Raw genomic sequence first — 57671 nt, 5'->3', positions numbered from 1 at the left:
GCTGCGCCTGCCCGGTGGCGGTGCGGTCCGATGCGGGGACGCAGGTCGTCCACTGCACCTGCGTGTCCACGCCGAGGTAGTAGTCCATCTTCGAGCCTGTGCCGTCGTTGAGATAGACCCCGAAGGTCGAGGCGTCGCGGTCGGTGACGGGAAGTCCGCCGGCGAGGGTCGTATCGGCAAGGAGTGCCTGGTCGTCGTCGCGGGCGCTCCAGATGAGCAGGCGGTCCTCGTCGCCGGCGCGGGCCAGGGCGGTGAGCAGGGTGACGGGGTCGACGTTTCCGCTCGAGAGGGCCGTGAAGATGCCGCTGGCGGCCGCCGCGAAGAACGCGTCCTGATCGGCGGGACGCTCGTAGCGCAGGTACACCTCGTTGAGCAGAAGCTGCACCGCGTTGTCAGGCGTGAGCACGTCACCCGTCGGAAGAGTGACGGGTCCGGTGGCAGCAAGCAGGTAGGACAGGGCGACGGGGTCAATCGAGAGCACGCCGTCGACCTCGAGGCCGTCGTGCTCGCGGGCCCACATGGCGCGTGCGGCCTCAGCCGCCACGGTGAAGTCGGGCACCAGGGTGGTGTTCTGCATCCATTCGCCGGGACGGTCGCCGTACAGCGCGCGCACCTCCTCCGAGAGCGGGATGACCGACTCGGGATATTTCGGGAAGCCCGAGGTGGAGTCCTGCGCCGTCAGGGTCATGGTGCCGCCGTCGGTGTGGATCAGCGCCATCGCGCCGGGGTTGCCGCCCAGCGAGCGCAGTTCGGCGTTGTTCTGGAACAGCACGAGGTAGTCGCGCGGACCGTCGGCTCCGAGCATGGCCGGAAGAAGCGCGGTCGCACGCGCGAGGGCACCGGTGGCGCTCTCCGTCTGAGCCAGCAGGTCGTCCACCTGATTCACCGCATCGCGCAAAGGGGAGACGAGTGGTGCACGATCGATGGCATCGATGGATGCTGCGGCCTGACCCAGACTGCGGGTGCCGGTGGTCGCGGCATCCTGCACGGATTGGAACGACGTGAGATCGATGCGGCCGTTCTGCGGCCGGAGCGCGTCGACCGAGAAGGTCGAAGCCACCTGCGCGAGCGGAGCGAGGGCGGTGCTCGCGACCTCGTCGAGGGCCCCCGCGACGGTCGAGACGGCGGCGAGCTGGGGTCCGACCCAGGGCAGCCCCTCGGCGGCGCGCCAGATCGGGTCGCTCGTGAGCGCATGCGCCTGCTGCGTGTCGGCGGAGAGATCCGCCAGGGCCGTTGCGACCGTGGTCGGATCGGTGAGGTCGGCCCGCACGGAGGCGGCGCGGGACTGCGCGTCGGTGAGGTGGCCGTAGGCGAGGAAGCCGCGGATGCCCACCCACGCGACCACGAAGATCGACAGCAGCACCAACGCGGCGAGCACCCACGCGAAGACGACGCCGGCGGTGCGCGCCGGGCGAGGCAGGACGGGTTCGGACACCCGACCACCCTATGGGGTGTTTCCCCGCCTTCCCCGGGCGGGCGCTGAGCGCGACCTGCGCAGGTTCTGTTCGACCGCCGGACGCGCCGCGCCCGGGATGCCGGCGAGCTCGACGGGGACGGTCGCGGGCGCCGGTTCGGCCGGTGTCGCCGACGCGTATCCCTGGTACTGGTAGCCGTAGTAGCCCGCGTCGCCACCGCGCCGCGTGACCTTGTTGAGGACGACGCCGAGCGGGCGCGCGTGGGCCTTCTCGAGGTTCAGGAGCGCGTGGTTGAGCATGTCGAACGTCGTGCGACCTGCGGAGGTCACGACCAGCGCGCCGTCTGCGCCGGTGGCCAGGACGGCGGCATCGGTGACCGGCAGCAGAGGCGGGGAGTCGATGATGACGAGCGCTTCGGCCGACAGCGTGTGCACCAGTTCCCGCATGCGCTGCGAGCCGAGCAGCTCGCTGGGGTTCGGGGGGATGCGACCGGCGGGAAGCACGACGAGATTGCGCGCCGAATCGGCAGTGTGCACCACATCGGAGATCTCCGCGCGGGCCGCGAGCACGTCCGTCAGGCCGGCGCCATCGGGCAGGTCGAAGATCTTCGAGACCATGGGTCGCCGAAGGTCGGCGTCGATCAGCACGACCTGCTGACCGGCGGCGGCGAGGCTGCGCGCGAGGTTCGCGGCGACGGTCGATTTACCGTCGCCGGGAAGGGGACTGGTCACCACGATCGCACGCGGCGGGTTGTCGACGTCCATGAACTGCAGGTTCGTGCGCAGTTCGCGCATCGCTTCGGCGACGGCCAGCGAGCTGACGTCGGCCTCCGAGAAGCTGAGCACCTTCCGGCCCGTCGTGAACTCCTTGTCGAGGGGGAGTGTCCCGACCACCGAGACGCCCGTCTCACGCTCGATGTCGCGCGCGTTGCGGATGCGGCGGTCGAGCACGTTGCGGACGACCGCGTACCCCATGCCCATGGCCAGGCCGACGAGGGCGCCCAGCGCCAATGACAGGCGCACATTGGGAGAGGACGGAGCGGTGGGGAGTCGGGCGGAATCGCCGGGGATCAGGGTGACGGCGGCCGATCCGGCGGTGCCGTCCCCCTCGATGTCGTCGATCGCCGTCACCATGCCGTCGATCCATGCCTCGGCGAGATCCCGCGCAGCCTCGGGGGAGGCGGCGTCGGCCGCGACGTGGATCACGACCGTGTCGTTGGGATTCGTGACGTCGACCTGACCGACCAGCTGTTCGGGGCTGACGTCGAGTCCGAGGTCGGCGATGGCGTACTCGGCGACTTCGCGCCACGTGCCGATGTCGAGGTAGGAGGTGACCTTGTTGCGGGCGAGCTGGTCACCCACCAGCGAAGCACCGGAGTCGGTCTCCGTTCCGGTTCCGGTCGCGACGACATAACCGCTGGCCGAAGCCGAGTAGACCCTCGGCTGCAGCGCGGTCCACCCGAAGGCGACGGCCACCCCGAGGATCGTGAACACGACGATGCCCATCCAGTGCGCTCGCAGTATGCGCAGATAGTCGCGCAGTTCCATCGGGCCCCCTCTGAGTTCGAGGCGACTCTATCCGCGCGGAGGCGGCCGCTCGGGGCTGATCTCGGTAGCCGGCCGCGAACCTCAGTAGTACTGATGACCGCATCTGCGTAGTGCGCCTCGAACCCCAGTAGTCGACGCGCGCAATCGGGTGGCCGTGCGGTTGTGATCGTCTTTTTCGCTGTGTCAGCCTGGCCGTGGGGTCCGCAGACGTGCCTCGCGACGATCATCGGAAAACTACGGCGTGGGGGAACATGTCCGACAACATCCTGGAGCGCGAAGAGCCGCGCTCCCTCATCGAACGACGCACGATCCTGAAGGGCGCGGCCTGGTCCGTGCCGATCATCCTGGCGACCGCGGCGGTGCCCGCGCATGCGGCCAGCAACGTCGATGTCGGGGCGTTCACGCTCAACGGCACGTGCGGGACGCTGGGCCTCATCGGTCCTGGATTCCTGCTCCAGGCCGGTCCGACCGCGCCGCTCCCCGTGGGCACCGTCGTCACCGTCACCGGTACGGGCGTCGCCAATATCGGCGTCTTCTCGGTCAGCGGCGGGACGGCGAGCGTCGTCGTGCTCACCAACCGCAGCCGTCAGATCACCCTGACGTCCGCGTTGCCTGCGGGGGCCACGATCGCCTTCCGCACGACTCTCAGCATCTCTGTGGCGTTCACCCTGAGTGCCGTGGCCACCCTGCCGGAAGGTTATGTCGCGACAGGAGCGAAGTCGGCCGGCACCGTCAACTCCACGCTCGTCCTCTGCAGCGCGTCGTGATGTGGTCGGGGAGCATCACACGGCTCTGATCGCGACCGACGTGGCGTCGGCGGCGTCCGTCGACTCGAGCCTGTTCGTTCTCGCGATCGGCGAGGTCATCCGGATCGACGTCGCGGGGGTCTCGCCCGCTCAGCGCGCCGCCGTCGTGGCCGCGTGGGCCGACGCGGTCTCACCCGGGGGAGAGACCGCACCGGCCGCGACGGTCGTGGTCGAGGCATCCGACGACCTGCCGTCGATGCTCGCAGACCTCTCGCAGCGCGTGACGCTGGCGGCGATCGGGGCGCGCCGAGGAAGGTCGTGGATGCTGCACGCTGCGGGGATCGCCGACGATCGGGGGAATGTCATCGTGCTCGTCGGCCCCTCGGGGCGGGGGAAGACGACGGCGGCGCTCGCCCTCGGGCGGGCGTACGCCTATCTCTCCGACGAGACCGTGGCGATCGACCGTGACGGCACGGTGTGGCCCTACCGCAAACCGCTCTCGATCATCGAGCGCCCGGACGCCCCGAAGGCGCAGCGCGCTCCCTCGGAGCGGGGGCTGCGGCCCCTGCCGGCGGGTCCTCTTCGATTGGCGGGAATCGTCCTGCTCGACCGAGGGATCGATGCGCCGGATGCCGCGGTCCTGGACGCTCTGCCGCTGGATGCCGCGCTCGCCGACCTGGTCGAGCAGTCCAGTCACCTCACCGCACTTCCCGCGCCGCTGAGGACGATCGCACGACACGTGGTTGAAGTGGGAACGGTCCACCGCGCGCACTATAGAGAGGCATCCTCGCTTCCACGGGCGATGGCGACGATCTTCTCGGCCGCCGCGAATGGTGACAGCCCCCGTCGTGGCGCCGAACCGGGTGAGGCACACCGGGACGAGGTCGCCGCGACGCCGGCCGCGAGCCGAGCGACGATCGCTCGCGCGCCCTACATCGACACCATCACCCTCGAAGACACGGGCAGCGTGGCGGTCCTGCAGCCTCGCCCGGACGGCACCGGGAAACTGACCGTCCTCGCCGGGATCGCGCCCGCCCTCTGGGCGGCAGCGGCCGATGGTGCGTCGATGGCGCGTTTCCTCTCCGCGGCCGAGGCGGCCTACGGCGCGCCCGATCACCAGGAGTCGGCAGTGTGCCGAGTCGAGGCATCCGTGTTACAGCTGATCGAGGCCGGCATCTTCGAGGATGCCCGGTGGCGTCGCGCGGAGCGTGTCGCGTGGACGGATGACGGCGATCGCGTCGTGGCGCTGTCGCTGACTGATTCCGCGGCCGCCCCGGTCGCCATGGAGGGCCCTGCCGGGGTCGTGTGGCGATGTCTCGAGGTCGACGAGGCGCGATACACGGCGGAGGTCGTCCGCCGTGTGGCGACAGTGGCGGCGTTGGAATCGATCGACGTCGACGCCGATGTGCGCGCGTTCCTGGGGGCGCTCGCGGAGGCGGGGCTGGCGTCGTCCGAGAGGGTCGGGTGAACCGGTCGCGACGGCGCTGGCGATAAGGTCGACGCAGACGTCGGGTCGAGCGGGTTCTCGCTCCGACCCGACACAGGAACATGCGCGGCACCGTCGCAGCGCTGCGAGCGGAGGCAGCGTGACCGAGCGATCAGAGACGGCCGAGGGATCAGAGAGGGTGGAGGCGGGGAGACCTGTTCTCTGGGCGCCTCCGTCGACGGAAGGCCGACACCTCCGCGGCAAGGTCATCGCCGGCACCCTGCTCACCCTCTATCTCGTTGCGCTCACGCTGATCGCGCTGTGGCCGGTGCCGATCGACAGCGGGTCTGGCGACCTCCTCCGAGCGATCACCCGGCGCCTCCCGTGGGTGACGTATCCGCGGATCGAGTTCGGTGCGAACATCCTGCTCTTCGTCCCGCTCGGCTGGCTGCTGGCCGTCCTGCTCGCGCAGTCGAGGTATCTCGTGCTGCCGATCGCGATCGTCGTCACGGTGGCGATCGAGTGCGCGCAGGCGCTGCTGCTGGACCGTCGCACGCCGAGTCTGCTCGACGTCGCGGCCAACACCACCGGGGCGTGCATCGGTCTCATCCTCGCCGCCATCGTCGTCGCCCTCCGTCGACGCCGCGCCTGAGGCGAGCTCTCACAGCGGGCTCCGAAGCCCGCCGCTTAGCCTGGCGCCATGACCATTCCGCTGGGCGATACGACCTTCTCCGCCACCGTCGCGCAGATGCGGGCGATGCGAGACGAGTTCCAGCGGTTCCTGCTGGAGTACCAGTTCGGGTTGCGTGAAGTCGAGACGAAGATCGACATCCTCCGGGACGAGTTCCTGCACATGCACGACTACAACCCGATCGAGCATGTGTCCAGCCGGGTGAAGTCCCCGGACAGCATCGCCGAGAAGGTGGCGCGCAAGGGGATCGATGCGGACTTCCCGTCCATCAGGGAGAACATCACCGACGTCGCGGGCATCCGTGTGACGGTGAGCTTCGTGGCCGATGCGTATCGGCTGTTCGATCTGCTCACGCAGCAGGACGACCTCACCGTGCGCGTGGTGAAGGACTACATCGCAGAACCGAAATCCAACGGCTACAAGAGCCTGCACGCGATCGTGGAGGTTCCCGTGTTCCTCTCGACGGGCCGGGTGGAGGTGCCGGTGGAGGTGCAGTTCCGCACGATCGCGATGGACTTCTGGGCGAGTCTCGAGCACAAGATCTACTACAAGTTCGACCGTCAGGTTCCGGACGCGCTCCTGGACAGCCTCAAGGACGCAGCAGAGACCGCCGCCGAGCTGGATGCCCGCATGGAGCGTCTGCACAAAGAAGTGCACGCTCCCCAGGCGGAGCCACGTTCGCACCACATCTGAGCCGACTCGCGACGGTCAGGGGTCGGTCCGAGGCGACCTGCGGCTGCGCACAGCCGCGCCGACGAACGACGGGAGTGCTCGCAGCCCTCGGCCCCAGCGTGCCGCTCTGAGGCGCGTTCGACCGACGACGGTGTCGCGACCTTCCGGGTGCGAGAGCAGAAGGTCGCTGCGCGTGGGCCAGATGGCGCGCCCGATGATGACAGCGCGTTCTCTGCGTCCCGACCGGCGAAGGACGAGCAACCAGAAGTAGGCGGGCTGCAATCCAGCTTCCAGACGCCCACGCCATTCGGTCACTCCGGGCGCGACCGCTTCGCTCGGCGACGGAACCGCCGTGACGCCCATCCTCGTCAGCACCGGCGCGAGTGTCACCACGCTGCCGGTCGCGCGGGCAAGCGCCGCGGCCTCGAGGCGTTCGTCGTCGGTGAACGACGCAGCCGCCAGCTGATCGAGCTCGTCCGCGGGGCGCGCGTGGCTGGGATTGCCGCGCAGGGAATGCAGGCCGAGGATGAGCGCGTTGCCGACCCGATCGGGCACGGCGCACGCTCGGTGGGCGAACGCGACCGGCGCCCGTCGCTGCCAGAGGGTGTCGAACACCGCGCTCGGGTCTGCGAGGAAGCCCGGGTAGTGCGTGTGCACGTCGAGATCGCACGGCCACGCATCATGGACCAGGGTGATCGAATGCGTGGGGCGGCGCGCATCGAGGAACGTCGAGGGGCGACGGTGCCAACCCCTGTCGGTCAGTGCCGCGACGAGCTCGTCGACGCCGGCCGGATCGACCAGCACATCCACGTCGGCCGAGGGTCGCTCCGCGCGCAGGCCCTGCAGGTGCAGCGTGGGTCCCTTGATGAAGAGAACCCGGATGCCTCGTACATCGGCCAGCTCCTGCACCAGGGCGCAGCCCAACTCGATCGCCTCCGCGAGGCGCAGGTCGACGGTGGGCACGGTCATGGTGTCAGGGGCGACCCATGCCGACGTACGTCCACCCGGCGGCGCGCCAGGCGGCGGCATCCATGCAGTTGCGTCCGTCGACGAGGATCCGCCCAGAGGTGAGCGTCGACGCGTGCTCGGGCGACAGGTCGCGGCGCCACTCGTCCCACTCCGTGACCACGATCACGGCGTCCGCGTCGCGGAGCGCCTCGTCGCGGTCTTCGACGTAGGTGAGCTGGGGGTGGGCGCGACGCGCATTCTCGATGGCCGCGGGGTCGGTGACGGTGACGGATGCCCCGAGCCCGTGCAACCGGACGGCCACATCGAGCGCGGGCGAGTCCCGGATGTCGTCGCTGTGGGGCTTGAAGGCTGCACCCAGGACCGTGATCTTCTTCTCGAAGACCGCTCCGCCGAGTGCGCTGACGGTGATCTCGACCGCGCGCTCGCGGCGTCGCAGGTTGATCGCGTCCACTTCGCGGAGGAAGCCGACAGACTCTCCACGCCCGAGCTCCTCGGCGCGTGCTGAGAAGGCCCGGATGTCCTTCGGGAGGCAGCCCCCGCCGAAGCCGATTCCCGCACCGAGGAATCGTCGGCCGATGCGGGCGTCATGCCCGATGGCGTCGGCCAGCTGGGTCACGTCTGCGCCCGACACTTCCGCGATCTCGGCCATCGCGTTGATGAACGAGATCTTGGTCGCGAGGAAGGCATTCGCTGCGACCTTCACCAGTTCGGCCGTGGCATAGTCCGTGACGATGAAGGGCGTGCCCTTCGCGACAGCCGGATGGTAGACCTCGCGCAGGATGTTCGCGGCCTCGCCGTCGGAATCGGCGTCGGGGACGCCGGCCACGAGTCGGTCGGGGTCGATCGTGTCCTGCACAGCCCAGCCCTCGCGGAGGAACTCCGGGTTCCAGACGAGCGTCGCGCCGGTGGCGTGGACGCGCGGCGCGAGTCCGGCCGCAGTTCCGACCGGCACCGTCGATTTGCCCGCGACGATATCGCCAGGACTCAAGTGGGGGAGCAGCCCGTCGATAGCGGCGTTGACGTACGTCAGGTCGGCCGCGTAGCCGTCCTTCTGCTGCGGGGTGCCCACTCCGACGAAATGCACTTTTGCGCCGGCCGCTGCCGCCATATCGGTCGTGAACGACAGCCGTCCCGATGCGATGCCTTCGGTGAGGATCTCGGTCAGCCCGGGCTCGAAGAACGGCGCCTCGCCGCGGGACAACGACGCGATCTTCCGTTCGTCGACATCGATCCCGACGACCTCGTGCCCGATGGACGCCATCGCCGCGGCATGGACCGCTCCGAGGTATCCGCAGCCGATGACAGAAAGACGCATGAAGCTCCTCGGGGTCGGCGCGGGATGACGAGCCGCGCGGGCACTCTCATTCTGTCGTAAGACGGGAGGGTCATCTGACGCAGGGTTGCCGACGGCCCGCGTTACAGGACTGTCAGGGCCACAGGTCACGAGGGAATGAGGCGAGCAGCGAATCGCCATCGAAGTCCGGCGGGCTCTCGCCACCCATGGAGATCGCCTCCTCGACCGTTTCGGCGGTGGTGTAAGACGTGCGCCCCGTCCCGCTGTAGTAGTCGTCGTATTTGAACGCCGGTTCGGCGTGCGAGCGGATGAGGCGGGCGGGGATCCCGAACGACTCAGCGATGACGATGCCGTGCAAGGACGATCCGCAGACGAATGCGCTGCTCGCGATGTCGCTGATCACGGCGTGAGGGAGCCGGAGCGGGTCGACGACCAGGGGCCCGCGGGCTCTTCGGCGATCGTGGAAATTGGGCACCACGGCCACCTCACGCTGGGGTGCACCGCCCGCGCTTCCGGTGTAATGCTCGCGCGGCCAGAAGCGAGACCAGAGGAGAGCAGGGTCTCCGTAGATTTCCGGTACCGCGGTGCCGGCCCCGACCAGCAGGTCGCGCGTGAGGGGCCCACGCACAGAACGGACGTCCAGGTGCGGCGCACCCCCCGTGTCTTTCGACTTCCCATTCACGCCTGCGCCCCACACAGTGTCGCCAGGCAGCGTCAGCTTCATGATCGAACCCACGGCGACAAGACGTCGGTCGTCAGCGGGTTCGGTAAGCCCGAGTTCCGAGACGATCCGCGCGACCAGGAGCGGTCCGATGAGGTCGCCGAAGTTGTTCAACGGAACCCTCGGGAGTATTCGACCGGCTGGTCCGGGGCGTCGGCGCGTCGGGTTGAAATGAACGATGTCAACGGGAATGGCAGGCCTCCTCAGGCGTTCAGCGCCGGATTCTCCGAGCGACGTCCCAGAGCTCGAGGTAGTCGCGTCGGATGGCGGGGACGAGTAACGAGAGGCCGAGATAGCCCCCAATTGCGACGAGAAGAACTGCGAGTTGCAGCCACTCGTTCCACGATGCGATCAGCGTGTAGGACAGCAGGAGGGAGAGCACCGTCATAGGCATGAAGACCACGATGGGACGAACAGCGATCGCCAGGAGGGGACGGCGTTGTAGTCCCGTCTTCGCCATCGGGAAGACGGTCATCAACAACCAGCTCACCGCCTGTCCGGCGGTCAACGCGATGGCGACTCCGATGGGCCCCCAGACGACGCCCACGCACACGCCTGCGATCATCAACGAGCGTGCGATCACGGTCCATCGGAGTTGCAGACCTGTGAGCGCGCGGGAGAGGAACACCCAGTAGTAGACGAAGCCGATGCCCTGGAACACGCCGCCGATCGCGAGTATTGCAAAGATCGGTTTCGCAGGATCCCATCCCGGTCCGAGCATGATGTCGATCGCTGGAACCGACACCGCGGCAAGCAGCAGGAACGTTCCTCCGAAGCAATAGCTCAACACGAGTTGTGCTCGCTGCACGTAGCTTTCGTACCGGGCATCTGCCTGAAGCTTCGAGAGGATCGGCATCGCGACCTTCGTCATCGGCGCTGCGATCTGCAGAAGGGGAAGCCGGAAGAGCTGGTAGGCGCGGTCGTAAAGTCCCAGTGACGAGGCTCCCCACACCCGACCGATCAGGATGCTGTCGATGTTCGATGTCACGTAGGTCAGCAGCTGCACGCCCAGGGTGTTGATGCCGTAGGTGTACAGCGCTCGCATATCCGCGCCTCGGCGCGGCATGCTCGGCAGCCACCGCGCAGCGATCACCAAGATGATCAGCGTGACGGCAGCGATCACGATCTGCTGCACGACAAGTGCCCAATAGCCCAGCCCGCCGGCGGCGACCGAGACGGCGGCGATCAGTGCCACTGCTGACGCCGCGACGTCTGCGGCTGCCAGCCACGTGAACTTGAGCTTCGTGGACACCTCGGCGCGGAACTGCGCCATGAGAGAGTTCAGAAGGAAGGTGAGCGCGAGCCAACGAGCGATGTCTGTGAGTTCCGGCCTGTCGTAGAACGCCGCGATGAGCGGAGCCGCGAAGAACGAACTGAGGAAGAGGACGAGCCCGACGCCCGTATTCGTCCAGAACAGGTTCGATCGTTGCTGTTGGGTGATCGTCTGCGATTGGATCGCTGCCATTGACAGGCCGAAATCGCCCAGCACTGATGCGACACCGATGATCGCGATCACCATCGCGTAGACGCCGAAGTCACTAGGAGCGATCAGTCTCGTCAGGATGACGACGGACAGCAGCTGGATGAGGAAGCGCGCGAGCTGACCGGCCAGTGTGGCGGCTCCCCCTCGGGCGGCGGCGTTGGCGAGACTCAGAACCCGCTCCCATCGACCATGGCTCGATCGTATCGGGCGAGCCGACAGCGCCGGACCTCGACATGTCTGCGCTGACTCGTGCGTCCCCATTCCATCGGCGACAGGGAGGCGACGTCATGCGCGCTGGACGAATGCCTCACCGCCACCTCATGCTCCGCGGTGTTCATCGCAACGCAGAGGTGAACACCGCGGCGTAGGCATTCGCGACGTGAAGCCAGTCGCGGGTGTCGAGAACAGGGTCGATCGCTCTGTCGTGCGATCGAAGGTCATCCATGGCATCCGCGAGAACCTGATCGGTCAGGGGGCCGTCGTACTCGATGACCCAACCCGCGCCGACTTCTTCGGCAAGCATCGTCGTTGTGCAGCTGCGTGGGACGATGACCGGGCGGGCGAGCGAGAGCGCCACCAGCATGACACCCGAGTTGTGCATCTCGCGGTAAGGGAGGACGAGCGCCTCAGCCGCGGTGACCTCCTTGACCATGTCGGTGTCTGTGACGTACGTCAGTCTCGCGGATATGGGGAACGCTTCCGCTCCGCGATCGATCGCTTCCGACAGGGATGCAACCAGATCAGGCACCGGCTTGCCGACGATCCGAAGTTCGTTCACACCTGCTGGTCTATATGTCACGGTGTCGATGAGCTCGAGAAGTCCTTTATAGGGCTCGATGCGGCCGAGGAACAGCAGCCGGCCGGGGATGCTCTCCTCACGGGGTTCTGCTTCGAACCGGTCTCGGTAGTGCGCGTGTCTGATGAGTGTCGCTCGCTGATCGCTCCCGCGAGGAGTGCACTCGTTCAACACGACGTGCTCCGTCACCTGTCGGTCCAGCGCCGCGAGGAGTCGTTCCTCTTCTTGGTCGCCGGGCGTGTGCGGGGACACGTTGTGGACCGTCCGAACCACCGGCAGTCGTTGAAGGCGCAAACGTGCGAGAAGTATCCGAAACAGCGAGCGCTTGACGAACCGGCGTATCGGCCGCACATCACGGATGAGGTGCTCCGGCCAGTGGAAATGAATCACGTCGTAGGAGCTGAGCAGCACGCGTCTCCAGGAGAAGAAGGAGAAGCTCACACTGTCGGGCGCGAAGTCCACGATCTGGTTGATGAACTTCAGCGTGTCTCCCGGCGCCTCAACCGCCTCTAGTACCCGCACAGTCCGCATTTGACCCCCGCGGTCGTCGTCACCTGGCCTGATGCCCGAGCGGGCGATGGTGACCTCCGGCAACGCTGGCAGGTGTCGTTGTCTACCTTAGCGTGGAGCATTCACGAGCTCCGCGCGCAATCTATCCGTGCGCCCAGCTAGGAGGAGGACGGTCAAGCAGCTCGTGAAGGCAGCGAACTCCGCTCGAGTTATGAGGCTTCTCTCTCGCCCATGGGGGTCGCAAGAACAGCCTGGTGGTGCTCATACAATCTAGTTGTGCAGGTTTTTGTGGACGTAGCGGGTCAGGATGACAATCTGGGCGACTCAGTGCTCCGGAGGGGCCTACTCGACGCACTTCGAGCTTCAGGGACGACGCTGCACGTCCACAGTGGAGACAACTCGGAGAGCTACGTGAGTGGCCTGGAGTTGCCAGACGAGGACGTCCAGTACAGCAGTCGACGTGCCTGGCGGAACGCACTCCTGCAGAGCGTTGGTCGCGAAAAGACGAGTCTTGCAATTGATCCGGGCGAGATCAGGTCGGACGCCGAGATGAACTTTGCCGGCCCTCGGGTAATCGCCGCCGCTGCGGCCGTTCGGTTGCGCGGGGGAGCGGTCATCCACTCGGGTATCGGTCTGCGAGCGGCTAGCCATCCCCGAGATAGGGGCACGCGAGTGCTCGCCCGGCTTTCGTCAGTGACGACATGGCGCGATGAACCGTCCCGTGCTCGCGGTGTTCACGGTTACGTCGCTCCCGATTGGGCGTTCGCGACGGGCCCGTCATCTCCGCGGTTCGGCGATCGATCCTGCATTGCCGTGTCGATGCGAGGGGACCGCTCTGTTCCCAATGAGCGGTGGGTAGAGCTGGTAAACGACCTCGCTGAGTCGACCCAACTTACTCCGGTGATATTTGCGCAGGTGAGACGCGACAACGAATTGGCCTCCTGGATTGCGGCTAGGGTTCCGAGAGCCACTGTCGAGATTTGGCCAGACGAGGTGAATCATCACGACCGGGAAATCTGGGTCAGGAGCCTATTCGCGCGGTCGCTGACAGTCGTGTCGGATCGCGTGCACGCTCTGATCATCGGGGCGACCGAGGGGGCTGTGCCGATCGGACTCACTCGGAACCCCGAGAAGCTCACGCGAACATTGGCTGGCGGTGGTATCACCGGGCACACCTTCGACACCTCTGCCGCGACGACTCACTCCGACGCAATACTCGAAGCGAGTCGGCGCGGAGACGAGATACGTGCATCCGTCCAGTCCTCGCGTGCAAAACTCGACGAGCTGCAGCAGCAGATCCGGCAATTGCTCGCAAGATAGAGACGGGAAGCGCCACCCGTCGCGTCCGTGCAACTGGAGGGTCCGCGAGTCGCCGCGTCGGCGGAACGGGCAGCGGCTGATATCTGCCACGTTGTGCTCAATATGGTTCGGGTCGAGTGCGTCCCACCTCGCGGGTCGCCTAGGTGGCGGCCTTGACAAGAGCGTCCGGTCGCCAGGTCTCCGTGGGAGGGGAGCTCGTTGCTGTGGAACGCAGGCCCGCCGCGAGCAGAAGGAGAACGGGCAGGTACACCGGTACCTGCCCGCCCAATGGTCCGCGCAGGATACCGAACATGACGACCGCCATATAGGGCGCGAAGACCGCGAGCTTCGACATGGGGGCGTGGAGCCACGCTGTGTCTAATCGGGAACTTATGTAGCCGAGCGCCGCCATCCCCGCGACTACGCCGATGAGGCCGAACTGCAGGTACATCTCAGCGTGAATGGGGAGTGAGAGGTTGGTGAATGAGTATCCGGCAAACTCTGCAATAGTTCCTCCGGCCGGCTCCGCCTTCGCGGGCCACACCGAACGCGGTACGAAGAAGAGCGCAGCTGACAACCCCTGGATGCCCCAGGTGATGCCGTGCTCCTCGACGTAGGACATGGTCGTCACAACCTGCTGGAAGCCGTCGAAGTCAGCCGAGGCAAAGGTTGATGCCGTGATGTCCCGAAGTTCAGTTCCTGCGTAACGGAAGGAGTTGGCGAGAGGGTAGATGAGCACCCCGGCGAAGAGCGCGATGGCGACGAAGCTGAAGCCTGCCCGCGTACTCCTGGGCTGAAGTAGGAGTAGGAGGACCGATCCGAACGCGGTCAGCGCAATGAATCTGGACTGGGACAGCGGATTCGCGAAGACGCAGATGCCGACGAATCCAATCATCGACGCAAAGACATATCCCCCGCGGACGAAGCGAATTCCTCGCCAACTCATGCGGATGGCATGGAGAGCGAGCAGCAAGATGCTGATCGAGATCGTCATAGGGAGGATCGTGTAAACCGCATACAGGGGGCCACCTAGATCTGAGTACGTGTTCCCACCTTCACCTAGTACTCCGGCCCGCTCGCTCCGACTCACGAAATAGTTCGAGATGCCAGTCACTCGGATCGCCAGCGGAGCAATGACCGCCAGTATCCCTACCAACAATCCGATCACCCATCCACGCGTGCTCGCTACAGCGCCGGAGTTCCTGATACCCCGGTTGCGCCCAAACCTGTCACCCACCCAGAACGAAGCCACGGCTACCAGGGAGAGAAGCAGTGCGGACGAAACCCGGCCCGAGTCCGAGAGAATGGACGAGTCTGCCCAAGCAACCCTGTTGATGCTGATCTGGACGATCGGTCCAACCCCCAGCCATGCGAACCAGAACGTGTAGAACGCCGCAGCAACGGGGCGAAGACCATGGCTTGCTGACTGTATTGCCCCGATGAGCGCAAGCAGCGCACCCGCGGCTGCAACGACAAGAACCCATACGTCTGCAATGTTCTCAGTGAGCAGGAGAACGCCAGCAAGCGCTAGGCAGGCAAGTGGAGGCACGAAGGGGTTAATGCGCCGATCTACCCCACGGCGCACGCCCGCGACGACGTCATGCAGGGCGTGTCCGCGACCTGTCGGCTCGCCCGTCGAAATGCGAGGTGGTTGCCTTGACGCTTTCATCGGGTACGCGCCTCTCTGGGATCGGCCCGGTGTTCGCGGGGAGGTTCCTCAGGTTTCTCGCCCGCGCGACTGAACTTCTTCCTCAACCGCTCGCACGGTCTTTCGACCCAATGTCTCATGCCCCACGAGAGCAACACTGCGAGTGCGATGCCGACGACGGCGCCAAGCGCTCCTCCGATCCACTCTTCCCCGAGGACAAGTGCCCAGCGATGCGTGAGGTAAAGGGAGTAGGAGATGAGCCCAACCCAAGCGATCGGTCTCCAGTTGAGTATTCTTCCGATCCACGAACGTGGAGCGAGGATGACTGGAATGAAGATGCCGAAGGCAGCAATGCCCTGGACCGTGAACCCATAGACGAAGGCCCCCGGGAAGCGGCTCGCAGCCCAGAATACGAGTGCTGAGGAAATCACGATCGCCGGTCCGACCCATGGCGGCCGCGGTAGACGAATCTCGCCGTACATCGGATTGAATCCGATCGCGAGGATGGCGCCCCAAAGGAGGGTATCCACTCTTGTGTCGGTCGCGTAGTACAGGCGGAGGTCACTCGCTCCGTGGGCGTGCAAGAAAACGCGCCATCCGAGGATGAGCACGCATAGTCCCGCCAGAAGCGCCACCTGATGCATCCGGTTAGGGAGCCATTTCCGCATCGCGATATACAGCAATGGGAACACCAAGTAGAAGTGTTCCTCTACGGCAAGCGACCAGAACACGCCAAGACCCGCCGGAACGCCTTCGTGCCCGTTGAAGATGATCCAGTAGTTCGTGAAGAAAAGTGCCGTTGACAGAGTGCCGCCAGCGCTCATCACGTTCGGCAAGACGCCAACGAGGGTGAGGGCGACTACCAGGGCGATCACGATGTACATCGGTGGGAATATTCGAAGGACGCGGCGGAGGTAGAACCCGCCCAGTGATATCCGGTCGAAACGGTCCCATTCGGCTCTCAACAACGTCGTAATGAGGTAACCACTCAGGAAGAAAAAGAGCGCCACGCCCATTCCGCCCTGAACGGGGCCGGGCAGCCCTGCATGGGTCCAGACGACGACAGCGATCGCTGCTGCTCTGAGACCATTCAGTGATGGGATGTGGCCGATCTTCGTAGTGACTACTCCAGCAGAAGGCATGAGATGTTCCTTGCGTGGGTTAGCGGTCGTCGCGGCGACGCCGCGCTAGTTGTTCGACGATCGAAATTCGTTTCCGGGAACCTCACAGGCCAGGGTGCTCCCACTCGGACTTCCTCGACCGCCGATAGATTGCGCGAACAACCGCGGGCGCGTATCTGGCCCCGAGAGCGAACGCCGCAGGCTTGAGAGCACCGCGACGGGCGAGCCGGGCTGACGCGCGAATACCCAGACCACCGTTCACGGTGCGCATCGCGTACGCTGCGGCCGGCGACCGATCGTCGAAGCGCCACACCTCCGTCAGGAGGGGGATCGCGATGGATTTCACCCAGAAGAGGTCGAGTTCGAACCGTTTCACCTGGTGGGTCGGGAGCAACCTGTAACTCAACTCAGCCACCCGGATGAGGTCTAGTGGCTTGGCACGCGACGTCGCTATCGATCCTGCGTGGAAATGGTAGGTGTATACCTGATCGGTGATCGAGACGGCTCGGGTGATGCGGGGAAGCACAGTGATCAGCCCGCACACATCCGATTTCGACGGCAGCGAGGGGAAAACGGTGCCGGCGCTGATTAGCACGTTCCGGAGGAACAGCTTGTTCCACAACTGGCCCTGTATGTCACCGCGAAAGTAAGCGGTCACGAGATCAGAGGAATCAAGGGTGCCCGCGCGCGGCGGCGCAGGGATCCGACTCGACCGCTCTGTTCCCGAGACGATACGGGTGGCCTGTGCGATCACCAACTCGCTCTGCGTGCGCTCCGCCGCGTCGCACATGACGGCCAGGGACCGGGACGTCCAGCTGTCGTCACCGTCCACCATCCACACGTACTTGCCTCGCGCGTACGACAAGGCGATGTTCCGGGCTTCGGCAACGCCGACGTTACGTTCCACGCGTATCAGCAGAGCAGGGAATGCCAAGTCTGCCAGCTCTGCAAGAACGTGCGCTGTCGTGTCGGTAGAGCCGTCGTCCACGAGGACGAGTTCGAACGAGGGGTGCCTGGTGTCCTCCAGCTGCTTGAAGAGCCCCGGGAGGTAGTCATCAGCATTGTGGACGGCCACAACGATTGTGGCTTGGGGTTCGAATGCCGACTGCCAGGCATCCTCTACGCGACGGTCGACCGCGTCAGAGATGGTGATACGGCTGAGGGCAGATGTTTGGCTCACAGTCTCATCACGCTCGAGGATGGCCTGACACCACGGGCGGGGTCAGCACCAACGAGGTTTCGAAGCTGGCGCGCGGTGTCATCCCACGACTGCTCGGGGGGACCAGCCACCTGGGGAGCTGCCAGCGCCCGGTTCAGCGCGTGGGCGAGCGAGTTCGGGTCGGGCTCGGCGACATGGGGGAAGTCGCCGAATATCGATTCCATGCCACTGTCGGAAGTGACGACGGCAGGGATGCCCAGATAGTGGGCCTCGGCGACGGGCAGACCGAATCCCTCATCGCTCGACACCAGCGCCACGACAGAAGCACCGGACACGAGCCGCTGATATTCCTCGTCTTCGACGAACCCCGGTAGCACGACGCGGCCGGCAACGCCGTTGCGCTCGGCCCGCTCACTCAGCTCATCGCGGTATTGACCCCGCGCGCCCAGAACAACGAGGCGCACACCGGCGTCGGTGAGTCCAGACAGTGCATCGATGAGCAATTCGGGGCGCTTGTTGTTGTGATGGCCGAACGTCACGATGTATCGGTCGGACGAGTCGTGGTCGAATGCGGGCCAGCTCCGGGCATGGTCCCACCCATTTTCGATGACCACCGTCCGAGCTCCAGGAACGTAAGACTGCGTCTCCTGGGCGGCCTTCTGCGAAATGCACACGTTCACCGCAGCCCGTGCAGCCGAGATCTTCCACATCCGCCGATATGCCCGCTGCGCGACAGGGAATTCGTGCGGGTTCTTGATGTGTCGCCAATCGTGCTGGAAGCAGATTGCGCGGTTGGACGGAGCAAGCGGTGACACGATCGGACTGAGCGAGATCAAGACGTCGGCCTTGGTGCGAGCCCGCAACCAAGCGGTATAGACAGCCTGGCCCCACGCGCGCCACACGAACTTCTCATTGTTCAGTACGGAGACGCGGGCACCGACCTGTTCGAACTCCGCCTTCGCCCAGGAACCGCCGACGACCAGGACATCATCCTCGGGAAACTGGTTCAGCCAGGAGTTGACGATCTCTGTCGCATGCAGGCGCATACCGCCGGAGCGTTCGGTCGAGCCGAGGATGTCGAAGATGACCCGCATCAGACGGTCCCGAATTTTCGGTCGAGAGACTTGATCATCGGACGCGTCCACGGAGACAGCAGTCGCGGGTAGCGTGAGTAGAACTTCGCCATGGAGGGGATCTCGCGGCGCCAGGGCGCCCATTCGAATCGGGTCGTCTCACGCGCCCACCCGTGCACCCAGGTGATTTTTCCCGACACGATGCGAGGGATGCCGGAGGCCGCCGCCCGTAGGCCGAGGTCGCTGTCTTCGTAATACACGAAGAACCGCTCATCCCATGGCCCGAGCATCTCGAAATGAGCACGCGTACCGAGCACGGCGGCCCCCATGAACCATACGACCGGCAGATCTTCTCCAGCCGAGGCGAACCGGCGGTAGGTCGAGGCCGCATCGTCAGAACCGAGCCGATTGCGCAATTTCTCGGCCAAGAACGGGTATCCGCGCCCGTTCGGCTGCGGGGTCCCGTCCGGGTTGACGAGCTGGGGCGCGACGAGCCCTCCGGTCGAGTCGATGACGTTCTGGAGTGGTAGGAGTGATCCCGGGCGAACGGACACGTCCGGGTTGACGAAGCCGACGTACTGCGAGGATGACGACCGGAAGCCGACGTTGTTCGCTCCTCCGAAACCCAGATTCTCCGGGAGGGCGATCACACGGGCGCCGAGCTCACGGGCAACTGCGGCAGAATCGTCGGTTGACGCATTGTCGACCACGATCCACTCGACGTCCGACGCGGGCTCGTAGCCGGCCCAGTATTCGCGCAATGCCTCCGCGCTGTTGTACGTGACAGTGATGAGCGACCAGGTGGGTGCCATGTCAGTGAGCAGTTCCTTTCGGCGCGATGACGGCCTTGATCGTGCGGAGAAGGATGATGATGTCGCTGATCAACGACCAGTTCTCGACGTAGTAGAGGTCGAGCTTCACGGCATCCGCCCATTCCAGGCTGGAGCGCCCGCTGACCTGCCACAGGCCCGTGATGCCAGGCCGGGTGAGCAGCCGGCGGCGCGCGGCATCCGTGTACAACGCCACCTCGGCCGCGATTTGCGGACGCGGACCCACCAGACTCATGGACCCGCCGAGAACGTTGAAGAACTGCGGCAATTCGTCGAGCGAATATTTCCGGATGAAGCCTCCGACTCCGGTGATGCGCGGGTCGTTCTGCACCTTGAAAAGAGGCGTCTGACTCGTCCCCTGCGCGGCCAGCAACTCCGCCAGCTCTGCTTCAGCGCCGACCCGCATCGACCGGAACTTCAGCATGTGGAATGGCTCTCCCTTCATGCCGATTCGCTGTTGCCTGAAGAAGAGTGGTCCGGAGCTCGATGCTTTCACCGCGATAGCGACCGCCAGCAGCACCGGAGAGAGGAGGACCACGAGAACTGACGAAGCTGCGATGTCGAAACCTCGCTTCACGACGCGCTGCCCGCGAGAGAAGCGCGGTGTCTCGACGTGGATGAGGGGCAGGCCTGAAACGGGACGCGTATGGATGCGCGGTCCCGCGATGTCCATGATGCTGGGCGCGAGGACCAAGTGCTGACGACCCGCCTCGAGGCCCCACGAGAGCTCTTTGACCTTGTAGGGCGGCAGTTCGTCGGTGCTCGTGATCGCCACCGTGTCCGCGTGAGTGGCCACGATCGCACGCTCGACGGCGTCGACACTTCCCATCACCGGGATGTCGGTTCCCTCGATCGTGTCCGCAACTTTTCCGGACGGCACGCATGCCCCGACGACTCGGTATCCGGCGTTGGGTGTGCGACTCAGCTCGCGCGCGATCTGCGCGACGGATTCGGCAGATCCGACCAGGAGAACTTTCGCGGAGTACTTTCCCATGGACCGCTGGGCATTGAGCCACTGCCGCCACAGCCATCGCTCGATGATCAACACCGCGATGCCCAACGGCAAGCTGATGAGAAGGAAACCGCGAGCGACGTCGACTCGAAGGAGGAACGCGCCGATCGCGATGAAGCCGAACACTCGGAAACTCGCGTCTGCCACACGTGCGTACTCCGTCGGACCGGTTCCGATCACCCGATCACTGCGCGAATCGATCAGCGCGAGTGCGATCATCCAGATCACGACGAGTACGGCTGAGAACGACCAGTATGTGCTGATGGCAAGACCGGATATCTCGACAGGCTCGATGCCGAGCCAGGCGATCTGTGTACCGTAGACGACCCAGATCAACACGAGCAGGTCTGAGACCCACAGGCGACGCATGTAGCGACGGCGCCAGTTGTCGATCGGCTCCTGGCGGGCCGCGGAAAGGAGGTCTGGTCTCCTCGACGCCCGCGAATCCCGTTGAGAGCTGGCCTCCGACGCGGAATGCCGAGAGTTCTCGACGGACGAAACGTCCGGAACCGGACCCGCATCAAGTTGTGTTTCCGACATGAAGTCGAACAACCTTCCTACTGCCCAAGACGTGCCCCACCGATGAGCGTAGCCGGTCCCTGTAACGGACATGTTGCGGAGGTGTCGCAATCGGGTGCGGCGCCCCGCGCGCCGAGGGGCGCCGGCCGTCACGGGACATCGACTCGAACAACGTCGTTGCCCGACCACACGAAGGCGGCGCCATCTACCACTGCCATTGCCACGGCCGCCGAAGGAGACCCTGGGACGCAACCGAGAGACACCGGCATCCCCACGTCGGCGCCCGTGTGCACGGTGATGTTGAGGCCGTCGCAGTCTGCTGTGGCGGCCGCTACATAGACCAAGGGATCGGCGACGGCCACGGCCGCGACATCCGTCTCGGGCAAGGCGCTCCACCGACCGTCGCGAAGTGCGAAGGCCGTCCCCTCACACACGAGCGCGACCGTGGATCCGGCGGCTCGAAGCCCGCGCGCGTCGACGCACGGCGAATCCACGGAGACTCCTGCGAGGCGTACCGTGCTCGCATCTTCGAGATCGATATAGCGGGCTACGGGGAGCAGGGTGGGGTACGAGTCCCAGAACTGGCCTTGAGTGTAGGTGCGCAACAGATTAACTCCGCATGACCCCGCGAGGCCGGCGACGGCCTCGGCCTCCGTGCTCTGGAAGGCGTCGAGGCCGCCGATCTGAGCGAGGCCGAGATAGCCGGGCGTCACGTTGCGCCATGTCCTCCCCCCGTCCGTCGAACGATCGATGGTGGGCGCGGCCCCACCACACTCGCCAGCGGTCGCCCTCCACATTGCGCCTCTACCGACCGCCAGGAAGCGCTCGGACGCGCGCGGGACGAGAGGGGGAGACACCGCGGCAGCGGGTGTCGGAGGAGGAGCGGCCGTCTCGACCCCTAAAGAGAAGGTCGGAATCGGTGCGGCCGAGCCACCCCCCACGCCTGCTGGATGCGCACGCTGGTAAGCGGTATACGACAGAAAGCCAACAGCAATGGCGAGGATGACAACAGCAGTGATTGCCACCAATGTGGAGCTCGGCGATCGTTCGAAACGTCGGGCGCCCATGAACGATCAGGGAACGGGAGCCGTCGGTGTGCTGCTGCGGCGGGTGCCCGGCGTGTCGTCGCTGCCGGACGTACGCGGACGCAGATCGTCGGCCGCGTGACTGACGGGGGGCGGATCCCCTTCCGTATCGTCTTCGGCGGCGGGACCCGAGCCGTACGTTCCGTACCCGCCGTAGCCGTACCCGTATCCGTAGGCGTACGCGTCGGGTCCTCGGGTCGGCACCATCGTGAGGACGACTCCGGCCACCTTCGCCCCGACGGTGTTCAGCGCGTCGATCGCGCCGCTGAGCTGGTGGCGGTTCGTGCGACCGGCCGAGACGGCGACGATGGCGCCACTCGTGGCTTTCGCCAGGATGGCGGCGTCCGTCACCGGCAGCAGCGGGGGAGCGTCGCAGAGCACGACGTCGAAGTCGCGTTCCAGCACCTCGAGCAGAGTCTGCATTTGCGACGACCCCAGCAGTTCGCTCGGGTTGGGCGGGATCTTTCCGGCGGGCAGCACGTACAGGCTGCGCTCGCCCCACGGGAGCATGACGTCGCCCACGCGCGCGCGGCCGATGAGGACGTCGGTGAGGCCGGCGCCGCCCTCGATGCCGAGATACTCGGCGACCTTGGGCTTGCGGAGGTCGGCGTCGATGAGGGCGACGCGCTTGCCGGCGTCGGCGAGGGCGATCGCGAGGTTGATCGTGGTCGTGGACTTGCCCTCGCTCGGCACGCTCGACGTGATCACGAAGCTCGCGCGCCCGCCCATGTCGAGGAACTGCAGGTTCGTGCGCAGCGCTCGGAACGACTCGGCGCGCGGACTCATCGGGTCGGCGTGCACGATCAACGGACGCGACTTGGCCTTCGGGTCGAAGGCGATCGCACCGATCAGCGGGCGGTCGGTGACGATCTCGATGTCGCGCGGGTTGCGGATGCGTGTGTCGAGTACCGCGCGCAGAACTGCGAAGCCCAGACCGAGTGCAAGCCCCACGAGCCCTCCGAGCGCCAGGTTGAGGGGAACGTTCGGACTGGACGGTGCCAAGGGGGGGATCGCGTCCTTCACACGCGTGAGCCGCACGGGACTGGTGTCGGTGCCGTTCGGCGTCTCGATCGACTCGACGGCGGATGTGAGGCTCGCGGCCAGCGCGTTGGTGATGTCGGCCGCTGCCACCGGGTCCGGGTCGGTCACCGTGATGGTGATGAGAGTCGTATTCGTTGCGCTCGACGCCGTGACCTTCCGGGTCAGCTCTGACGCGGTGATGCCGAGGTCGAGTTTTGCGATGACGGGGTTCATCACGATGGGCGTGGCGACCAGGTTCGTGTACGTCGTGACCCGGGATTGCGTGAAGTTCGAGCCTTGCTGGAGCTCGGCGATGGTTCCGCCCGCCTGAGACGACACGAAGACGGTGCTGGATGCCTCGTACTGGGGTGTGCGGGTGAGGGAGTAGCCGGCCGCAGCCCCCACGCCGAGCAGGGTGGCGATCACGATGATCAGCCAGTTCTTCCGCAGGATGCGAATGTAGTCGCTGAGCTCCATGCTGCCTCTCCGATGGTCACGCGCCTGGGGTGCGCGTGGTCAAGGCCATCTTGTCACAGCCGATTTACAGCCGAGAGAGGGCACGTTTCGGGCAGGTTACGCGGCCTCCGCCAGGGCGTCGCGGAGGACGCGGACGACTTCGCGGGTGGCCGGCTCGAGCTGCGATGCGGAGAGCTGATAAGTCGACCACGAACGTCGATAGGGGTCGATCACGTCGTCGTCCGTGGGATCGTCAGGCGGCAGCACGAGTCCGCGGCGGGACGCGACGAGCGCGGCCACGGCGCGGACGCGGGACGAGGCATCCGGCCCGGCGCTCTCGGCGGCCTCGCGCAGCAGTTCGTCATCGATGTCAGCCGCAAGACGCGCGAACTCGCGCACCGTGAATGTCGATCGCAGCCGTGAGGGCGCGAGTTCTACGATCGCTCGGCGGTGCTCCCGCGTCATGGCGAGGATGAGGTCGGGGTCGGACAGCTGCGCCTCGGTCAGGTATCGCGATCGGTGCGCGCTGCTGTCTGCCGGATCGACGCCCAACTCAGTCGCCAGCCGGAGCGCCTCGGGTGTCATCGGCGCATCGCGCAGGCCCCGGGTGCCGGCGCTCGCGACGTGCACGTCGAGGTCGGACAGGCGCGTGCGCAGGAGCTGCTCCGCGAGCGGCGAGCGGCAGATGTTGCCCGTGCACACCGTCAGAACCTCGATCACGGGGAGCCTCCTGGGGCTGAGAGAAGCGCGGCAGGTAACGTGGGCGCGTGCCCGACCACTCTATAGACGCCCCGGCGGAGGCTCGCGACGCGCGACAGGCCCGGTCCGAGTCGAGCGCGGAGCATATCGGCCGCCGAGACTGGCGCCTGGGCGGCCGGACCGTCCGCCGGTGGCGCGAGCGGCTCCTGGCGATCGCGTTCTTCTCTCTGGGGCTCGGGCTGCTCGCGGGCGCGCTGCTGATCTCGATGCTGCCCGTCACGTGGGGCCCGATGGCCGCGACCGGGGTCCTGTGGATCGGGATGCTCGTGCCGGTCGTCTGGGCGTTCACCCGGTCGCGCCCCATCGGCCTCCTGCGGCTCCGCCCCGTCGATCTGCTCTACGGTCTCGCCATCGGCGCAGCTCTGAGGATCGCGCAGGGGTGGATCGAGCTCGCCCTCGGCGAGGACGGCGCGTTGCCGTCATACCCCGTCATCGGGGGAAATCTGCCGTCGGGTTGGCTGTTCACCGACGTGGTGTCTCCCGGACTGATCGCGCCGGTGATCGAGGAATTCTTCTTCCGCGCCGTGCTGCTCGTGGCGTTGTTCACGGTGTTCCGACGTCAGGTCGGTTCGCTCTTCGCGGGGGTGATCGCACTCCTGGGCAGCACGGGCGTCTTCGTGCTCGCCCACGGGCTGCAGCCCAGCGAGGGCGCGGGAGTCGTCGGCCTCATCATGCTCGGCGCGACGTGCTCGGCACTCGTGCTGCTGACGGGCAGAATCTGGGGAGCCGTGCTGGTGCACGCGGTCTTCAATCTGAGTTTCGTCGCCCTCGCGATGGCGGGCACTTTCGCCGCCTGAATGCTCGGCCGTTCATCGACTCTTTACATAGGCGAAATACTGCCGCCTGGCGGTATGGGAAACGAACCCGCTAGCATGGCCGATATGGGAAGCCCTCTGGGGGGGTTTGCCGCCTTTGAACAAAGACGACTCACCGCTTCACCAAACCTTTGGAGATCAATCACCATGTTCAAGAAGACTTTCACGGCGCTGGCCATCGCGGCTGCGATCGGGCTCACCGGTGCTTCTGCCGCCAACGCGGACACCTACCCCGCACCGCCCATCACGATCATCATCAACAACCCGACGATCATCATCGGCGACGTGACGATCATCACGATCAACGGTGTCGGCGACTACGCCACCATCATCTTCAGCACGACGGGCGGCGGCGGCACGCTGTCGTCGGCCGCACTCGCCAACACGGCGTCGTCTTCGGTCACCAAGACCGTTGCCAACGGCTCCGCGAGCACCACGTTTACGGCCAAGGCCGCGGGCACCTACACCGTCACGGCCGCTGCGCCGGATGGCACCGTCCTCGGCAGCCGGACCGTCACGGTCACCACTGCGGCGGCCTCGGGCTCGCTGCCCGCGACCGGTGGCGAGGTTCCGACCATCGCCATCTGGGGCGGCGTCGGCGCTGTTGCGCTCGGTGGCCTGGCTGTCGCCGCGGTGGCTGCCCGCCGCCGCGCGACGACCAGCAGCAACTGATCACACGCTTCATGGCGAAGACCCCGGACACGCGTCCGGGGTCTTCGTCTTTTCTCGCGTCGTTCACGCGACCGACCCCGGCGATCGTCGTCCTGACGGTCGCCTTCGTCGTGGCCGCGGTCGTCGGGACGTCCTCCCCCGGGGTGGGCGTGTTCCTCCCGTCGTGGCCGGCTTGGGTCCTGCGCGCACTCGACATCGCCATCCTTTCAGCGCCTCTCGTGATCGGCGCCGTGCTCGCCGTCCGTGTGGGGACTCCACCCCACGCGTGGGTGCGCGCTCTGCGCCGATGGCGGGTGAGCGACCTGCTGATCGGTGCGTGCGTCGGGGCGCTCGTCCGCGCCGCCGTCGAGCTGAGTGCGCCCACCACGGGTTCACTCGAGGGCCCGTTCGTCGAGGAGCCGAGTTTCGGCCGCTACGCCACGCTGGCCGTCGTCATCGTGACGGCCGTGCTCCTCAGCCCGGTGATCGAAGAGGTCTTCTTCCGCGGCATCGCCCTGCCCGCCATCGCGAACGGGCTCCGCGGCGCAGGCCCGACGATCGCCGGCACCGTGGCGCTCGTGCTGACCACCGCGGCCTTCGTCGCGCTGCACCTCCTGCCGCTCGGGGGAAGCGCACCGCTCGGTCTGGTGATCGGAACCATCGGGGTGGGCGTCGGATGCGGCATCCTGACCCTCGTCACCGGGCGCCTCGCCGCGGCGCTGGCCGCGCACATCGTGTTCAACACCATCGGTGTTGTTCTCATGCTCGGCTGAGGAGTGCTTCGACTCGCTTCGCTCGCTCACCGACGGGGGCTGAGGGCGGTCGGTGACCGGAGGGATGAGGCGGCGTTTGGCCGCAGCATCCGCATGCCGTAGGCTTGACCCTTGGTGTCTGCGTCTTGCTGGCGTGACACTACGAACGTGAGCCCTCCACTGGCGTGTTCCGTCGGCCTTCAGGTCGGAGAACCACCCCGGAGCGGGATTCACGAACCTCTCCGTTCGATTCAAGAAAGCAGCACTATTGTGACGCGCACGTACACCCCCAAGGCTGGCGAAGCCCAGCGCGAGTGGCTCATCATCGACGCGACCGACGTCGTCCTGGGCCGTCTCGCCTCCCACGCCGCAACGCTCCTCCGCGGCAAGCACAAGGCGACCTTCGCCCCCCACATGGACATGGGCGACTTCGTCATCATCATCAACGCCGAGAAGGTCGCGCTGACCGGCCAGAAGCTCGAGAAGAAGAAGGCGTACCGCCACTCGGGCTACCCGGGCGGCCTGAAGTCGATCACGTACAGCGACTTCCTCGCCAAGAACCCCGAGCGCGCCGTGGAGAAGGCCGTCCGCGGCATGCTCCCCAAGAACAGCATCGGCGCCCAGCAGCTGAAGAAGCTCAAGGTCTACCGCGGCGCCGAGCACCCCCACGGTGCCCAGCAGCCCACGACCTACACCCTCGACCAGGTCGCCCAGTAAGCGCCGTTCAGAAGATTAAGGACATACTCGTGGCGAACATCGAAGAGACCACCGAAGCTCCCGAGAGCTACTCGACCGAGACCCCCGTCGACCAGGAAGCCGTCGCCGTAGAGCGCCCCGTGCTCAGCGTCCCCGGTGCGGCCGTCGGTCGTCGCAAGCAGGCCATCGCCCGCGTGCGCCTCATTCCCGGCTCGGGCACCATCACGGTCAACGGCCGTGCGTTCGAGGAGTACTTCCCGAACAAGCTGCACCAGCAGCTGATCACCGACCCGTTCACCGTGCTCAACCTCACGGGTGCCTACGACGTCATCGTGCGCATCTCGGGCGGTGGCCCCTCGGGCCAGGCCGGTGCACTGCGCCTCGGTATCGCACGCTCGCTGAACCAGATCGACGAAGAGCACAACCGCGCCACCCTGAAGAAGGCCGGCTTCCTCTCGCGTGACGCCCGCGTCATCGAGCGCAAGAAGGCCGGTCTCAAGAAGGCCCGCAAGGCGCCTCAGTACTCGAAGCGCTGATCGGTACCGCTCCGATGCCGCTGTTCGGCACGGACGGCGTGCGGGGGCTGGCCAACGGCCCCCTCACCGCCGATCTCGCACTCACCCTGGCCCAGGCGACCGCCGTCGTCCTGGGCCAGGGCCGTACCGCCGAGGCCCGCAAGGCCTCAGGCCGCCGGCTCACCGCCGTGGTCGCACGCGACCCCCGTGTGTCCGGCGAATTCCTCGCCGCGGCGGTCTGCGCCGGTCTGGCGTCGTCCGGCGTCGACGTCCTCGAAGCCGGGGTTCTGCCGACCCCCGCGCTCGCGTTCCTGATCTCCGACCACGACGCCGACTTCGGCGTGATGGTCTCGGCGTCCCACAACCCCGCGCCCGACAACGGCATCAAGATCTTCGCGCGCGGAGGGGTCAAGCTCCCGGACGAAGTCGAGCGGCGCATTGAAGAGGCGCTCTCCGGACCCAAACTGCAGCCCACCGGCGCGGGCGTGGGCCGCATCCGCCGGTTCTCCGACGCCGAGGACCGCTACGTCCTGCACCTCCTCGCCTCGCTGCCCAACCGCTTGAGCGGTCTGCACGTCGTGCTCGACTGCGCGCACGGCGCGGCATCCGGAGTCTCACCCGAGACGTTCCGCGACGCGGGCGCCGAGGTCACGGTGATCGGCGCGGACCCCGACGGCTGGAACATCAACGACGGAGTCGGGTCGACGCACCTCTCCGTGCTCTCCGAAGCGGTGTTGAAGGCCGGCGCCGACATCGGTATCGCGCACGACGGCGACGCCGACCGATGCTTGGCCGTGGATGCCACGGGCAAGGTCATCGACGGAGACCAGATCATGGCCATCCTCGCGGTGGCGATGAAGGAGCGGGGGCACCTCGTCTCGGACACGCTGGTCGCGACCGTCATGAGCAACCTCGGACTGCACCGCGCGATGGAATCGCACGGCATCACGGTCGAGCAGACCGCAGTCGGCGACCGCTACGTGCTGGAGCGCATGAACGAGGGCGGCTTCTCCCTGGGCGGTGAGCAGTCGGGGCACGTCATCATGAGTGAGTTCGCCACGACGGGCGACGGCCTCCTGACCGGCCTGCACCTGGTCGCCGAGATGGCCCGCACGGGCCGCACCGCCGCCGAACTCGCGTCGGTGATGACCGTGTTCCCGCAGGTGCTCATCAACGTCACAGGCGTCGATCGAACGCGCGTCGCAGACCCCGTCGTCGCCGAGGCCGTGGCCGCCGCGACCGCATCGCTGGGCGACACGGGACGGGTGCTGCTGCGGGCATCGGGCACCGAGCCCCTCGTGCGCGTGATGGTGGAGGCCGCCGACGAGGCTGCCGCCCACCGCTATGCCGAGGGGCTCGCCGAGGTCGTGCGGGGGCGGCTGGCGCTCTGACGGGCGACGGTCAGTCGACCGTCTCGAGGTAGCGCAGGAGCACTCCTTCGCGCAGGGCCCACGGGCTCACCTCGAGCGTGTCGACGTTCAGCGCCTTCATCGCCGCGTGCAGCACGACGGCGCCGCCGACGATCTGGAACGTGCGCTCGGGGGTGATGCCCGGGAGCTGCTGGCGCGCCTCGGCGGGCATCGCCGCCATCCGCGGGATCCAGCTCTTCAGGCTCGCACGACTGAGCAGCAGGCGGTCCTCTTCGGCCCACCCCGGCTGCGTCGTCCCCGCCAGCCGCGCGAGCGACCGGATCGTCTTAGACGACCCCACGAAATGATCGGGCGACGGATGCCCCGCCATCGCCTGCTTCACCGGTTCGAGCTGCTCGTCCGCGTGCGCGCGCAGCGCGCGCAGCTGCGTCTCGGTGGGCGGGTCGTCCGGAAGATATCCGACCGTCACGCGCCCGGCTCCGAGCGGGACAGACAGGGCGACGTCGGGAAGCTCGTTCGCCCCGACCGCGACCTCGAGCGATCCGCCTCCGATGTCGAGCATGAGGATCTCGCCCGCCGACCAGCCGAACCAGCGCCGGATCGCGAGGAACGTGTAGCGCGCCTCGCCGGGTCCGTCGAGCACCTGCAGGAGCACCCCGGTCACCTGCTCGATGAGGGCGATGACCTCGGGCCCGTTCGTGGCCTCGCGCAGCGCGGATGTGGCGATCGTCAGGAACGCCTCGACCCCCTCCGCCTCGGCGACCGCGCGAGCCTGGGCCGCGGCATCCGTCAGCGCCCGCACTCCGTCGGCGCTGATCGAGCCGTCGGCCTCGAGGAAGCGCATGAGGCGCAGCACCCGCCGGAACGACGTCGTAGTGACGGGCCGGACGCCCGGTCGAGCCTCGGCGACGAGCAGATTGACCGTGTTCGAGCCGATGTCGAGGACCCCTAAGCGCACGGCTCGACAGTATCGTGCGCGGGCACAGGCTCATGCACGGAGGCGGGCCGAGGCATCCGCACCCGCTACCATGGGCGCGATGCCTGCCGACGACACCGCCACGACCGACGTGGTGCACTCGCTGTACCGCGAGATCGACCGCGCGGAATGGTCGCGCATGGCCGCGGGCGTGACCCAGCCGCTGACCGAGAACGAGATCGTCCAGCTGCGGGGGCTCGGCGACCGCCTCGACATCGCCGAGGTGCGCGAGGTGTACCTGCCGCTGTCGCGACTGCTGTCGCTCTATGCCGAGGCCAACAAGCGGCTCGGGGCGGACACCAGCACGTTCCTCGGCGAGCAGGACACGACCACACCGTTCGTCGTCGCGGTCGCGGGGTCGGTCGCCGTGGGCAAGTCGACCATCGCCCGACTGCTGCGCGAGCTCATGAGCCGGTGGCCCGGCACGCCGCGCGTGGAGTTGGTGACGACCGACGGCTTCCTCTACCCGAACGCCGAGCTGGAGCGGCGCGGGCTGATGGACCGCAAGGGCTTCCCCGAGTCGTACGACCGGCGGGCGCTCGTCGCCTTCATGACCGATGTCAAGAGCGGGGCTCCCGAGGTGCGGGCGCCGTTCTATTCGCACCTGCAGTACGACATCGTCCCCGATGCGCACGTCACCCTGCGTCGCCCCGACGTCGTGATCGTCGAGGGGCTGAACGTGCTGCAGCCCCCGGCGAACCCGAACGACGTCGCCGTCAGCGACCTCTTCGACTTCTCGATCTACGTCGACGCCGAGACCTCGCACATCACCCGGTGGTTCGCCAACCGGTTCCTGGCGTTGAAGGCGAGTGCGTTCAACAGCCCGACCTCGTTCTTCCGCGGGTTCACCCACCTGAGCGACGAGGAGGCCCTCGACCTGGCGATGGGCTTCTGGAACGACATCAACCTGCCGAACCTCGTCGAGAACGTGCTGCCCACCCGTCACCGGGCGACCCTGGTGCTGCAGAAGGGTGAGGCGCACGCCGTCGAGCGGGTGCTGCTGCGCAAGGTGTAGCCCAGCCGCGGCGGGCGGTCTGGGCGCGGCATCCGTTTCGTTCAGGCGTCTCGCATACCCCGCCTCGTAGCATGAAGAGCATGTGTGGAATCGTGGGATACGTCGGCCCCCGGCCGAGTCAGAGCGTGTTGATGGCCGGGCTGGCGCGGCTGGAGTACCGGGGTTACGACTCCGCCGGAGTCGCCGTGATCAACGGCGACGGCACGCTGGGGATGCGCAAGCGCGCCGGCAAGCTGAAGGTGCTGCGCGATGACCTCGCGATCGACCCGCTCGCCGACGGGACGACCGGTATCGGCCACACCCGCTGGGCGACGCACGGCGGTCCGACCGACGCCAACGCCCACCCGCACCTGGCCGACGACGACAAGCTCGCCGTCATCCACAACGGCATCATCGAGAACTTCGCCGAACTGAAGGCCGAGCTGCTGTCGGACGGCTTCACGTTCCACAGCCAGACCGACACCGAGGTCGCCGCGGTGCTGCTCGGCCGCGAATACCGGGCCAACGGGGGAGACCTGGTCGAGGCCTTCCGGACGGTCGCCGCCCGGCTCGAGGGCGCGTTCACGCTGCTCGCGATGCACGAGGAGCATCCCGGCCTGGTCGTCGGCGCCCGCCGCAACTCGCCCCTGGTCATCGGACTCGGCGAGGGCGAGAACTTCCTCGGATCCGACGTCGCGGCCTTCGTCGAGCACACCCGCCGTGCGCTCGCCATCGGTCAGGACGAGATCGTCGCCATCACTCCGCAGGGCGTCGAGGTCACCGACTTCACGGGCAACGCCGTCGAGGTCGAGCCGTTCGAAGTGACGTGGGATGCCTCGGCCGCAGAGAAGGGCGGATGGTCGAGCTTCATGGCCAAAGAGGTGTCGGAGGAGCCCGAAGCCGTCGCGAACACCCTGCGCGGCCGCATCCGCGACGGTCATGTGGCCATCCCCGAGCTGGACGGCCTGGACGAGCTGTTCCGCGACATCAACCGCGTGATCGTCATCGCCTGCGGCACCGCCGCCTACGCCGGCCTGGTCGGCAAGTACGCGCTCGAGCAGTGGACGCGCGTGCCCGTCGATGTGGAGCTCGCGCACGAGTTCCGCTACCGGGATCCCGTGATCGGCCCCGACACTCTCGTGGTCTCGATCAGCCAGTCGGGCGAGACCATGGACACGCTCATGGCCGTCAAGTACGCCCGCGAGCACGGTGCGCGCACCCTGTCGATCTGCAACACGCAGGGGGCGACGATTCCGCGGGAGTCCGACGCGATCGTCTACACGCACGCCGGCCCCGAGGTCGCGGTCGCGTCGACGAAGGCATTCGTCGCGCAGATCACCGCGCTCTATCTCCTCGCGCTGCACATCGGCGGCATCCGCGGCGCGCTGAGCCCCACCGAGATCGCGCAGAACGTGCTCGAGCTCGAGGCGATCCCGAGCAAGATCTCGCGCATCCTCGAGCGCGAGCAGGACCGCATCGGCCAGCTCGCGCACTGGATGACCGACACCCGCTCGGTGCTGTTCCTGGGCCGCCACGTCGGCTATCCGATCGCCCTGGAGGGCGCGCTCAAGCTGAAGGAGCTCGCCTACATCCACGCCGAAGGCTTCGCCGCGGGGGAGCTCAAGCACGGACCCATCGCGCTCATCGAGCCCGGCCAGCCGGTCTTCGTCATCGTGCCGTCGCCGCGGGAATCGGCCGAACTGCACAAGAAGGTCGTCTCGAACATCGAGGAGATCCAGGCCCGGGGCGCCCGTGTGATCGTCATCGCCGAGGAAGGCGACGCCGCGGTGCTGCCGCACACCGACGAGGTCATCCACATCCCGCTCGCCGGCCCGCTCTTCGAGCCGCTCCTGGCGGTCGTTCCGCTGCACATCTTCGCGATGGGCCTCGCCACCGCGAAGGGCCTCGACGTCGACCAGCCGCGCAACCTCGCCAAGTCGGTCACTGTCGAGTAGCCGGCGGGATCGCGGGCACCGCGCGATAGTGTGGCGGATGCTGCAACAGAGGCGCGAGGGGAGCGGCCGATGATCGTCGGGATCGGCGTCGACCTGGTCGACATCCCCCGCTTCGAGCGCTCGCTGGAGCGCACGCCGCGCCTGCTCGAGCGGCTCTTCTCGCCCGCGGAACGAGCACTGCCGCCGCGCTCGCTGGCTGCGCGCTACGCAGCCAAGGAAGCGCTCATCAAGGCGCTCGGCGGCTCGGACGGGGTGCACTGGACCGAGATCGAAGTCACGCCCGAGGCATCCGGCCGCCCGTGGTTCACGCTGTCGGGTTCGACCGCCGACACCGTGGGCGAGCGCGGGATCGCCACGCTGCACCTCTCGATGTCGCACGACGGCGGGATCGCCGCCGCATATGTGATCGCGGAGACGGCCGCATGAGCCGTCTGCCTGCCGGGGTCATGCGCGAGGCAACGATCGACGTCGGCGCCATCGCGGCCAACGTCCGTCACCTGCGTCGTCTGACCTCGAGCGAGGTGATCGCGGTGGTGAAAGCCGACGGCTACGGGCACGGAGCCGTGCGCGCGGCCGCCGCGGCCCTCGAGGGCGGCGCGAACCGACTGGGGGTCGCCGACATCGCGGAGGCGCTGCACCTGCGTCGCGCGGGCATCGATGCTCCGATCCTCGCGTGGCTGCATGCCCCCGGCGCCTCGTTCGCCGAAGCAGCGGGCGCCGGTGTCGAGCTGGGCATCTCGGACTTCGACCAGCTGCTGCGGGCGGCGGCCGCGGCATCCGTCGGTCGCGCCGTCGCGGTGCAGCTCAAACTCGAGACGGGGCTGGCCCGCAACGGCATTCCGCCCGAGGACTACGGCATGGTCTTCGCCGAGGCGGCGCGCCTCGAGCGGATCGGCAAGCTGAGGGTGATCGGGGTGTTCAGCCACCTCTCCAACACCAGCGCCGATGAAGACCGGGCGCAGCTGCGGGCATTCCACGAGGCGCTCGCGGCCGCGGCATCTGCCGGCCTCGCGCCGCCGCTGCGGCACATCGCGGCCACGCATTCCGCGATCGCCCTGCCCGAGACGCGTCTGGGATGCGTGCGCACGGGTATCGGCATCTACGGGCTGTCGCCGTTCGCCGACAAGTCCTCCGCGGACCTGGGTCTGCGGCCGGCGATGACCCTGCGCGGATCGGTCGCGGCCGTCCGCCGGGTCGGCCCGGGACACGGCGTCTCGTACGGATACGACCATGTCACCGACAGCGAGACGACGCTGGCCCTGATCCCCCTCGGATACGCCGACGGGGTGCCGCGGCAGGCATCCGGCGTGGGTCCCGTCCATATCAACGGAAAGCGTGTGTCGGTGGCGGGGCGCATCGCCATGGACCAGTTCGTCGTCGACGTCGGCGACCTCCCGGTGGCCGTCGGCGACGAGGCGGTGCTGTTCGGTGATCCGACGCTGGGGTCTCCCTCGGCGACCGATTGGGCCGACGCCGCCGGCACGATCAACTACGAGATCGTGACGCGTATCGGCGCGCGCGTGTCGCGCCGGCAGGTGTCTTCGTGAGCGGGAAGCCCCACGACGGCGCCGGCGTTGCAGAAGGTATGAGCGAGGGACTGGACGAGCTGGTCGGGGAACGCGACATCGAGTCGCCCGCGGCCATGGAGGCGCTGGGCGAGCAGATGGGGCGGATGCTGCACGCCGGTGACCTCGTCGTGCTCACCGGACCGCTCGGCGCGGGCAAGACGACCCTCACGCGGGGCATCGCGGCGGGTCTGGGCGTACGCGGACCCGTGCAGAGCCCGACTTTCGTGATCGCACGGACGCATCCGTCCCTCGTCGAGGGCCCCCCGCTCGTGCACGTGGATGCCTACCGGCTCGGATCCGCACTCGAGCTGGACGATCTGGACATCGATCTGGACAACTCCGTGGTCGTGGTCGAGTGGGGTCGTGGCATGGTCGCGGGGTTGCGCGACCATTGGTGGGAGGTCGAGCTCGAACGTCCCACCGGAGGTCGTGGCGCCGACACGATGTGCGGCGACATCTCCGCGCACACGCTCGCGCTGGACGACGATGCTCCGCGCACCGTGTCGATCAGCCGCGTGTCGATCAGCCGCGCGTCGTAGCCGCGAGGCCTCGACGAGCGGATGTCGCGGCATCCGCTCGTTCCGGTGTGTCGCTCTTCTCGAGACCGGCCACCGTCGTCCGGCGGACGCCCGCGAGGGCGGTGAGGACGGCGAAGGCGGCGGTCGGGCGTTCGACGTGGGCGAAGTGGCCGGCGTCGGCCAGCCGCACTTCGCGGAAGCCGGGGATCAGGCGGGCGAACTCGTCGGCGTCGGACGTGGCCGAGAAGACGTCGTTCTCCCCCCGGAGGGAACCGACCGGGCACACGATGCCTCGCCAGGCGTCGGTGTCATAGGCGGCGGCAAGGATGGCGGCGCGGCGGAACGTCGCGGGGCGGGCATCGGCCGCGATCGCGGCGATGACGCTGCGGTGGACTTCCGAGGGGAGGGCGAACAGGGGCGCGGAGAGGCCGCGGAGGACGCCGACCCGGTCGAGCGTGCGCATCACCGCACGGCCGCCGCGCCCGCGACGGCCCCACGTGGACAGGAGGCGCATGGCGAGCAGCATCCCGGCGAGCGCGGGCAGTCGCAGCCCGCCGCGGAGGGGCCGGCGGGCGGCGTCGAGCACCGCCGCGCCACTCGGCGACACCAGAGCGACGCTCGTCGTCTCGCGCGGATGCCGTGCGGCGATGTCGAGGGCGATGACACCGCCGAGGGAATGACCGATCACCCGCCACGACGTGTACCCGAGTGCCCGGGCGAGTTCGGCGACCGCATCGGACATCTCGCCCACGCTGTCGATGAGCGGGAGTTCTCCGCTTTCGCCCCATCCGGGCAGGTCGGGGACGATCAGGTCGTGCAGCGGGGTGGCCATCGAATCGGATGCCGCGATCAGGGGCGTCCACGTCGTCCAGGACCCCGCCGCCCCGTGGAGCAGGATGGTCGCGGAGCGTCCCGCCGGGCGGGTGCGCCTGCGGGGGACGGGTGGGTCCCCGGCGATGCGCTCGGCGTCTTCGCCCTGCGTGACGCGGGCGACCCGTCCGACGCGCGCGACGACGGGCCCGAGCGTGGTCGGCACGACGACGCGGCGAAGACCCAGCTCGCGTTCGCGCGTGATCAGGGCGGGGGTGCGTCGGGTCGTCGTCGGTCTCACACCCCTCATTCGTCGCGGCGGCGCGGACGGTTTGGGCCGGGCGGGTGGGTGCGGACGCCGATACGGCTCGCCGCCGCGCGACTACCCTGGAACCTGTGATCCTGAGCATCGACACCTCCCTCGGAACCGCGGTCGCCGTGGTCGAGGACGACGGAGTCGTGCGCGCCGAGATCGCGAATGAGAACGCCCTCGGGCACGCAGAGGCGATCGGCCGGATGCTCACGGAGGCGCTGGCCGCGGCATCCGTCGTCGGGGAGACGGCGAGCGACGTCCGCGCCGCGCTCACGACGGTGGCGGCGGGTATGGGGCCCGGCCCCTTCACCGGGCTGCGGGTCGGCATCGCGGCGGCGCGCACGTTCGCGCAGGGACGCGGGATCCGCGTCGTTCCCGTGGTGAGCCACGACGCGATCGCGCTCCAGGTGCTTCTCGCCGACGCCATCCGAGACATCGAGACGCCCCGTTTCGCGGTCGTGACCGATGCGCGGCGCCGGGAGTTCGCGTACTCCGTGTACGACGGGCTCGACGACGACGGGCTGCCCGTCCGCGCCGTCGGGCCGGCGCTCGTCCCCCGCGACGACCTCGACGCGCGTCTCGAGGAGCTCGGCGCACGCCGCCACGATGCGACCGCCGTGCCCGCGGCGATGGTCGGGATCGTGGCATCCCGCGCCCTCGCCGCCGATCGAGCGGTCGGCCCGGACGAAGCGCTGTACCTGCGGTCGCCGGACGTGACGCTGTCGGCCGGACCCAAGCGGGTGACCGCATGACCCTGCGCGATGCCGTGCCCGACGACCTCGGCGCCATCATGGCCCTCGAACGGGCATCGTTCCCGACCGATGCGTGGTCAGACGCGATGATGCGCGAAGAGCTGTCCTCTCCGCACGGGTGGTACATCGTCGACGAGGAAGGCCCTCAGCTGCTGGGGTACGCCGGCCTGCGCGCCCCGCGTGGCTCGAAGGACGCCGACGTGCAGACGATCGCGATCGCCGAAGCGGCTCGCGGACAGGGTCGGGGTCGGGTCATCCTGTCGGCCCTCCTGCACGAAGCCGCGCGACGCCGGGTGCGCGAGGTGTTCCTCGAGGTGCGGGCCGACAACCCGGTCGCGCAGGGCCTGTACGCATCGGAGGGTTTCGTCGAGCTCGGGCGGCGTCCGCACTACTACCAGCCCGACGACATCGACGCCGTGATCATGCGCCTGGTCGTGGCCGACTGGGTCGCGGCGCGGGAACGGACGTCCGAGCCCGGCCCGACGTCCGAGATCGGCCGGAATGCGGAGCATCCTGCGGGCATCGCTCCGACATCGGGCGGATCCCCGGCTTTCGGCGAGCGCCGGCGGGCGAGCGCGGATGCCGCGTCCCCGGCGTCGACGGAGGTACCCGAGTGAACCGCCCCGAGCTGAACCGCACCGAGCCCCTCGTCCTCGGGATCGAGACGAGCTGCGATGAGACCGGGATCGGCATCGTCCGCGGTCGGACGCTGCTGAGCAACACCATCGCCAGCAGCATGGACGAGCACGCCCGTTACGGCGGAGTCGTGCCCGAGGTCGCCGCCCGCGCGCACCTCGAAGCCATGCAGCCCTCGATCGCTGCGGCGCTCGCCGAGGCAGACGTCACGCTGGCGGACATCGACGCGATCGCCGTCACCTCCGGTCCGGGTCTCGCCGGGGCGCTGATGGTCGGCATCGGTGCGGCGAAGGCGCTCGCCGTGTCGCTCGACCGGCCGATCTACGCGGTGAACCACCTCGTGGGGCACATCGCCGCGGACATCCTCGATCCCGCCGGCGACCCGTTGGAGTACCCGACCGTCGCCCTTCTCGTCAGCGGCGGCCACACCTCGTTGCTGCTGGTGCGCGACCTGACGAGCGACGTGGAGCTCCTGGGCGAGACCGTGGACGATGCCGCGGGGGAGGCGTTCGACAAGGTCGCCCGGCTGCTCGGGCTGCCGTATCCGGGCGGACCGGAGATCGATCGGGCGGCACTGACGGGCGACCCCCGGGCGATCCGCTTCCCGCGCGGACTCTCACGGGCGTCCGACATGGACACCCACCGCTACGATTTCTCCTTCTCCGGGCTCAAGACCGCGGTCGCGCGCTGGACGGAGCAGCAGCAGGCGGCCGGCGAACCGGTGCCGGTCGATGACGTCGCCGCGTCCTTCCGAGAGGCCGTCATCGACGTCCTCGTCACGAAGGCGCTCGACGCGTGCGCCCGACACGGAGTGCCTCGCCTGCTGCTCGGCGGCGGCGTGATCGCGAACCGCCGCCTGCGGGAGGTGGCGCACGAGCGCGCGGATGCCGCCGGGGTGGCGCTGCGCATCCCTCCGTTGTCGCTCTGCACCGACAACGGGGCGATGATCGCGGGGCTCGCGGCCGAGCTCATCATGGCGGGGCACCCGCCGTCGACGCTCGCCTTCGGCGCCGATTCGACCCTCCCCGTCACCGAGATCCAGGTCGCCGTGGACGAGGACGCCGTGGGGGTCGCGGGCGCCATCGCCGCGGGTGACGGCGGGCGCGGAGCGGCAGCGTGACAGATCCGGTCGGACCCGCATACGGCGGGGCATCCGTGCCGCGGAACGAACCGCCGTCGCCCGACATCGCGCCGCCGGCTGCCGAGACCGCGCTGCCCGGAGCGCATCGGGGAGGATTCGCGAGACTGCCCACAGCGCCCGTCGAAGTGACCTCCGCGCCCGCCGACGCAGGCGAGCAGCCCTACGCGCCCGTGCAGTGGGCGGTCGCAGAACCGGCGCCCCCGCGCGGCCTGGCCGGCTGGGCACTTGCTTTCGCGGTGGGCGGCCTGGCGTTCGCGCTCTTCGTCGGCTGGGCCTTCCCTCTCGGCCTCGTCGGGATCGTCGTCGCCGTCCTCGCACTGCGACGACCCTTCGAGAGCCGCGCCGTCGCGGTCTGGGCGCTCGTGCTCGGGCTGCTGTCGGTGCTCTACAGCGCGGGTTGGCTGCTGTGGGCCGCCGGCCGTGCCGACATGCTCAGCTGACCCCGACCGCTAGACGCGATCCGCCAGCAGGGCGACGCGTCTGCCGTCGATACGCGTGACGAAAAGGGTGGCGGATGCGTCGCCCGAGAGCTTCAGTGACTTCCGCAGCACCGCCGGGTCGATGTCGACGCCTCGCTTCTTGATCTCGAGCGTGCCGATGCCGCGCTGGCGGAGGGCCCGGGCGAGTGCCTTGACGTCGGCGGGGAGCTGCTCACGGACGCGGAAGGACGAAACGAATGGACTCGTCAGCGCGGCGTCCGACGTGAGGTAGGCGATGCCGTCCGCGACCATCCCCGCCTGCAGCGCCCGCGCGACGTCGCCGATGAGGCGCGCACGGATGACCGCACCGTCGGGCTCGTGGAGGTAGGCGCCGAGTGCGCGGACGGGTTCGTCCGCAGCATCCTTCGCCGCCGTCAGCTCATGCGCGGAGTCGCCCCGGACCACGAGCGCCGCACGACGCACTCCGTCACGGGCGAGCGTTCCCGACCACAGCACGAGTTCGATGGTCGACCCGTCGGCGCTCACCCATTGCGCCTCCACGTGCGGCGGGAGGGCGCTGCGATCGAATCCCGGACCGAGCTTGATGCCGGTCGGCATCCGCTCCGCGAGCGCGAAAGCCCACTCCAGCGACGGCGTGTAGTCCTCGGGACGCACCCGGGAGGTCTCGCTGTGGCCGGCCGTCCGCCGCGCGGGATCGAGCCACACCGCGCCGCGCTCGCCGGGTGACGCGAATCGTGCGGCCAGATCCACGTCCTCGGCGCGCGCGTGCTGCACGGTGACCGCATCGCCGAAAGGCGCGAGGTTGTACGCGGCGATGGCTGCCGTCACCTCGTCGGCGTCGACCGCGTGCACCCGGAGGCCCAGCGCGGCGAAACCCAGCGCATCGCCGCCGATACCGCACCCGAGGTCGGCGACCGCCGTCACGCCCGCCTCGCGGAACCGGCCCGCATGCCGTGCGGCGATGGACAGCCGGGTCGCCTGCTCGAGGCCGGCGCGGGTGAACAGCATCCGATCCGCGAACTCGGCGAACTTGCCGCGCGCCTTTGCGCGCAGGCGTGCCTGCCCGACCGCCGCCGAGACGAGGGCGGGGGACCGGCCGTCGGCGCGCAGCCGGGAGACGGCTCGCCCGACGTCGTCGGTCGATTCCATCGGGGGGAGGCTGTCGACGAGCCGCAGACCTTCGGGGGTCAGCAGGGCGCCGAGCTCTGCTGCATCCACGCTGCCAGCCTAGCCCGGGCGCTCCGGGTGCCTCACCTCGACGACGTGCGCAGATCGACGCGGAGTTCGCAGACAGGCGGCACTGCTCTGCGAAGCACGCGGGATCCTGCGAGCTTCGCGCGGCGGCGGGGGTGACGGGGATCGGAGAGGCGGTCGGCGGGCGGGAGCCGGTGGGCGATGGGGGCAGGCGGGCGCCGCGGAAACCCCGGATGCCGCAACCCCTGACCACCGGAAGCCCACGGCTCGATCCCCCTAAGGCCCCCACCCCCGGCCCCGAAAACCCCCTCCCATGGCGCAGCGAAGCCCGGAGGCTTCCCCGATGTGGTCGTTCGCGTGCGCTCGTAGCGTGAAGCCACACCACAAATACGTCGGGGCCCTTGACCCCGGGATGGGGAAGAACTCATGGCTGACATCGACACCGAAGAATTCAACGACTCGTTCAACACGGGCACGTGGAACTCGGGCAACACCGAGAACACGGCGAACAGCGCGAACCTGGGCGTCGTGGTCGGAGATTCCTTCAACGAGGACAACTCGACCAACGACAGCGGCAACACCGACCTCGGGATCACGGACTCGTGGAACGAAGACAACTCGACGAACGACAGCGGCAACACCACCGTCGATGTCGCCGATTCGTTCAACCAGGACTCCAACGACATCGACACCGACATCACGGACTCGTGGAACGACAACTCCGACAACTCGGTCGACGACCACTCCGACAACTCGATGAACGACTCGGGCAACGACTGGTCGACGCAGACCACGACCGACTCGTTCAACACCTGGACGGATGCCTCGACCGATGACCACTCCGTCAGCGTCGGCATGCGCGAGTACAACACCGGCTTCGGCGATGTGACGCTCGGCGGCGGTTCTGCCGGTGGCGGCAGTGGCGACACGATGATCAACAACCAGAACACGGTGATCGACCAGTCCTTCAACGCCAACGTCGACGGCGGCGTCTGGGGCGGGGGCGGCAGCAGTGCGGTCGTCGCATCGGGTGACGAGGCGTACGCGGCCGGCGGCGACATCAACCTGTCGACCGACGTGGACTACTCCACCAACATCAGCGGCGGCGGCGACGTGAACATCGGCAACGAGACCACGATCACCAACGTCATCGACTCGAACAACAGCTGGGACGAAGAGACCAACTGGGAGGACAGCTCCACGAACACGAGCATCAGCGACTCCTGGAACGACCAGTCGCAGGACTACACCGCGACCGACTCGTTCAACTCGTCGGAGCTGTGGGACACCACGAACGAGGTCAACCTCGACGTCGACGCGATCGTCGACAGCCACGACGCGGCGATCATCGAGGGCTGACCCACTCGCCCGGCCGTCGGTGGATCCGGCGGCCGGGCATCCACCCCACTGAACTCCCCCGCTTCGCGCGGCGAATGGAAAGAGACCGATCATGGCCGATTACACATCCACCGAATTCAACGACTCGTTCGACACCAAGGTGAAGGATTCGTTCAACACCAGCAACACCACGAACACGACCAACCTCGCCGTCGATCTCGACGGCGTCGGAAACACCGACGACTCCGTCAACGGCAGCGGCAACGTCGACACCGAGGTCACCGGGTCGGGCAACACCGACGACTCGGTCAACGGCAGCGGGAACTACGACGTCACGCTCGATGACGTGGGCAACGTCGACTCGCACGACCAGACCTGGTCGGCGGACGGCTCGTTCAACGACAACAGCGACAACTCGACCGACGACAACAGCGACAATTCGATCAACGGTTCGTACAACGACCACTCGTCGGACGTCGTCGAGGGATCGTTCAACTCGCACGTCGACGCGTCGACCGACGACCACTCGATCGAGGTCGGCACCCGCGACTACAGCACCGGATTCGGCAGCCTCGGACTCGGCGGCGGCGCGGGCGGCGACGGTGACCTCTGGGTCAACAACCAGAACACGATCGTCGACCAGTCCGTCAACGGCAACTTCGAGGGATGGGGCGAAGGGTCGTTCGAGGGCAGCTCTGCGGTCGTGGCATCCGGTGATGGATCCATGGCGGCCGGTGGCGACCTGAACCTGAGCCAGAGCGTCGACCGCTCGACCAACATCGACGCCGGCGGCGACGTCAACATGGGCAACGAGACGATGATCACCAACGTGGTGGGCTCGTACAACGACCACACGTCGACGTCCACCTGGACCGACTCGTCGACCAACTCCGACGTCGCGGACTCGTACAACGACATGTCGGAGAGCTACTCGGCCGACTCGTCGTTCAACGAATCGCTGGAGGTCGACACCGCCAGCAGCTGGAACGTGGACGCCGACGTGATCTGGGGCAGCGACGATGCCGCGATCGCGACCGATGTGCCCATGGAGTCCGCGGACTTTGACGGCTCCTGACATCCGATCGGGCGCGCGTTCCGAACAAAACACGTGAGAACACAGACCTCGGGCGAGAGCAGTCCGAGGTCTGTGTTCTTCGTGCGGCGCGATCTCGCACGCACGCCGTGACCGCGGCGGCGACGCGATCCTGATCGGATGCCGCGAACAAGGGAGTTCCTCATGACCGATACCGCCCGTCCTGCGGAGCGCGCAGCCACGGCAGGGGACGACCTCGCGTCCTCCTCGCTGGCTCGCCAGCGATCGCCCATCGTCGCGCTCGTCGACCAGGCCACGGCGTTCTCGACGTCGGTCGGTCGAACGGACCTCGTCCAGAGACTCCAGCAGACCAGATCGCGTTTGATGGATCCCTACGTGCGCGTCATCATCGTCGGGCAGTTCAAGCAGGGCAAGAGCAAGCTCGTGAACGCTCTGGTCAACGCGCCCGCGTGCCCCGTCGACGACGACATCGCCACGAGCGTGCCGACCGCCGTGTCCTTCGCGGCGGAGCCGGCCGCCTTCGCCCTCCTGCGCAAAGACGAGGGCGTGGAGTCGTCGATCGAGCGGGTGCCGATTCCGCTCGCCGACCTCGCCGACTACGTCTCGGAGAGCGGCAATCCCGACAACGAGCGGGATCTGGTCGGCGCCGAGGTCATGCTGCCGCGCGAACTGCTCAAGGGCGGGTTGCGGCTCGTGGACTCCCCGGGAGTGGGCGGCGTCGAGTCGACCCGCTCGGTGAGCACCCTCGCCGCGCTGTCGACGGCGCACGCCGTGCTGCTGGTCTCGGACGCCTCGCAGGAGTACACCGAGCCGGAGGTGCAGTTCCTCCGCCATGCGCTGCGCGTCTCGCCGAACGTGGCGGCGGTGCTGACGAAGACCGACATCTATCCGGCCTGGCGGCACATCGAGCACATCGACCGGTCGCACCTCGGCGACGTCGGCGAGATCCCCATGTTCGCGGTGTCGAGCGATCTGCGCATGCTCGCGGCGCAGGAACAGGACCGCGAACTTAACGAGGAATCTGGCTTCCCCGCGCTCGTCGCGCACCTGCGGCGCGACGTGCTCGGCAAGGCCGAGATCGTCCACCAGCGCGGTGCGGTGCACGACCTCGCGTCGGTCGCCGACCAGCTCGCGATCACCGTGAGCACCGAGCTCAACGCCCTGCTTCATCCCGAGGACACCCCCAGGATGATCGCGCAGCTCGAGGAGGCGAGGACCCGTGCCGACGAGTTCCGCAGCCGGTCTTCGCGGTGGCAGGTGTCGCTCAGTGACGGCATCGCCGACCTCATCGCCGACACCGAGCACGATCTGCGCGACCGCCTCCGGAAGGTGCAGCGCGAAGCCGAGGTCGCGATTGACGAAGGCGATCCGGGCCCCATCTGGGACCAGATCGCCGAATGGCTCGACCAGCGCATCTCGGCCGCGGTGTCCGAGACCTTCGTGTGGACCAACGAGCGCTCGCGGTGGCTGTCGGAGCGCGTGGCGGAGGAGTTCACGGCGGGGGAGTCGACCATCCCGTTCATCGATGTCGGCGACACCGACGGTGTGCTCGCTCCGGTGGAGCAGCTTCAGGGGATGGACGAGGGCAGGCTCGGGGCGGCCGAGAAGATCTACATCGGCGTCCGCGGGTCGTACGGCGGCGTGCTGATGGCGGGGCTCGCCACGAGCCTGGTGGGACTGACGCTGATCAACCCCCTCTCGCTGCTGGTCGGAGTGCTCGTCGGCCGGCGCGCGTACCGGGAGGACATGTCCTCGCGGCTCTCGCGGCGGCAGGCGGAGGCGAAGAATCTCGCACGTCGCCACATCGAGGACGTCGTGTTCCAGGTCGGCAAGCAGCTCAAAGACAGACTGCGACTCGTGCAGCGCGTCGCGCGGGACCACTTCGGCGCGATCGCCGACCAGCTGCATCGTTCGCTCGCCGACTCGGTCCTCGCCGCCAAGCAGGCCGCGACCGTGTACGCCTCCGATCGCGACGGGCGCATCGCAGAACTGCGGGGACAGCTCGCGCGCATCGAGGCGTTGCGGTCGAAGATCCCGGCGCCGGCGGCGCTCGACGCGGGCGTCCCCTCCGCGGGAGCGCTGACCTCCGGGGCGCGCCGATGATGCGTGGCGGCCTCGGCGAGCTGACCGGTCTCCTCGACGAGACGCGGGAGCTGTACGCCGACGACACGTCCGCGATCGCCCAGCTCGACCGCTGGCAGCAGCGGCTGCGCGAGCCGCTCCGCCTCGCCGTCGCGGGCATGGTCAAAGCCGGCAAGTCGACGGTTCTGAACGCGCTGATCGGCGAGCAGATCGCCCCGACGGATGCGGGCGAATGCACCCGGACCGTCACGTGGTACCGCTACGCCCGCACCGCGCGCATCACCGCCCGTCTCATCGGTGGGGGCGAAGTGCGCCTGCCCGTGACCAGGTCGGACGGCGCGCTGGTGATGGATCTCGGGGGGAGGCAAGCCGAGGACGTCGCCCGCATCGACGTCGAATGGCCTTCCGAGAGCCTCCGCTCGACCGTGCTGATCGACACGCCGGGCATCGCCTCGATATCCGCCGATGTCTCCGAGCGGTCCGTGCGCTTCCTTACACCGACGGATGCCCCGTCCGAAGCCGACGCGATCCTGTATCTGCTCCGGCACATCCATGCTTCCGACGTGTCGTTCCTCGAGGCCTTCCGCGACGCCGCGGCGGGCTCGTCGCAGACGATCAACGCCGTGGCGCTGCTGTCGCGCGCCGACGAGATCGGGTCCGGTCGCATCGACTCCCTGCTGTCGGCTGCGCGCATCGCCAGCCGTTACCGGCAGGACGGCGCTCTGCGCTCGCTGGCACTGGGGTGCATCCCGGTAGCCGGCCTGTTGGCGGAGGGAGCGCGCACTCTGCGCGAGAACGAGTTCTCGGCGTTCCAGGAGCTCGCGGGCTTGGATCGCAGCATCCGCGATCGGATGCTGATCTCCGTCGACCGCTTCACGCGGCCGGGGGAGCAGACCACGCTGAGCGTCCAGCGCCGAGCGGCGCTCCTCGACCGGTTCGGCATCTTCGGCGTGCGCCTGGCCGCGGCACTCGTACGCGGCGGCGCACGCTCGTCGTCCGCGCTGTCGGAACGGATGGTCCAGCAGAGCGGGCTCATCGAGGTTCAACGTTTCGTCGCCGAGCAGTTCCGCTCGCGGGCGACCGCGCTCAAGGCCCGAGTGGTCGTCGAGGGAGTCGAAGCACTCCTGAGGGATGACCCGCGGGCAGGTTCCGACCGCGTCCTGGCCTCTCTCGAGCGGGTGACGGCCAACAGCCACGACCTGCGCGAACTCGATCTCCTTGCGAGCCTGCGCACCAGCGGATCCGATCTCTCGGACGATGATGCCGTCCAGGCCGAGCGCATCGTCGGGGGAGCCGGTACCCCCGCTCTCTCGCGATTGGGGCTGCCGGATCTCGCGACCACCGTGCAGATCCACGATCGCGTCGAAGAGCTCCTCGCGCGGTGGCGGTCTCTTGCGGAGGCCCCCCTGAGCGACCGGCGGACCGTAGAGCTGTGCCGTGTCGTGGTGCGCAGCCTGGAGGGCGCTGCCTCAGAGCTGGGTGTCGGCCGCCGGAGCGATCGGTCCGCGCCGGACGTCGTGCTTGCGGGCGGTCCACCGCAGCGCCTGGGGTAGGACGCTGACCAGAAGTCCTGCCGTCGCCGCGCCGATCTGCAGCAGCATGATCTGCTCGAGGGGCATCCCGCGTTCACCGAACGCGACGAGTTCGCGCGCGATCAGGAAGACGCCGACCTGTGCCAGCAGTGACCCGAACTGCCACCACCGCACGTTCGGCCGCCGGTTCGAGAACGAGACCTGGAACACGATCTGCAGCAGGACGATCGCGACCGTGGGGGCGAAGATCGACCAGAACACGATGTCGGCCGCAGCGGTGTAGGTCTGCTCGGCACGCGTCCCGTCGACGGTGCGGACGAGTTCCGCGATGTCGGGGAGCTGCGCCTGCCGGATGACGAACATGTAGACGATGGCAGCCGCGCCCAGCAGAAGACTGACGATCCAGAACAGCTGGCTGACCCGGACGAAGAACGGCGGTGGCAGCTTGACGAGGACCGGCGGGGCGTCGGTGCTGCGCAGCGGCGGCCGGGCGGGGATCGCGGCGCGCTCGACGCCGCGTCCGCTTCCCTCGTCGGGTTGTGCAACGGCGCCGCCCGTCACGGCGGTCGAGGAGGTGACGGATGCCGCGGCTTCGGGGGCGGCATCCGTCACGGTCTGATCGGTCTGCGTTCCGGCTTCCGCGGCTGTGTCCGCATCAGCCGGCTCGCCGACGGCCCCGGAATCGGAGTGCCGGGAGGGGGTGAACAGGCGCATGGCCTAGAACTGGTCGTCGGCCGCGGGCTCGTCGCCCATGACCGTGTCGGTGCTGCCGTACAGGTCGGTCGAGTCGGCGTCCGACTCGAGCTCGGCGTACTGCGCCGCGGAGTCGACCGGCGCCTCCACGGAGGCAGGTTCGGCATACTCCTCGACGGGGGCCTCCTCGGCGGGGGCTTCATCGATGGGCGCGTCCTCGCCGCCTTCCGCCGGCGCGGCACCGTCGGCCGGCACGACCGTCGGGTCGGCGTCGAGCGAGGGATCGTCGACGACGTCCACGATGACGGTCGAGTCGGTCGTTGTGGTGACGTCGGTGTCCTGGTTCAGCGACCCGTCGACGGTCGTCGTGGTCGAGTCGTCGTTGAACGACCCGTCGACGTCGGTGTCGGTGGAGTCGTCGTCCGTCGTCGCCTCGTCGGTGTCGACGTTCAGCGAGTCCTCGATGACCGACACATCGGTGTCGTTGCCGATGTTGACGTTGCCGTCGGCATCGATTGTCGTCGACTGATCGAGCGTCTTGTCGACGTCCACATCACCGGCGGCGGCGATCGCTTCGTCGCCCGATGCCACCGTGGCTTCGTTGTCGAAGGTCTGCGTGACATCGCCGTCGGCCCAGATGTTCTGGTTGACCGACTGGTCCACGATCGTGTCGCGGTCATCGACCCACTGGAAGTGGGTGGTGACCTGCTTGATCTCACGGACGACGGGATTGTCGTGCGAGTCGTGCGACTCGGAGCGCACGTACACCGCCTTGGGCACGGCGACCTGAACGACCTGGGTGCGCTCGATCACGACCGGGGCCACGGCCGCCACATCCGCCGCGGTGGCGTGGCTGAGTCCGCGGTGCAGCAGCGCGGCATCCGGATCCTCGTCGAACTCCGCGGCGGCGACGGGGTCGCGCAGCAGGCTCAGGATGAATTCGATCAGGGCTTCGGCGACTGTTGCGAGCGTAAGGCTCATGCTCGGCTCCTCAATGTGTAGAACTTCTTCTGACGGTAGGTGGTGGCACGTGCGCCGCGCGTCGGGGTAACCCCCGCATCAGGCGGTGGGGGACTAGGGGTTTGAGGAGGGAGGCGTCATGCCGAGGCCCGCTTGCGGCGCGGCTCGGCGGACGACGTCGACGACTCAGCCGCGCTCTCGTCCCGCTCTTCGGATCCCGCCTCCTCGAGGACGGGCCGCAGCTTGGCGATCAGGTCGGATCTGTTGGTCGCCCCCAGACGGCGGCGGATGCGGGCGATGTGGTGCTCCGCGGTGCGGGGCGAGATGAAGATGGATGCTCCGATCTCGGCGTACGTCTTTCCCTGAACGACCAGGGCCGCCACCTCGAGTTCGCGGGTGCTGAGGTCGCTGTGCGCACGCGGCTGAGCCGACACCGGCGCGGGCCCCGTGTCTTCCAGCGCGGTGGGACGTCCTTCGTCGCGGGGGTGCAGCTGTCGGGCGCACGCGAGGAGGCGCGAGATCTCCCGCCTGTCCTCGGTGCGCGCGGCGCCCTGCCCTGCGAGGCGAGCGCCGTCCCATGCGAGGCCGACCGTGCCGAGGCCGAGCGCGGCGGTCTCGATCGCTTCGACGTCGACGGACCCCGCGAGGACGGCGGTCCACACGCGACCGGCCTGCGCCATCATCGCGGCGAGCCGGTTGTGAGGGGCGGCCGCAACCAGGGCGCGGGCATGGGGAGTGAGGTCGGACGGACGGGCACGCAGGATTCCCTGCTGGATTCCGGCCCAATGCAGGTGGGATGACCACAGGGGCGGTGCCCCGAGTCGCTCGATCTGCGCGCACGCCTGCGTGAAGTGCGGCCGGACGCGGTCGACGTCGCCGACGCGGGCGGCGGCCACGACGAATTCGCTCAGCGGCAGCAGGCTGAACACGTCGAAGCGTGCCCGCAGCAGGCTTTCGCGAGCAGCACGCCAGGCCGACGCGAGCGCCGCCGAGTCGTGGTAGCGCCGCGCGATCGCGACCGACAGTGCGTCGAGCAGCAGCTTCTCGCGAGGATCGAGCGAGCGCGACTCGGGCACGATCGCCTGCAGCGCGGTCTCGACCTCGTGAGCGCGCTCCTGCTGGAGGGCGACCCACGCCCGCCACAGCAGGAGGCGCCGCGACGCCCACGCGCCGCCGTGGCCGCTGTGCACGGCCTGATCGAGCACGGAGTGAGCGACGTCCGGTTCGCCGACGTTCAGCGCGGCGACGGCCGCGATGACGGCGGGGAGCTCCGGTATCGCGTCGGAGCTGCCGGAGGCGCTGTACATCTCGGCGGCGCGCACCAGCTCGTGCAGGGCCTCGTGAGCCGAGCCGGTGAGTGTTTCGCGCATGCCGCGGGTCAGCAGGTCCATCGCGACGGTCAGCGTGGACGGCATCGTCTGCGCGGGCGGAGCCACTGCGTCCGACAGGAGCGCACCGCGGTCCGCCACCGCCAGCGCCACGATCGCGGCGCGAGCCGACGTCTCGGCTGTGCGGTGCACCGAGGAGCGGTAGACCGCGTCGCTCATCGGCATGAGCCCGCGCGCTGCCCAGATCGCCGCGCCCACATCGGCGGCGCGGTCGTGGTCGGGGTGTTCGGCGGCGATCGCGACACCGTCCAGGAAGGCGCTCGCCGCGTCGATCCGGCCCAGCGACCACTCCACCTGCGCCTGGCGGATCGCGACCGTCGCGGCGTCCGCGCCGGCGTCGCGTGCGCTGCGGTACAGCTCGCGCGCTCGTACGGGGTCGTTCTGCCGAGCGGCGTCGGCGTGGCTCTGCAGCACGCGGGCCACCCGCGGATCGCGCACACCTCCGAGGAGCTGGCGGACGGATGCCTCGTGGGCGGAGTCGCCCGCGACGGTGGCGTACAGCGCGATGACCCGATCGAGCGGCAGCGTGGCACGCACCGCCGCGCGGACGGCCGGAACGGGTTGGCCGCTGCGGAGCAGGAGACCAGCCGCGTAGGCCGACCCGAGCAGATCGTCGTCGGCCGCGACGGACGGGGAGTGATCGTCGGGGGCGGTGCAGACCGCCTCCACCACGGCGCGCGTCGCCGGGTCCAGGGCGCGCAGGCGGTGCGCGATGACGTCCTGCAGCGCATCGCCGATGGCTCCGTGCGCGCCGTCGCCTGCGCACTCCCCGCTGTCATGGACGGACAGCGACTCGGCGACCAGCCACGACATCCCTCCGGTGAGCGCGAGGATGTCGTCGACGCAGGCGCGAGGCATCCGTCGATCCCGTTCCTCGAGATGCACCTGCACATCGCTGCGGGAGATGTGGCCGAGGACGATCGCCGACTGGGCCCGCTCGAGCGTGTCCGCGATCTGCTGCAGGGTCGGCGGAAGCGGCCCGGGTCGGGTGGCGATGACGACCGCCGCCGCCGGATCGCCCGTGCGGCTCTGCACGGCAGCGATCTGGGCGGGGGTGAGCAGGTGGGCATCGTCGATCATCAGCACCGTCGAGGCGGGAACGGCGGCGATGTCCGACTCGCCGCGCGCCAGCGACGTCGCGGTGCCCTGGGCGGTCAGAGCGCGGCGAAGGTGTCGCATCACGCGCGACTTGCCCGAGCCGGCGGGGCCCACCACCAGCGCCCGGGAGGGGGCGGTGCCGGCGGCGATGCCGTCGACGTGAGCGCGGGCCAGACGTGTCCAGAGCAGGGGAGTGTCGGCGATGCGCAGAGCGGTTTCGGCATTCAGGGACATGAGATCACCGGTCCGTTCCGTCGGCGTCGGTGCGGGGGAACACCACGACGACGTCGTTGTCGGGGGCGGGCGTCAGCAGCGGGGACGAGGGGTTCGTCGTGGTGGGGGCGGGATCGGTGTCGGCCGCCTCGTCGGCCGGGTCACCGGCGGCGGGGTCGTCGACGGTCACCGCGGGACTGTCGCTGACGCTCGGCGATGTTCTTTCGGGCGCACCGGAGTCGCCCAGCGTCTGCGAGACGAAGATGCCTCCGGCCAGGACGAGGGCCCCGGCCGAGATACCCGCGACGGTGACGATCCGCCCGATCCGCGACGGGCGCTCCCGCACCGCGTCCTCGGGCGCTTCACGGTCTGCCTCGGGCGCCGCAGGCCGATCCGCCGCCGCGTCGTGTGCCGGCCGGCTGCCGCCGAACAGCACACGCCGTTGTCTGGGCGGGCGCGCCGACGTGCCGTGGTGATGCGCAGTGGATCGGTCGGGATCCCCGATCGAGGGGGAGTCGGATGCCGCGTCGCCGGCAGCCTCGCGTGCGGTCGCGATCTCGGCGCACATCCGTGCGGCCCCGAGGGCCATGATCGCCTTGGGGTCGCTGTCGACGGCGATCGGCCGATCGAATCGTTCGGAGAGCAGCTGTGCGATACGCGGGATGCGCGAGGATCCGCCCGTGAGGAGGACCGCCTCGATCTCCGCCGGAGCGACCTGTGAGCCCGCGATCGCCTCGGCGAGAGCATCCACCGTGTCGACGATGCCCGCTTCGATCATGTCCTCGAACTCGGAGCGGGTCAGCCGGACGGTCACCGAGCGTCCGCCGAGCATCACCGGGATGACCGCCTCGGAATCGAACGAGAGCGATTCCTTGGCCTCGATGCACTCGCGCCGGAGGGCGGTGAGGGCCATCCGCGACTCCGGGTCGTCCCCGAGGTCGGCGGCAGTCAGCCCGGCCGCTTGCACCGCGTGCCGGACCACGACGTCGTCGAGATCGGCGCCGCCGAAAGAGGAGAGGCCCTGCGGCTGCCCGAGCACATCCACGTGACCGTTCCCGACGCGCAGCACCGCCGCATCGAAGGTGCCCCCGCCGAGGTCGTAGAGCGCGAGGACTCGTTCGCGTGCCAGAGGGCGCTCGGCGACGTAGTGACGGGCCGCGGCCTCCGGCTCGGTGAAGAGTACGGCGTCGCGCCATCCTTCGCGTGAGAGGGCGTCCCGGACCAGCTCGCGCCGATAATCGCCCCACCCGAGCGGGACGGTGACGGCGACCCCGGACGGCTCGCGCCCCTCGCGTTCGGACACGGTGTCGACCACCCAGGCGACGGTCCGCGCGTAGAGCTGCTCGGGGGTGAACCGCTGATCGCCCGCGCGGATCGGAACGTCGTCGCCGATGCGACGCGTGAACTCGCGGACGAGTCGCGCGGGTTGCACGATGCCCCGACGGATCGCGGCATCCGAGAACAGCAACTCGCCCTCCGCGACGAAAACGGCCGTCGGAGCGCTGGCGAGGTGCCTGCCGAGCGGGAAGCCATCGACGTGCACGGCGCGATCGGCGCCGTAGCGGGCTGTGGCGGCGGCGGTGCGGCTCATGCCCACATCGACGGCCAGATAGTACGGCGCTGTCATCATCCGACTCCCCAGTCGATCCTGCTCGCAGGCCGGGCGCCACGGGGGCAGCGCCTTTGCCTACACCAGCGATTCGGCGTCGGCGCGGATTCGGATTGGAGTGCGACCGAGATTGGCACTCGCGTTGCATGAGTGCCAGCTGTTCCCTAGACTGGGGTTAGCACTCTCAGGGTGAGGGTGCTAACCAGTCTTAGTTTCCAGGTTTCAAGAAAGAGGTAGACCGTGTCGGTTTCCACTCAGGTTTCCATCAAGCCGCTCGAGGACCGCATCGTCATCCAGCAGGTCGAGGCGGAGCAGACCACGTCCAGCGGTCTTGTGATCCCCGACACCGCCAAGGAGAAGCCCCAGGAGGGCGAGGTCGTGGCCGTCGGCCCCGGTCGCATCGACGACAACGGCAACCGCGTTCCGATCGACGTCGCCGTCGGCGACCGCGTGATCTACAGCAAGTACGGCGGCACCGAGGTCAAGTTCGGCGCGGACGAGTACCTCGTGCTCTCGGCTCGCGACGTGCTGGCGGTCGTCGTCCGCTGATCGGATCTTTTTCGAGAAGGGCCCGGATGCTTCGGCATCCGGGCCCTTCCTTCGTCCTGAAGGCAGACGGGGTATCCGCCGGTGGCAGGATTGCGCGGCTGAACGGCAGGCGACGGATGCCTCGACCCGGCCTCGACGGCGGTCGCGACCCCGCTCGGTCCTAGGGTGGATGAGTGACCTCGAAGAATGCCGAAACCCCCGCCGCGGCATCCGATGTCCCTTCGAACAGCGAGGCGGAGGCCGCACGCCAGCGCACGCTGGGAGGCGTGTATGCGTTCGGCGCCTACCTCCTGTGGGGCTTCCTCCCGCTCTACTTCGTCATCCTCGCGCCGACCGGCCCCTGGGAGCTCGTCGCGTGGCGCATCCTGTTCTCGCTCGTCTTCTGCGTGCTGCTGCTGACGGTGACGCGGGGGTGGGCGGCCCTCGGGCGCATTGTCCGCAACCGCCGCCTGCTGGGCTGGACGGCTGTCGCAGGCGCGCTCATCTACGTCAACTGGCAGGTCTTCATCATCGGCACCCTCAGTGGGCACGTGATCGAGACGAGCCTGGGGTACTTCATCAATCCGATCGTGACGGTGCTGCTCGGGGTGCTCGTGCTCCGCGAGCGCTTGCGCGTTCCCCAGTGGATCGCGATCGGACTGGCCGCGGTCGCGGTGATCGTGATCGTCGTCGGGTACGGCTCCTTCCCGTGGATCGCCCTGTCGCTCGCGTTCTCGTTCGGTCTCTACGGACTGGTGAAGAAGCGGATCGGGCCCGCGGTCGACGCCGTCAGCGGTCTCTCGCTCGAGACGGTCTGGCTCGCCCCGGTGGCCGTGGTGCAGCTCATCGCGGTGAGCGCGACGACCGGCCTGACGATCGGCAACGTCTCGGTCGGACACACGATCCTGCTCGTCCTGACCGGGGTCGTCACGGCCGTCCCGCTGCTGCTGTTCGCCGCGGGGGCGCGTCGCGTGCCCCTCACCGTCATCGGGCTGCTGCAGTTCATCGCCCCGATCATGCAGTTCATCTTCGGCGCCTTCGTGCAGGGCGAGCCGATGACACCTGAGAGGTGGGTCGGCTTCGGGCTCGTCTGGCTCGCGCTCATCCTGCTGAGCGCGGATTCCGTCATCTTCTCCCGCCGTGCGCGGGGGGCCTCGGACGTCGCCGCCGTCGTGTGAGCGAGCGCGGCTTCCGGATGCCGCGGACCCAGGCCTCATAACGATTTGACGGCGTTACAAACCGTTAACGAACGGCAACATCGCCGAGACCGTACCGCGGTTAGGTTGGGGACACTGGGCAAACGCATAAGTCTGCCCGCGTTTCTACACAGCAAGGAGCACCATGAGCGTTTTTACCCGAGGTAACGCCTCCCGATCCCGCGTCCGAGCGGTGATCGGCGGTCTCGCCATCGCCGGCGTCAGCGCCCTCGTTCTGGCAGGATGCGCGGGCGGAGGCACCGCCGCCGAGCCCTCCTCGTCCGGAGGAGCACCCGCGGAGGACCTCACCCTGAAGATCGGCACCGTCCTGCCGCAGACCGGCAGCCTCGCATTCCTCGGCCCGCCCGAAGAGGCCGGCGTGCAGTTGGCCATCAACGAGGTCAACGAGGCCGCAGCCGGCGTCACCATCGACGCCACCTTCGGCGACTCGGGCGATGCCGACAACAAGGCGTTCGAGACCACCGTCCCGAAGCTGCAGAGCGAAGGCGTCTCGGCCATGATCGGTGCCGCCTCGTCGGGCGTCACCAAGCTCTTCCTCGACAGCAACGTCAGCGAGGGCATCATCACGTTCTCGCCGGCCAACACGTCGCCCGACTTCACGACGTGGGATGACGACAACCTGTACTGGCGCACGGCTCCCAGCGACTTGCTCCAGGGCGAGGTGCTCGGCAACCTGGTCGCCGAGGACGGTCACAAGAACATCGGCATCATCTACCAGAACGACGCTTACGGCACCGGTCTGTACGGCGTCGTGAAGGACGTCTTCGAGTCCACCGGCGGCACCGTCGTGGCCGAGGCCTCCTACAACGACGGCGACGCATCCTTCGACGCCCAGGTGGCGACGATCGCTGCGGCGAAGCCCGACGCGATCGTCCTGATCACGTTCGACCAGTTCGCGACCATCGCGCCGCTGCTGGTCAACGCGGGTGAGGATGCCGCGAACTTCTACCTCGTCGACGGCAACCTCAAGCAGTGGGGTGCAGACGTCAGCGTCAGCCTCGAGGGCGCGAAGGGCACCACGCCCGGCCCGGTACTCTCGGACGACTTCCAGGAGCGACTGAACACCGCCTGGACGGCTGAGGGCAACGCCGCGCTGGAGGACTTCTCCTACGCAGCCGAGTCCTACGACGCGGTCGTGCTCCTCGCACTGGCTTCGCTGTCGGCCGGGTCGACCGATGCCGCCGACATCGCCGGCAAGCTGCAGGAAGTCTCGGGTGGAACCGGTGACGGCGAGAAGTGCGAGAACTTCGCCGACTGCGCCGCGATCATCAACGCCGGCAACGTGCCCGACTACGACGGATACTCCGGCGGAGTGGCGTTCGACGACGCGGGCGACCCGACGGAGGCCACGATCGGTGTCTTCCAGTACGGTGCCGACAACACGCACACGCGCATCAACTGAGCGCAACCGCATGACGAAGGGCCCCGGAGCGATCCGGGGCCCTTCTGCGTAGCCCGTCCTCGACCGACGTCGAGAGCCGACGAAAAGGAGGAGCGGATGCCTCGGCATCCGCTCCTCCTTTTTCGTCGTGGACCTACTCGTCCTCGGCGCCGAGGGTGCCCAGGTACAGGCCGATGACCTTGGGATCGTTGAGGAGCTCACGACCGGTGCCGTGGTACGCGTCGCGACCCTGGTCCAGGACGTAGCCCCGGTCGCAGATCTGCAGACAGCGGCGGGCGTTCTGCTCGACCATGATCGTCGTCACGCCGGCCTTGTTGATGTCGGAGACGCGGATGAACGCATCGTCCTGGCGCACGGGGGAGAGGCCCGCCGACGGCTCGTCGAGCAGCAGCACGGACGGATCCATCATGAGTGCGCGCGACATCGCCACCATCTGACGCTCGCCGCCCGAGAGCGATCCCGCGCGCTGCTTGAGACGCTTGCCCAGCTCGGCGAAGATGCCGGTGACGAACTCCAGACGCTCGGTGTAGATCTTGGGGTTCTGGTAGAGCCCCATCTGCAGGTTCTCCTCGATCGAGAGCGAGGGGAAGACGTTGTTGGTCTGAGGCACGAATGCGACACCGCGCTTCACGAGCTTGTCGGCCTTGAGGCCCACGATGCTCTCGCCCTTCACGGTGATGTCACCGCCCCGCACCTTCACCAGTCCGAAGATCGCCTTGAGGAGCGTCGACTTGCCGGCACCGTTCGGGCCGATGATGCCGATGAGCTCACCCTGGCGGGCGATGAGATTCGTGTTGTTCAGGATGTTGACGCCGGGCAGGTAGCCGGCGACGAGGTCTTTCACCTCGACGACGACGTCGTCCGTCTTGGCCACGGAGCGCACGCCCGCGTGGTCGACCTCGGCGGGTGCTCCCGATCGGGGGGCGGACTCGCTCATTTCGCCTCTTCCTGCTTCGCGTTCGTGCTGCCACCGGCCTCGGCGATGGACTCGCGCTCGGCCTCCTGGATCTCGGCGAGCAGTTGCTGTGCCTCGGCGTCGACGACGCCCTCATGGCGTCCCGTGATGATGCCGAGGTCGACGTCCTGGTGACTGCCCAGGTAGGCGTCGATGACGGCCTTCTCCTGCATCACCATGTCGGGCGGGCCCTCGGCGACGACGCGTCCCTCGGCCATCACGACCACCCAGTCGGCGATGTGGCGCACCATGTGCATGTCGTGCTCGACGAACAGGACCGTCATCCCGAGTCCCTTGAGGTCGAGGATGTGGTCGAGGAGCGATTGCGTCAGGGCGGGGTTGACACCCGCCATGGGCTCGTCGAGCATCACCAGGGTGGGATCGCTCATCAGTGCACGAGCCATCTCGAGCAGCTTCCGCTGACCGCCGGACAGCGAGGCCGCGAAGTCGGCCTCCTTCGCGTCGAGCTTGAACCGACGGAGCAGGTCGCGGGCCTTGTCTTCGATGTCGGTGTCCTGCGCACGCCAGAAGGCGGGGATGAAGCTCGTCCAGAACCGCTCGCCCCGCTGGCCGGTGGCGCCGAGCTTCATGTTCTCCAGGACGGTCAGGAGCGACAGCGCCTTCGTGAGCTGGAAGGTGCGCACCTGGCCCATGCGCGCCACCTTGAAGGCGGGGATGCCCGAGAGGGTCGTGCCGTCGAAGGACCACGTCCCGGTGTTGGGCTTGTCGAATCCGCAGAGCAGATTGAACAGCGTCGTCTTGCCGGCGCCGTTGGGTCCGATGAGCGCGGTGATCGCGCCGCGCGGGATCTCGAGGTGCTCGACGTCGACCGCCGTGAGGCCGCCGAATCGACGCGTCACGTTGTCGACGACCATGATCGGGTCGACTTTCGCGACCCCCGGAGCGGGTGTCCCCTTGGTCAGGCCGGTGGTCTTCGGTCGGCGGATGCTGGCGGTCGAGGTGGGTACGGGGTCGACCCATTCCTCGCCATCTGGGTTACTTGACAAAGGTCATCTCCCTCTTGTCGCCGAGGATTCCCTGCGGGCGGAAGATCACGAGCAGCATCAGGGCGACGCCGACGAGGATGTAGCGCAGCGTACCGGCCTGGATGTCGGTCATGGGCAGGATGCCCTCACTGGCCAGCTGCGGCAGCAGGTTGCCGAGCAGCGCGAGCACCATCCAGAAGATGATCGCCCCGAGCGACGGTCCGAGGATCGTCGCGGCGCCGCCGAGCAGCAGGATGGTCCAGATGAAG

Annotated in this window: 53 protein-coding genes (2 of these 53 cut by a window edge); 27 read left to right on the top strand and 26 right to left on the bottom strand. The window is 68.1% G+C overall.

What is annotated here, in order from left to right; all coding sequences use genetic code 11:
- On the bottom strand, positions 1 to 1435 hold the 5' portion of the coding sequence (locus ACFM35_RS09820; protein WP_378841469.1) for a DUF4012 domain-containing protein. 362 nt of this gene lie to the left of the window's left edge; the window shows 1435 of its 1797 coding nt (coding positions 1–1435); it begins with the start codon at positions 1433 to 1435; the stop codon falls past the left edge of the window.
- Positions 1436 to 1444: 9 nt separating this feature from the next.
- Positions 1445 to 2962 (bottom strand): tyrosine-protein kinase domain-containing protein, encoded by a 1518-nt coding sequence (locus tag ACFM35_RS09815; protein ID WP_378841467.1) that lies wholly within the window; start codon positions 2960 to 2962, stop codon positions 1445 to 1447.
- A gap of 251 nt (positions 2963 to 3213) precedes the next feature.
- Here ACFM35_RS09815 and ACFM35_RS09810 point away from each other — a divergent pair, with 251 nt between their 5' ends.
- From ACFM35_RS09810 to ACFM35_RS09795, 4 genes are all read left to right on the top strand, one after another.
- On the top strand, positions 3214 to 3729 hold the full coding sequence (locus tag ACFM35_RS09810) for a hypothetical protein (RefSeq protein ID WP_378841465.1): 516 nt from the start codon (positions 3214 to 3216) through the stop codon (positions 3727 to 3729).
- Position 3730: 1 nt separating this feature from the next.
- Positions 3731 to 5176, top strand: coding sequence for an ATP-binding protein (locus ACFM35_RS09805; RefSeq protein ID WP_378841463.1), 1446 nt, complete (start codon positions 3731 to 3733; stop codon positions 5174 to 5176).
- Between the two features lie 118 nt (positions 5177 to 5294).
- A complete protein-coding gene (locus tag ACFM35_RS09800) occupies positions 5295 to 5786 on the top strand; it encodes a VanZ family protein (protein WP_378841461.1) in 492 nt (163 codons plus the stop codon).
- A 48-nt stretch (positions 5787 to 5834) separates the two neighbouring features.
- Positions 5835 to 6518, top strand: coding sequence for a GTP pyrophosphokinase (locus ACFM35_RS09795; RefSeq protein ID WP_378841459.1), 684 nt, complete (start codon positions 5835 to 5837; stop codon positions 6516 to 6518).
- Between the two features lie 15 nt (positions 6519 to 6533).
- On the opposite strand, the gene ACFM35_RS09790 is transcribed toward ACFM35_RS09795, so the two are convergent.
- From ACFM35_RS09790 to ACFM35_RS09770, 5 genes are all read right to left on the bottom strand, one after another.
- On the bottom strand, positions 6534 to 7466 hold the full coding sequence (locus ACFM35_RS09790; RefSeq protein ID WP_378841457.1) for a nucleotidyltransferase family protein: 933 nt from the start codon (positions 7464 to 7466) through the stop codon (positions 6534 to 6536).
- A gap of 4 nt (positions 7467 to 7470) precedes the next feature.
- On the bottom strand, positions 7471 to 8781 hold the full coding sequence (locus tag ACFM35_RS09785) for a UDP-glucose dehydrogenase family protein (protein ID WP_378841455.1): 1311 nt from the start codon (positions 8779 to 8781) through the stop codon (positions 7471 to 7473).
- 112 nt (positions 8782 to 8893) lie between these two features.
- On the bottom strand, positions 8894 to 9595 hold the full coding sequence (locus ACFM35_RS09780) for a polysaccharide pyruvyl transferase family protein (protein WP_378841453.1): 702 nt from the start codon (positions 9593 to 9595) through the stop codon (positions 8894 to 8896).
- Positions 9596 to 9692: 97 nt separating this feature from the next.
- On the bottom strand, positions 9693 to 11225 hold the full coding sequence (locus ACFM35_RS09775; protein ID WP_378841452.1) for a lipopolysaccharide biosynthesis protein: 1533 nt from the start codon (positions 11223 to 11225) through the stop codon (positions 9693 to 9695).
- A gap of 73 nt (positions 11226 to 11298) precedes the next feature.
- Entirely contained in the window at positions 11299 to 12282 is a 984-nt protein-coding gene (locus ACFM35_RS09770; protein WP_378841450.1) for a glycosyltransferase, read from the bottom strand.
- A 264-nt stretch (positions 12283 to 12546) separates the two neighbouring features.
- On the opposite strand from ACFM35_RS09770, the gene ACFM35_RS09765 reads away from it, so the two are divergent.
- Complete coding sequence (locus ACFM35_RS09765) at positions 12547 to 13590, top strand: polysaccharide pyruvyl transferase family protein (RefSeq protein ID WP_378841448.1); 1044 nt, start codon at positions 12547 to 12549, stop codon at positions 13588 to 13590.
- A gap of 139 nt (positions 13591 to 13729) precedes the next feature.
- On the opposite strand, the gene ACFM35_RS09760 is transcribed toward ACFM35_RS09765, so the two are convergent.
- The 9 genes from ACFM35_RS09760 to ACFM35_RS09720 form a co-directional block, all read right to left on the bottom strand.
- A complete protein-coding gene (locus ACFM35_RS09760; RefSeq protein ID WP_378841446.1) occupies positions 13730 to 14563 on the bottom strand; it encodes a hypothetical protein in 834 nt (277 codons plus the stop codon).
- A 671-nt stretch (positions 14564 to 15234) separates the two neighbouring features.
- Positions 15235 to 16359 (bottom strand): acyltransferase family protein, encoded by a 1125-nt coding sequence (locus ACFM35_RS09755; RefSeq protein ID WP_378841444.1) that lies wholly within the window; start codon positions 16357 to 16359, stop codon positions 15235 to 15237.
- Between the two features lie 82 nt (positions 16360 to 16441).
- Positions 16442 to 17518: a glycosyltransferase family 2 protein gene (locus ACFM35_RS09750; RefSeq protein ID WP_378841442.1), complete on the bottom strand. Its 1077-nt coding sequence runs from the start codon at positions 17516 to 17518 to the stop codon at positions 16442 to 16444.
- Positions 17515 to 18591, bottom strand: a complete 1077-nt coding sequence (locus ACFM35_RS09745) for a glycosyltransferase (protein WP_378841440.1) — start codon at positions 18589 to 18591, stop codon at positions 17515 to 17517. Before ACFM35_RS09745 ends, ACFM35_RS09750 begins: the two co-directional genes overlap by 4 nt.
- Positions 18591 to 19382, bottom strand: coding sequence for a glycosyltransferase (locus ACFM35_RS09740; protein ID WP_378841438.1), 792 nt, complete (start codon positions 19380 to 19382; stop codon positions 18591 to 18593). The genes ACFM35_RS09745 and ACFM35_RS09740 overlap by 1 nt, the downstream gene beginning before the upstream one ends.
- A gap of 1 nt (position 19383) precedes the next feature.
- On the bottom strand, positions 19384 to 20781 hold the full coding sequence (locus ACFM35_RS09735; RefSeq protein ID WP_378841436.1) for a sugar transferase: 1398 nt from the start codon (positions 20779 to 20781) through the stop codon (positions 19384 to 19386).
- A gap of 299 nt (positions 20782 to 21080) precedes the next feature.
- Entirely contained in the window at positions 21081 to 21644 is a 564-nt protein-coding gene (locus ACFM35_RS09730; RefSeq protein WP_378841434.1) for a hypothetical protein, read from the bottom strand.
- Between the two features lie 360 nt (positions 21645 to 22004).
- Entirely contained in the window at positions 22005 to 23513 is a 1509-nt protein-coding gene (locus ACFM35_RS09725) for a tyrosine-protein kinase domain-containing protein (protein WP_378841432.1), read from the bottom strand.
- A gap of 96 nt (positions 23514 to 23609) precedes the next feature.
- Positions 23610 to 24212 carry an arsenate reductase/protein-tyrosine-phosphatase family protein gene (locus ACFM35_RS09720; RefSeq protein WP_378841430.1) on the bottom strand — a complete coding sequence of 201 codons (603 nt, stop codon included), beginning with the start codon at positions 24210 to 24212 and terminating at the stop codon, positions 23610 to 23612.
- A 47-nt stretch (positions 24213 to 24259) separates the two neighbouring features.
- Here ACFM35_RS09720 and ACFM35_RS09715 point away from each other — a divergent pair, with 47 nt between their 5' ends.
- From ACFM35_RS09715 to glmM, 6 genes are all read left to right on the top strand, one after another.
- On the top strand, positions 24260 to 25048 hold the full coding sequence (locus ACFM35_RS09715; RefSeq protein WP_378841428.1) for a CPBP family intramembrane glutamic endopeptidase: 789 nt from the start codon (positions 24260 to 24262) through the stop codon (positions 25046 to 25048).
- A 165-nt stretch (positions 25049 to 25213) separates the two neighbouring features.
- Positions 25214 to 25738: an LPXTG cell wall anchor domain-containing protein gene (locus tag ACFM35_RS09710; protein WP_378841427.1), complete on the top strand. Its 525-nt coding sequence runs from the start codon at positions 25214 to 25216 to the stop codon at positions 25736 to 25738.
- A gap of 11 nt (positions 25739 to 25749) precedes the next feature.
- Positions 25750 to 26490, top strand: coding sequence for a CPBP family intramembrane glutamic endopeptidase (locus tag ACFM35_RS09705; protein ID WP_378841424.1), 741 nt, complete (start codon positions 25750 to 25752; stop codon positions 26488 to 26490).
- 249 nt (positions 26491 to 26739) lie between these two features.
- The gene (gene rplM, locus ACFM35_RS09700; RefSeq protein WP_378841422.1) at positions 26740 to 27186 is read left to right on the top strand and encodes a 50S ribosomal protein L13; all 447 of its coding nucleotides are present in this window, start codon (positions 26740 to 26742) and stop codon (positions 27184 to 27186) included.
- Positions 27187 to 27215: 29 nt separating this feature from the next.
- The gene (gene rpsI, locus ACFM35_RS09695; RefSeq protein WP_378841420.1) at positions 27216 to 27701 is read left to right on the top strand and encodes a 30S ribosomal protein S9; all 486 of its coding nucleotides are present in this window, start codon (positions 27216 to 27218) and stop codon (positions 27699 to 27701) included.
- Between the two features lie 14 nt (positions 27702 to 27715).
- Positions 27716 to 29071 (top strand): phosphoglucosamine mutase, encoded by a 1356-nt coding sequence (gene glmM / locus ACFM35_RS09690; RefSeq protein ID WP_378841418.1) that lies wholly within the window; start codon positions 27716 to 27718, stop codon positions 29069 to 29071.
- A 10-nt stretch (positions 29072 to 29081) separates the two neighbouring features.
- Here glmM and ACFM35_RS09685 read toward each other — a convergent pair whose 3' ends face one another.
- Positions 29082 to 30008, bottom strand: coding sequence for a Ppx/GppA phosphatase family protein (locus ACFM35_RS09685; protein ID WP_378841416.1), 927 nt, complete (start codon positions 30006 to 30008; stop codon positions 29082 to 29084).
- 79 nt (positions 30009 to 30087) lie between these two features.
- Between ACFM35_RS09685 and coaA the strand changes: the two genes are divergently transcribed.
- From coaA to tsaE, 5 genes are all read left to right on the top strand, one after another.
- The gene (coaA, locus tag ACFM35_RS09680; RefSeq protein WP_378841414.1) at positions 30088 to 31041 is read left to right on the top strand and encodes a type I pantothenate kinase; all 954 of its coding nucleotides are present in this window, start codon (positions 30088 to 30090) and stop codon (positions 31039 to 31041) included.
- An 80-nt stretch (positions 31042 to 31121) separates the two neighbouring features.
- Positions 31122 to 32975 carry a glutamine--fructose-6-phosphate transaminase (isomerizing) gene (gene glmS, locus ACFM35_RS09675; protein WP_378841412.1) on the top strand — a complete coding sequence of 618 codons (1854 nt, stop codon included), beginning with the start codon at positions 31122 to 31124 and terminating at the stop codon, positions 32973 to 32975.
- Between the two features lie 69 nt (positions 32976 to 33044).
- Positions 33045 to 33401, top strand: a complete 357-nt coding sequence (locus ACFM35_RS09670) for a holo-ACP synthase (RefSeq protein WP_378841410.1) — start codon at positions 33045 to 33047, stop codon at positions 33399 to 33401.
- Positions 33398 to 34522 carry an alanine racemase gene (gene alr / locus ACFM35_RS09665; protein ID WP_378841408.1) on the top strand — a complete coding sequence of 375 codons (1125 nt, stop codon included), beginning with the start codon at positions 33398 to 33400 and terminating at the stop codon, positions 34520 to 34522. Before ACFM35_RS09670 ends, alr begins: the two co-directional genes overlap by 4 nt.
- A 38-nt stretch (positions 34523 to 34560) precedes the next feature.
- The gene (gene tsaE / locus ACFM35_RS09660; protein WP_378841406.1) at positions 34561 to 35082 is read left to right on the top strand and encodes a tRNA (adenosine(37)-N6)-threonylcarbamoyltransferase complex ATPase subunit type 1 TsaE; all 522 of its coding nucleotides are present in this window, start codon (positions 34561 to 34563) and stop codon (positions 35080 to 35082) included.
- Here tsaE and ACFM35_RS09655 read toward each other — a convergent pair.
- A complete protein-coding gene (locus ACFM35_RS09655; RefSeq protein ID WP_378841404.1) occupies positions 35066 to 36172 on the bottom strand; it encodes an alpha/beta fold hydrolase in 1107 nt (368 codons plus the stop codon). The two genes, tsaE and ACFM35_RS09655, sit on opposite strands and share 17 nt — an antisense overlap.
- A gap of 95 nt (positions 36173 to 36267) precedes the next feature.
- Between ACFM35_RS09655 and tsaB the strand changes: the two genes are divergently transcribed.
- The 4 genes from tsaB to ACFM35_RS09635 are packed head-to-tail and all read left to right on the top strand — an operon-like array spanning position 36268 to position 39153.
- Entirely contained in the window at positions 36268 to 36936 is a 669-nt protein-coding gene (gene tsaB, locus ACFM35_RS09650; RefSeq protein WP_378841402.1) for a tRNA (adenosine(37)-N6)-threonylcarbamoyltransferase complex dimerization subunit type 1 TsaB, read from the top strand.
- Positions 36933 to 37553 (top strand): ribosomal protein S18-alanine N-acetyltransferase, encoded by a 621-nt coding sequence (rimI, locus tag ACFM35_RS09645; RefSeq protein WP_378841400.1) that lies wholly within the window; start codon positions 36933 to 36935, stop codon positions 37551 to 37553. The genes tsaB and rimI overlap by 4 nt, the downstream gene beginning before the upstream one ends.
- 11 nt (positions 37554 to 37564) lie before the next feature.
- Positions 37565 to 38692 (top strand): tRNA (adenosine(37)-N6)-threonylcarbamoyltransferase complex transferase subunit TsaD, encoded by a 1128-nt coding sequence (gene tsaD, locus ACFM35_RS09640; protein ID WP_378841487.1) that lies wholly within the window; start codon positions 37565 to 37567, stop codon positions 38690 to 38692.
- Positions 38689 to 39153, top strand: coding sequence for a hypothetical protein (locus ACFM35_RS09635; protein ID WP_378841398.1), 465 nt, complete (start codon positions 38689 to 38691; stop codon positions 39151 to 39153). The genes tsaD and ACFM35_RS09635 overlap by 4 nt, the downstream gene beginning before the upstream one ends.
- A gap of 9 nt (positions 39154 to 39162) precedes the next feature.
- Here the strand turns inward: ACFM35_RS09635 and ACFM35_RS09630 are convergent, their stop codons facing one another.
- Complete coding sequence (locus ACFM35_RS09630; protein ID WP_378841396.1) at positions 39163 to 40371, bottom strand: class I SAM-dependent methyltransferase; 1209 nt, start codon at positions 40369 to 40371, stop codon at positions 39163 to 39165.
- 402 nt (positions 40372 to 40773) lie between these two features.
- Here ACFM35_RS09630 and ACFM35_RS09625 point away from each other — a divergent pair, with 402 nt between their 5' ends.
- From ACFM35_RS09625 to ACFM35_RS09610, 4 genes are all read left to right on the top strand, one after another.
- Entirely contained in the window at positions 40774 to 41706 is a 933-nt protein-coding gene (locus ACFM35_RS09625; RefSeq protein ID WP_378841394.1) for a serine-rich family protein, read from the top strand.
- A 91-nt stretch (positions 41707 to 41797) separates the two neighbouring features.
- Complete coding sequence (locus tag ACFM35_RS09620) at positions 41798 to 42760, top strand: hypothetical protein (RefSeq protein ID WP_378841392.1); 963 nt, start codon at positions 41798 to 41800, stop codon at positions 42758 to 42760.
- 162 nt (positions 42761 to 42922) lie between these two features.
- The gene (locus ACFM35_RS09615) at positions 42923 to 44842 is read left to right on the top strand and encodes a dynamin family protein (RefSeq protein ID WP_378841390.1); all 1920 of its coding nucleotides are present in this window, start codon (positions 42923 to 42925) and stop codon (positions 44840 to 44842) included.
- Positions 44839 to 46374: a dynamin family protein gene (locus ACFM35_RS09610; protein ID WP_378841388.1), complete on the top strand. Its 1536-nt coding sequence runs from the start codon at positions 44839 to 44841 to the stop codon at positions 46372 to 46374. The genes ACFM35_RS09615 and ACFM35_RS09610 overlap by 4 nt, the downstream gene beginning before the upstream one ends.
- On the opposite strand, the gene ACFM35_RS09605 is transcribed toward ACFM35_RS09610, so the two are convergent.
- The 4 genes from ACFM35_RS09605 to ACFM35_RS09590 all read right to left on the bottom strand — a co-directional run bounded on the left by ACFM35_RS09605 (position 46291) and on the right by ACFM35_RS09590 (position 52335).
- Positions 46291 to 47067, bottom strand: coding sequence for a hypothetical protein (locus tag ACFM35_RS09605; RefSeq protein WP_378841386.1), 777 nt, complete (start codon positions 47065 to 47067; stop codon positions 46291 to 46293). The two genes, ACFM35_RS09610 and ACFM35_RS09605, sit on opposite strands and share 84 nt — an antisense overlap.
- A 3-nt stretch (positions 47068 to 47070) precedes the next feature.
- On the bottom strand, positions 47071 to 48027 hold the full coding sequence (locus ACFM35_RS09600; protein ID WP_378841384.1) for an IniB N-terminal domain-containing protein: 957 nt from the start codon (positions 48025 to 48027) through the stop codon (positions 47071 to 47073).
- 116 nt (positions 48028 to 48143) lie between these two features.
- Complete coding sequence (locus ACFM35_RS09595) at positions 48144 to 50726, bottom strand: helix-turn-helix transcriptional regulator (protein ID WP_378841382.1); 2583 nt, start codon at positions 50724 to 50726, stop codon at positions 48144 to 48146.
- A 4-nt stretch (positions 50727 to 50730) separates the two neighbouring features.
- Positions 50731 to 52335, bottom strand: coding sequence for an Hsp70 family protein (locus ACFM35_RS09590; protein WP_378841380.1), 1605 nt, complete (start codon positions 52333 to 52335; stop codon positions 50731 to 50733).
- Positions 52336 to 52554: 219 nt separating this feature from the next.
- Between ACFM35_RS09590 and groES the strand changes: the two genes are divergently transcribed.
- The 3 genes from groES (at position 52555) to ACFM35_RS09575 (ending at position 55461) form a co-directional block, all read left to right on the top strand.
- Complete coding sequence (groES, locus tag ACFM35_RS09585; protein ID WP_378841378.1) at positions 52555 to 52863, top strand: co-chaperone GroES; 309 nt, start codon at positions 52555 to 52557, stop codon at positions 52861 to 52863.
- 173 nt (positions 52864 to 53036) lie between these two features.
- On the top strand, positions 53037 to 54020 hold the full coding sequence (rarD, locus tag ACFM35_RS09580; RefSeq protein WP_378841376.1) for an EamA family transporter RarD: 984 nt from the start codon (positions 53037 to 53039) through the stop codon (positions 54018 to 54020).
- A 163-nt stretch (positions 54021 to 54183) separates the two neighbouring features.
- A complete protein-coding gene (locus ACFM35_RS09575; RefSeq protein WP_378841374.1) occupies positions 54184 to 55461 on the top strand; it encodes an ABC transporter substrate-binding protein in 1278 nt (425 codons plus the stop codon).
- Positions 55462 to 55594: 133 nt separating this feature from the next.
- Here ACFM35_RS09575 and ACFM35_RS09570 read toward each other — a convergent pair whose 3' ends face one another.
- The 3 genes from ACFM35_RS09570 to ACFM35_RS09560 all read right to left on the bottom strand — a co-directional run.
- A complete protein-coding gene (locus ACFM35_RS09570) occupies positions 55595 to 56398 on the bottom strand; it encodes an ABC transporter ATP-binding protein (RefSeq protein ID WP_378841372.1) in 804 nt (267 codons plus the stop codon).
- Positions 56395 to 57291: an ABC transporter ATP-binding protein gene (locus ACFM35_RS09565; RefSeq protein WP_378841485.1), complete on the bottom strand. Its 897-nt coding sequence runs from the start codon at positions 57289 to 57291 to the stop codon at positions 56395 to 56397. The genes ACFM35_RS09570 and ACFM35_RS09565 overlap by 4 nt, the downstream gene beginning before the upstream one ends.
- A gap of 121 nt (positions 57292 to 57412) precedes the next feature.
- A protein-coding gene (locus tag ACFM35_RS09560) for a branched-chain amino acid ABC transporter permease (protein ID WP_378841370.1) crosses the window boundary here: on the bottom strand, positions 57413 to 57671 show its end. 719 nt of this gene lie beyond the right edge of the window; only the last 259 of its 978 coding nucleotides appear in the window; its start codon lies off the right edge, out of view — the gene reads right to left on this strand; its stop codon occupies positions 57413 to 57415.

It is taken from the genome of Microbacterium songi, assembly GCF_042747925.1.
In the GTDB taxonomy this organism is placed as follows: Bacteria; Actinomycetota; Actinomycetes; order Actinomycetales; family Microbacteriaceae; genus Microbacterium.
This window is presented reverse-complemented; position numbering and strand designations above follow the sequence as displayed.

What these genes read in the sequence shown, in the direction of transcription:
- alr (WP_378841408.1), top strand. Translation starts at nt 33,398, where the DNA reads ATGAGCCGTCTGCCTGCCGGGGTCATGCGCGAGGCAACGATCGACGTC.
- glmM (WP_378841418.1), top strand. Translation starts at nt 27,716, where the DNA reads ATGCCGCTGTTCGGCACGGACGGCGTGCGGGGGCTGGCCAACGGCCCC.
- ACFM35_RS09725 (WP_378841432.1), bottom strand. Translation starts at nt 23,513, where the DNA reads ATGGAGCTCAGCGACTACATTCGCATCCTGCGGAAGAACTGGCTGATC.
- ACFM35_RS09605 (WP_378841386.1), bottom strand. Translation starts at nt 47,067, where the DNA reads ATGCGCCTGTTCACCCCCTCCCGGCACTCCGATTCCGGGGCCGTCGGC.
- glmS (WP_378841412.1), top strand. Translation starts at nt 31,122, where the DNA reads ATGTGTGGAATCGTGGGATACGTCGGCCCCCGGCCGAGTCAGAGCGTG.
- ACFM35_RS09740 (WP_378841438.1), bottom strand. Translation starts at nt 19,382, where the DNA reads ATGGCACCCACCTGGTCGCTCATCACTGTCACGTACAACAGCGCGGAG.
- ACFM35_RS09565 (WP_378841485.1), bottom strand. Translation starts at nt 57,291, where the DNA reads ATGGTCGTCGACAACGTGACGCGTCGATTCGGCGGCCTCACGGCGGTC.
- ACFM35_RS09600 (WP_378841384.1), bottom strand. Translation starts at nt 48,027, where the DNA reads ATGAGCCTTACGCTCGCAACAGTCGCCGAAGCCCTGATCGAATTCATC.
- ACFM35_RS09615 (WP_378841390.1), top strand. Translation starts at nt 42,923, where the DNA reads ATGACCGATACCGCCCGTCCTGCGGAGCGCGCAGCCACGGCAGGGGAC.
- ACFM35_RS09815 (WP_378841467.1), bottom strand. Translation starts at nt 2,962, where the DNA reads ATGGAACTGCGCGACTATCTGCGCATACTGCGAGCGCACTGGATGGGC.
- ACFM35_RS09745 (WP_378841440.1), bottom strand. Translation starts at nt 18,591, where the DNA reads ATGCGGGTCATCTTCGACATCCTCGGCTCGACCGAACGCTCCGGCGGT.
- ACFM35_RS09595 (WP_378841382.1), bottom strand. Translation starts at nt 50,726, where the DNA reads ATGTCCCTGAATGCCGAAACCGCTCTGCGCATCGCCGACACTCCCCTG.
- ACFM35_RS09590 (WP_378841380.1), bottom strand. Translation starts at nt 52,335, where the DNA reads ATGATGACAGCGCCGTACTATCTGGCCGTCGATGTGGGCATGAGCCGC.
- ACFM35_RS09775 (WP_378841452.1), bottom strand. Translation starts at nt 11,225, where the DNA reads ATGGGGACGCACGAGTCAGCGCAGACATGTCGAGGTCCGGCGCTGTCG.
- ACFM35_RS09575 (WP_378841374.1), top strand. Translation starts at nt 54,184, where the DNA reads ATGAGCGTTTTTACCCGAGGTAACGCCTCCCGATCCCGCGTCCGAGCG.
- rimI (WP_378841400.1), top strand. Translation starts at nt 36,933, where the DNA reads ATGACCCTGCGCGATGCCGTGCCCGACGACCTCGGCGCCATCATGGCC.
- ACFM35_RS09625 (WP_378841394.1), top strand. Translation starts at nt 40,774, where the DNA reads ATGGCTGACATCGACACCGAAGAATTCAACGACTCGTTCAACACGGGC.
- ACFM35_RS09670 (WP_378841410.1), top strand. Translation starts at nt 33,045, where the DNA reads ATGATCGTCGGGATCGGCGTCGACCTGGTCGACATCCCCCGCTTCGAG.
- ACFM35_RS09755 (WP_378841444.1), bottom strand. Translation starts at nt 16,359, where the DNA reads ATGCCTTCTGCTGGAGTAGTCACTACGAAGATCGGCCACATCCCATCA.
- ACFM35_RS09790 (WP_378841457.1), bottom strand. Translation starts at nt 7,466, where the DNA reads ATGACCGTGCCCACCGTCGACCTGCGCCTCGCGGAGGCGATCGAGTTG.
- tsaE (WP_378841406.1), top strand. Translation starts at nt 34,561, where the DNA reads ATGAGCGAGGGACTGGACGAGCTGGTCGGGGAACGCGACATCGAGTCG.
- ACFM35_RS09795 (WP_378841459.1), top strand. Translation starts at nt 5,835, where the DNA reads ATGACCATTCCGCTGGGCGATACGACCTTCTCCGCCACCGTCGCGCAG.
- ACFM35_RS09610 (WP_378841388.1), top strand. Translation starts at nt 44,839, where the DNA reads ATGATGCGTGGCGGCCTCGGCGAGCTGACCGGTCTCCTCGACGAGACG.
- ACFM35_RS09785 (WP_378841455.1), bottom strand. Translation starts at nt 8,781, where the DNA reads ATGCGTCTTTCTGTCATCGGCTGCGGATACCTCGGAGCGGTCCATGCC.
- ACFM35_RS09570 (WP_378841372.1), bottom strand. Translation starts at nt 56,398, where the DNA reads ATGAGCGAGTCCGCCCCCCGATCGGGAGCACCCGCCGAGGTCGACCAC.
- ACFM35_RS09810 (WP_378841465.1), top strand. Translation starts at nt 3,214, where the DNA reads ATGTCCGACAACATCCTGGAGCGCGAAGAGCCGCGCTCCCTCATCGAA.
- ACFM35_RS09705 (WP_378841424.1), top strand. Translation starts at nt 25,750, where the DNA reads ATGGCGAAGACCCCGGACACGCGTCCGGGGTCTTCGTCTTTTCTCGCG.
- ACFM35_RS09710 (WP_378841427.1), top strand. Translation starts at nt 25,214, where the DNA reads ATGTTCAAGAAGACTTTCACGGCGCTGGCCATCGCGGCTGCGATCGGG.
- coaA (WP_378841414.1), top strand. Translation starts at nt 30,088, where the DNA reads ATGCCTGCCGACGACACCGCCACGACCGACGTGGTGCACTCGCTGTAC.
- ACFM35_RS09760 (WP_378841446.1), bottom strand. Translation starts at nt 14,563, where the DNA reads ATGACGATCTCGATCAGCATCTTGCTGCTCGCTCTCCATGCCATCCGC.
- ACFM35_RS09620 (WP_378841392.1), top strand. Translation starts at nt 41,798, where the DNA reads ATGGCCGATTACACATCCACCGAATTCAACGACTCGTTCGACACCAAG.
- ACFM35_RS09735 (WP_378841436.1), bottom strand. Translation starts at nt 20,781, where the DNA reads ATGCGTCGCCTGTGGGTCTCAGACCTGCTCGTGTTGATCTGGGTCGTC.